The organism is Bradyrhizobium sp. USDA 3311 (genome assembly GCF_054062495.1).
Genome location: NZ_JBSSFI010000001.1, coordinates 1,138,710 through 1,195,248, shown reverse-complemented (window position 1 = coordinate 1,195,248; position 56,539 = coordinate 1,138,710). Strand labels below are relative to the sequence as shown.

50 protein-coding genes (2 of these 50 only partly in view) are annotated in these 56,539 nt (G+C 65.4%); 30 read left to right on the top strand and 20 right to left on the bottom strand.

Annotated features, from left to right (window positions below):
* Positions 1–161: the start of an ActS/PrrB/RegB family redox-sensitive histidine kinase gene (locus tag ACVWW6_RS05715; RefSeq protein WP_011083727.1), read on the bottom strand. 1,162 nt of this gene lie to the left of the window's left edge; 161 of the gene's 1,323 nt are visible here — the first part of the coding sequence; the start codon lies at positions 159–161; its stop codon lies beyond the left edge, outside the window.
* 106 nt (positions 162–267) lie between these two features.
* Here ACVWW6_RS05715 and ACVWW6_RS05710 point away from each other — a divergent pair, with 106 nt between their 5' ends.
* The 4 genes from ACVWW6_RS05710 (at position 268) to ACVWW6_RS05695 (ending at position 4,620) form a co-directional block, all read left to right on the top strand.
* Positions 268–1,071, top strand: coding sequence for an ABC transporter ATP-binding protein (locus tag ACVWW6_RS05710; RefSeq protein WP_060909491.1), 804 nt, complete (start codon positions 268–270; stop codon positions 1,069–1,071).
* A 118-nt stretch (positions 1,072–1,189) separates the two neighbouring features.
* Positions 1,190–2,008 carry an ABC transporter permease gene (locus ACVWW6_RS05705; protein ID WP_456680321.1) on the top strand — a complete coding sequence of 273 codons (819 nt, stop codon included), beginning with the start codon at positions 1,190–1,192 and terminating at the stop codon, positions 2,006–2,008.
* Positions 2,009–2,130: 122 nt separating this feature from the next.
* Complete coding sequence (locus ACVWW6_RS05700) at positions 2,131–3,459, top strand: polyhydroxyalkanoate depolymerase (RefSeq protein ID WP_028172598.1); 1,329 nt, start codon at positions 2,131–2,133, stop codon at positions 3,457–3,459.
* A gap of 321 nt (positions 3,460–3,780) precedes the next feature.
* Positions 3,781–4,620, top strand: a complete 840-nt coding sequence (locus tag ACVWW6_RS05695) for a M48 family metallopeptidase (RefSeq protein WP_011083731.1) — start codon at positions 3,781–3,783, stop codon at positions 4,618–4,620.
* A 294-nt stretch (positions 4,621–4,914) separates the two neighbouring features.
* Here the strand turns inward: ACVWW6_RS05695 and ACVWW6_RS05690 are convergent, their stop codons facing one another.
* Positions 4,915–7,128 (bottom strand): transglycosylase domain-containing protein, encoded by a 2,214-nt coding sequence (locus ACVWW6_RS05690; RefSeq protein ID WP_456680320.1) that lies wholly within the window; start codon positions 7,126–7,128, stop codon positions 4,915–4,917.
* Between the two features lie 180 nt (positions 7,129–7,308).
* Between ACVWW6_RS05690 and ACVWW6_RS05685 the strand changes: the two genes are divergently transcribed.
* Positions 7,309–7,734, top strand: a complete 426-nt coding sequence (locus ACVWW6_RS05685) for a DUF1330 domain-containing protein (protein ID WP_011083733.1) — start codon at positions 7,309–7,311, stop codon at positions 7,732–7,734.
* Positions 7,735–7,896: 162 nt separating this feature from the next.
* Here the strand turns inward: ACVWW6_RS05685 and ACVWW6_RS05680 are convergent, their stop codons facing one another.
* From ACVWW6_RS05680 to ACVWW6_RS05670, 3 genes are all read right to left on the bottom strand, one after another.
* The gene (locus tag ACVWW6_RS05680; protein ID WP_028172601.1) at positions 7,897–9,123 is read right to left on the bottom strand and encodes an ABC transporter substrate-binding protein; all 1,227 of its coding nucleotides are present in this window, start codon (positions 9,121–9,123) and stop codon (positions 7,897–7,899) included.
* Positions 9,124–9,300: 177 nt separating this feature from the next.
* On the bottom strand, positions 9,301–10,527 hold the full coding sequence (locus ACVWW6_RS05675; RefSeq protein ID WP_456680319.1) for an ABC transporter substrate-binding protein: 1,227 nt from the start codon (positions 10,525–10,527) through the stop codon (positions 9,301–9,303).
* A gap of 190 nt (positions 10,528–10,717) precedes the next feature.
* Positions 10,718–11,074 (bottom strand): DUF1304 domain-containing protein, encoded by a 357-nt coding sequence (locus ACVWW6_RS05670; RefSeq protein ID WP_211434386.1) that lies wholly within the window; start codon positions 11,072–11,074, stop codon positions 10,718–10,720.
* A gap of 98 nt (positions 11,075–11,172) precedes the next feature.
* On the opposite strand from ACVWW6_RS05670, the gene ACVWW6_RS05665 reads away from it, so the two are divergent.
* A complete protein-coding gene (locus ACVWW6_RS05665; RefSeq protein ID WP_028172604.1) occupies positions 11,173–11,703 on the top strand; it encodes a methylated-DNA--[protein]-cysteine S-methyltransferase in 531 nt (176 codons plus the stop codon).
* A gap of 146 nt (positions 11,704–11,849) precedes the next feature.
* On the opposite strand, the gene ACVWW6_RS05660 is transcribed toward ACVWW6_RS05665, so the two are convergent.
* Positions 11,850–14,639, bottom strand: a complete 2,790-nt coding sequence (locus ACVWW6_RS05660; RefSeq protein WP_038965190.1) for a [protein-PII] uridylyltransferase — start codon at positions 14,637–14,639, stop codon at positions 11,850–11,852.
* Between the two features lie 188 nt (positions 14,640–14,827).
* Between ACVWW6_RS05660 and ACVWW6_RS05655 the strand changes: the two genes are divergently transcribed.
* From ACVWW6_RS05655 to ACVWW6_RS05630, 6 genes are all read left to right on the top strand, one after another.
* The gene (locus ACVWW6_RS05655; RefSeq protein WP_456680318.1) at positions 14,828–15,799 is read left to right on the top strand and encodes an aliphatic sulfonate ABC transporter substrate-binding protein; all 972 of its coding nucleotides are present in this window, start codon (positions 14,828–14,830) and stop codon (positions 15,797–15,799) included.
* A 262-nt stretch (positions 15,800–16,061) separates the two neighbouring features.
* Positions 16,062–16,907 (top strand): ABC transporter permease, encoded by an 846-nt coding sequence (locus ACVWW6_RS05650; RefSeq protein ID WP_456680317.1) that lies wholly within the window; start codon positions 16,062–16,064, stop codon positions 16,905–16,907.
* Between the two features lie 4 nt (positions 16,908–16,911).
* Positions 16,912–17,697 carry an ABC transporter ATP-binding protein gene (locus ACVWW6_RS05645; protein ID WP_028172608.1) on the top strand — a complete coding sequence of 262 codons (786 nt, stop codon included), beginning with the start codon at positions 16,912–16,914 and terminating at the stop codon, positions 17,695–17,697.
* A 55-nt stretch (positions 17,698–17,752) separates the two neighbouring features.
* The gene (locus ACVWW6_RS05640; protein ID WP_456680316.1) at positions 17,753–18,262 is read left to right on the top strand and encodes an OsmC family protein; all 510 of its coding nucleotides are present in this window, start codon (positions 17,753–17,755) and stop codon (positions 18,260–18,262) included.
* A 220-nt stretch (positions 18,263–18,482) separates the two neighbouring features.
* Complete coding sequence (locus ACVWW6_RS05635) at positions 18,483–19,292, top strand: hypothetical protein (RefSeq protein ID WP_456680315.1); 810 nt, start codon at positions 18,483–18,485, stop codon at positions 19,290–19,292.
* Between the two features lie 388 nt (positions 19,293–19,680).
* Positions 19,681–21,357, top strand: a complete 1,677-nt coding sequence (locus tag ACVWW6_RS05630) for a methyl-accepting chemotaxis protein (RefSeq protein WP_271557196.1) — start codon at positions 19,681–19,683, stop codon at positions 21,355–21,357.
* Positions 21,358–21,472: 115 nt separating this feature from the next.
* On the opposite strand, the gene mutS is transcribed toward ACVWW6_RS05630, so the two are convergent.
* Entirely contained in the window at positions 21,473–24,211 is a 2,739-nt protein-coding gene (mutS, locus tag ACVWW6_RS05625) for a DNA mismatch repair protein MutS (protein WP_456680314.1), read from the bottom strand.
* A gap of 325 nt (positions 24,212–24,536) precedes the next feature.
* On the opposite strand from mutS, the gene pcaF reads away from it, so the two are divergent.
* The 6 genes from pcaF to ACVWW6_RS05595 all read left to right on the top strand — a co-directional run bounded on the left by pcaF (position 24,537) and on the right by ACVWW6_RS05595 (position 31,277).
* Positions 24,537–25,745 carry a 3-oxoadipyl-CoA thiolase gene (gene pcaF, locus ACVWW6_RS05620; RefSeq protein WP_011083747.1) on the top strand — a complete coding sequence of 403 codons (1,209 nt, stop codon included), beginning with the start codon at positions 24,537–24,539 and terminating at the stop codon, positions 25,743–25,745.
* Positions 25,746–25,864: 119 nt separating this feature from the next.
* Positions 25,865–26,758, top strand: coding sequence for a dioxygenase family protein (locus tag ACVWW6_RS05615; protein WP_456680313.1), 894 nt, complete (start codon positions 25,865–25,867; stop codon positions 26,756–26,758).
* Between the two features lie 119 nt (positions 26,759–26,877).
* Complete coding sequence (gene pcaH, locus ACVWW6_RS05610; protein WP_028172614.1) at positions 26,878–27,579, top strand: protocatechuate 3,4-dioxygenase subunit beta; 702 nt, start codon at positions 26,878–26,880, stop codon at positions 27,577–27,579.
* Position 27,580: 1 nt separating this feature from the next.
* A complete protein-coding gene (gene pcaG, locus ACVWW6_RS05605; protein ID WP_202633108.1) occupies positions 27,581–28,183 on the top strand; it encodes a protocatechuate 3,4-dioxygenase subunit alpha in 603 nt (200 codons plus the stop codon).
* Between the two features lie 262 nt (positions 28,184–28,445).
* Positions 28,446–30,137 carry a methyl-accepting chemotaxis protein gene (locus tag ACVWW6_RS05600; protein ID WP_011083751.1) on the top strand — a complete coding sequence of 564 codons (1,692 nt, stop codon included), beginning with the start codon at positions 28,446–28,448 and terminating at the stop codon, positions 30,135–30,137.
* A gap of 48 nt (positions 30,138–30,185) precedes the next feature.
* Entirely contained in the window at positions 30,186–31,277 is a 1,092-nt protein-coding gene (locus ACVWW6_RS05595; protein ID WP_011083752.1) for a phosphotransferase, read from the top strand.
* Positions 31,278–31,454: 177 nt separating this feature from the next.
* Here ACVWW6_RS05595 and ACVWW6_RS05590 read toward each other — a convergent pair whose 3' ends face one another.
* Genes ACVWW6_RS05590 through ACVWW6_RS05580 form a run of 3 tightly spaced genes read right to left on the bottom strand, consistent with a single transcriptional unit; the run spans position 31,455 to position 34,654 of the window.
* Entirely contained in the window at positions 31,455–33,011 is a 1,557-nt protein-coding gene (locus ACVWW6_RS05590) for an MDR family MFS transporter (RefSeq protein ID WP_011083753.1), read from the bottom strand.
* Positions 33,012–33,015: 4 nt separating this feature from the next.
* Complete coding sequence (locus ACVWW6_RS05585; RefSeq protein ID WP_028172618.1) at positions 33,016–34,179, bottom strand: HlyD family secretion protein; 1,164 nt, start codon at positions 34,177–34,179, stop codon at positions 33,016–33,018.
* Complete coding sequence (locus ACVWW6_RS05580; RefSeq protein ID WP_011083755.1) at positions 34,172–34,654, bottom strand: MarR family winged helix-turn-helix transcriptional regulator; 483 nt, start codon at positions 34,652–34,654, stop codon at positions 34,172–34,174. The genes ACVWW6_RS05585 and ACVWW6_RS05580 overlap by 8 nt, the downstream gene beginning before the upstream one ends.
* Positions 34,655–34,810: 156 nt before the next feature.
* On the opposite strand from ACVWW6_RS05580, the gene ACVWW6_RS05575 reads away from it, so the two are divergent.
* The 6 genes from ACVWW6_RS05575 (at position 34,811) to ACVWW6_RS05550 (ending at position 40,954) form a co-directional block, all read left to right on the top strand.
* A complete protein-coding gene (locus tag ACVWW6_RS05575; protein WP_011083756.1) occupies positions 34,811–35,305 on the top strand; it encodes a Fur family transcriptional regulator in 495 nt (164 codons plus the stop codon).
* A 34-nt stretch (positions 35,306–35,339) separates the two neighbouring features.
* Positions 35,340–36,293: a DMT family transporter gene (locus tag ACVWW6_RS05570; protein WP_404524696.1), complete on the top strand. Its 954-nt coding sequence runs from the start codon at positions 35,340–35,342 to the stop codon at positions 36,291–36,293.
* Between the two features lie 12 nt (positions 36,294–36,305).
* A complete protein-coding gene (ispG, locus tag ACVWW6_RS05565; protein ID WP_027542165.1) occupies positions 36,306–37,589 on the top strand; it encodes a flavodoxin-dependent (E)-4-hydroxy-3-methylbut-2-enyl-diphosphate synthase in 1,284 nt (427 codons plus the stop codon).
* 138 nt (positions 37,590–37,727) lie between these two features.
* Positions 37,728–38,624, top strand: a complete 897-nt coding sequence (locus ACVWW6_RS05560) for a TauD/TfdA dioxygenase family protein (RefSeq protein ID WP_456680312.1) — start codon at positions 37,728–37,730, stop codon at positions 38,622–38,624.
* A gap of 185 nt (positions 38,625–38,809) precedes the next feature.
* On the top strand, positions 38,810–40,147 hold the full coding sequence (locus tag ACVWW6_RS05555) for a Rieske 2Fe-2S domain-containing protein (RefSeq protein ID WP_456680311.1): 1,338 nt from the start codon (positions 38,810–38,812) through the stop codon (positions 40,145–40,147).
* Positions 40,148–40,150: 3 nt separating this feature from the next.
* The gene (locus ACVWW6_RS05550) at positions 40,151–40,954 is read left to right on the top strand and encodes an N-acetylmuramoyl-L-alanine amidase (protein ID WP_456680310.1); all 804 of its coding nucleotides are present in this window, start codon (positions 40,151–40,153) and stop codon (positions 40,952–40,954) included.
* A gap of 31 nt (positions 40,955–40,985) precedes the next feature.
* On the opposite strand, the gene ACVWW6_RS05545 is transcribed toward ACVWW6_RS05550, so the two are convergent.
* The 3 genes from ACVWW6_RS05545 to ACVWW6_RS05535 form a co-directional block, all read right to left on the bottom strand.
* Positions 40,986–42,596 (bottom strand): Na+/H+ antiporter, encoded by a 1,611-nt coding sequence (locus tag ACVWW6_RS05545; RefSeq protein ID WP_011083762.1) that lies wholly within the window; start codon positions 42,594–42,596, stop codon positions 40,986–40,988.
* A gap of 45 nt (positions 42,597–42,641) precedes the next feature.
* On the bottom strand, positions 42,642–43,523 hold the full coding sequence (gene bla, locus ACVWW6_RS05540) for a class A beta-lactamase (protein WP_456680309.1): 882 nt from the start codon (positions 43,521–43,523) through the stop codon (positions 42,642–42,644).
* 188 nt (positions 43,524–43,711) lie between these two features.
* On the bottom strand, positions 43,712–44,086 hold the full coding sequence (locus ACVWW6_RS05535; protein WP_011083764.1) for a nuclear transport factor 2 family protein: 375 nt from the start codon (positions 44,084–44,086) through the stop codon (positions 43,712–43,714).
* Between the two features lie 94 nt (positions 44,087–44,180).
* On the opposite strand from ACVWW6_RS05535, the gene ACVWW6_RS05530 reads away from it, so the two are divergent.
* The gene (locus tag ACVWW6_RS05530; RefSeq protein WP_028172624.1) at positions 44,181–44,609 is read left to right on the top strand and encodes a GFA family protein; all 429 of its coding nucleotides are present in this window, start codon (positions 44,181–44,183) and stop codon (positions 44,607–44,609) included.
* Positions 44,610–44,757: 148 nt separating this feature from the next.
* A complete protein-coding gene (locus ACVWW6_RS05525; protein ID WP_456680308.1) occupies positions 44,758–46,575 on the top strand; it encodes a caspase family protein in 1,818 nt (605 codons plus the stop codon).
* A gap of 48 nt (positions 46,576–46,623) precedes the next feature.
* Here the strand turns inward: ACVWW6_RS05525 and ACVWW6_RS05520 are convergent, their stop codons facing one another.
* Both ACVWW6_RS05520 and ACVWW6_RS05515 read right to left on the bottom strand, forming a co-directional pair.
* Entirely contained in the window at positions 46,624–47,310 is a 687-nt protein-coding gene (locus tag ACVWW6_RS05520; RefSeq protein ID WP_028172626.1) for a DUF1345 domain-containing protein, read from the bottom strand.
* A 7-nt stretch (positions 47,311–47,317) separates the two neighbouring features.
* A complete protein-coding gene (locus ACVWW6_RS05515) occupies positions 47,318–48,241 on the bottom strand; it encodes a polyprenyl synthetase family protein (protein ID WP_011083768.1) in 924 nt (307 codons plus the stop codon).
* 161 nt (positions 48,242–48,402) lie between these two features.
* Between ACVWW6_RS05515 and mtgA the strand changes: the two genes are divergently transcribed.
* The 3 genes from mtgA to ACVWW6_RS05500 all read left to right on the top strand — a co-directional run bounded on the left by mtgA (position 48,403) and on the right by ACVWW6_RS05500 (position 50,231).
* Positions 48,403–49,077 (top strand): monofunctional biosynthetic peptidoglycan transglycosylase, encoded by a 675-nt coding sequence (gene mtgA / locus ACVWW6_RS05510; protein WP_028172627.1) that lies wholly within the window; start codon positions 48,403–48,405, stop codon positions 49,075–49,077.
* Between the two features lie 168 nt (positions 49,078–49,245).
* Positions 49,246–49,428, top strand: a complete 183-nt coding sequence (rpmF, locus tag ACVWW6_RS05505; RefSeq protein ID WP_007598106.1) for a 50S ribosomal protein L32 — start codon at positions 49,246–49,248, stop codon at positions 49,426–49,428.
* Between the two features lie 158 nt (positions 49,429–49,586).
* Positions 49,587–50,231 (top strand): hypothetical protein, encoded by a 645-nt coding sequence (locus ACVWW6_RS05500; protein WP_028172628.1) that lies wholly within the window; start codon positions 49,587–49,589, stop codon positions 50,229–50,231.
* 202 nt (positions 50,232–50,433) lie between these two features.
* On the opposite strand, the gene ACVWW6_RS05495 is transcribed toward ACVWW6_RS05500, so the two are convergent.
* A complete protein-coding gene (locus tag ACVWW6_RS05495) occupies positions 50,434–50,694 on the bottom strand; it encodes a hypothetical protein (protein WP_028172629.1) in 261 nt (86 codons plus the stop codon).
* A 221-nt stretch (positions 50,695–50,915) separates the two neighbouring features.
* Here ACVWW6_RS05495 and ACVWW6_RS05490 point away from each other — a divergent pair, with 221 nt between their 5' ends.
* The gene (locus ACVWW6_RS05490; RefSeq protein WP_060909479.1) at positions 50,916–52,610 is read left to right on the top strand and encodes a bifunctional diguanylate cyclase/phosphodiesterase; all 1,695 of its coding nucleotides are present in this window, start codon (positions 50,916–50,918) and stop codon (positions 52,608–52,610) included.
* Between the two features lie 42 nt (positions 52,611–52,652).
* On the opposite strand, the gene ACVWW6_RS05485 is transcribed toward ACVWW6_RS05490, so the two are convergent.
* The 4 genes from ACVWW6_RS05485 to ACVWW6_RS05470 all read right to left on the bottom strand — a co-directional run.
* Positions 52,653–54,161, bottom strand: a complete 1,509-nt coding sequence (locus ACVWW6_RS05485; protein ID WP_011083773.1) for a tripartite tricarboxylate transporter permease — start codon at positions 54,159–54,161, stop codon at positions 52,653–52,655.
* A gap of 4 nt (positions 54,162–54,165) precedes the next feature.
* A complete protein-coding gene (locus ACVWW6_RS05480; protein WP_038965205.1) occupies positions 54,166–54,651 on the bottom strand; it encodes a tripartite tricarboxylate transporter TctB family protein in 486 nt (161 codons plus the stop codon).
* 187 nt (positions 54,652–54,838) lie between these two features.
* On the bottom strand, positions 54,839–55,816 hold the full coding sequence (locus ACVWW6_RS05475; protein ID WP_456680307.1) for a tripartite tricarboxylate transporter substrate binding protein: 978 nt from the start codon (positions 55,814–55,816) through the stop codon (positions 54,839–54,841).
* Between the two features lie 202 nt (positions 55,817–56,018).
* Positions 56,019–56,539, bottom strand: the end of a protein-coding gene (locus tag ACVWW6_RS05470; protein ID WP_456680306.1) for a PAS-domain containing protein. Its footprint extends 2,233 nt past the window's final position; only the last 521 of its 2,754 coding nucleotides appear in the window; its start codon lies off the right edge, out of view; the stop codon is at positions 56,019–56,021.

The following is a 56,539-nucleotide window of genomic DNA, read 5'->3' as shown; positions in this document are numbered from 1 at the left end:
CTGACGCAGGGGACGATCTCGACGTTGAACTCCAGCCCCTGCGCCACGATGAAGATCGCGGCGAGCTGGCCGAGCACCGCGAGCCAGCGCAGCCGCAGGATGGTGTCCAGGCGGATATGCCGCTGCGCGGGGCGAAAGTCGGAAGCGGCAATTTCGGTCATGTCGGCCAATGTGGCGGTGCCTTCTGGTCACGAACGCGCGGCTGGTGGAACCACCCGGATTACAAGCCTTGCGCTGTCAGCTGCAATAGCAGAAGAACGGCTCAGCATGACCGGGAACGACAAAGCTTCAAGTCCGCCGACTGTCGCGGAGCGCAGCTCCTCTGCGGCAATTGCGGTCGATCACCTCGTTAAGGTCTACAAGCAGACCCGCGCCGTCGACGATATCTCCTTTTCGCTGCCGCGCGGCAGCATCACCGGGCTCCTGGGCGGCAACGGCGCCGGCAAGACCACGACCATCGCGATGATCATGGGCCTGGTGCTGCCGACCTCCGGCCGCGTGCAGGTGCTCGGGCATAAGATGCCCGAGGAGAGCGCTTCCGTGCTGGGGCGGATGAATTTCGAAAGCCCCTATGTCGACATGCCGATGCGGCTCACGGTGCGGCAGAACCTCACCATCTTCGGCAAGCTCTATGCGGTGAAGAATCTCGCGGGCCGCATCGCCAGGCTCGCCGACGATCTCGACCTCACCGAATTCATCGACCGTGCCAACGGCAAGCTCTCCGCCGGCCAGAAGACCCGCGTCGCGCTGGCGAAAGCGCTGATCAACCAGCCCGAGCTGCTGCTCCTGGACGAGCCGACCGCCTCGCTCGACCCTGACACCGCCGATTGGGTGCGAGGCCATCTGGAGCGCTATCGCAAGGAGAACAACGCCACCATCCTCTTGGCCTCGCACAACATGCTCGAGGTCGAGCGTCTGTGCGACCGCGTCATCATCATGAAGCGCGGCCGCATCGAGGATGACGACACGCCGGAGGCCATCATGGCCCGCTACAACCGCACCACGCTGGAGGAGGTGTTCCTGGACGTCGCGCGCGGCCGGGTGAACGGCGAGAAGGAGGCGGCGCGATGAGGGAGTCCCGATTTTTCGGTCCTAGCCCGGATGGATCCCGTCATCCCGGGGCGCATCATAGCTCGCGCTCTGCGCGCCCCGGAATGACGAAGCTTCATCCGGGCTGCACGGTGCCGCGATGACTGACATCACCCTCCATCGCGGCATCTCCATGCAGCGCATCGGCGCGATGATCCTGCGCTACTGGTACCTGTTGATGTCGTCCTGGCCGCGGCTGCTCGAGCTGCTCTACTGGCCTGCGCTCCAAGTCATCACCTGGGGCTTCCTGCAGCTCTACATCGCGCAAAACGCCAATTTCTTCGCGCGCGCCGGCGGCACGCTGATCGGCGCCGTCATCCTCTGGGACATCCTGTTCCGCGGCCAGCTCGGCTTCTCCATCTCCTTCCTGGAGGAGATGTGGGCGCGCAACCTCGGCAACCTCATGATGAGCCCCCTGAAGCCGATCGAATTTCTGCTGTCGCTGATGATCATGAGCCTGATCCGGCTCGCGATCGGCGTGATCCCGATGACGCTGCTCGCGCTGTTTTTGTTTCACTTCAACGTCTACGCCCTCGGCCTGCCGCTGATCGCGTTCTTCTGCAATCTGATCTTCACCAGCTGGTCGGTCGGCATCTTCGTGTCAGGGCTCGTGCTGCGAAACGGTCTCGGCGCCGAGAGCATCGTCTGGACCCTGATGTTCGCGATCATGCCGCTCGCCTGCATCTACTATCCGGTCAGCGTGCTGCCGGTCTGGCTGCAAGCTGTCGCCTGGACGCTGCCGCCGACCTACGTTTTCGAGGGGATGCGGGCGCTCTTGATCGAGAACACCTTCCGGATCGACCTGATGCTGGAGGCGCTGGCCATCAATTTAGGGCTGCTGATTGCATCTTTTGGGGCATTCCTTGCCCTTTTGCGCAGCGCCAGGAAGAACGGCTCGCTGCTGTCCGCCGGCGAATAGTTTCACTTTCCCGTGGATTCAGGCTGATTTAACCGTCTTTGCCACGTAGATGTACGGGGACGGTGCATTGACGCAATATTACGCATTCGGCAGTATGCTGCGATGCGAAGAGGGATATAGCGATGCCTATTGGTGAGTTTGGCGGCGCGCCGCCCCTGGCTGCAGAAGGCAGTCCGGTCCTGACGACGCCGATGTACTGGATGTACGAGATGGCCCACGCCTCTCTCAATCCGGCACGTGCGGTCACCGACGCGACCAAGTTCCTGTTTCAGAATCCCCTCAATCCCTGGGCGCGCACCGAGGTCGGCAAGTCGGTCGCCGCGGCCTGCGAATTGTTCGAGCGCACCACGCGCCGCTACGGCAAGCCGGAATGGGGCCTCAACGACACCGAGGTCAACGGCATCCGCGTCCCCGTCGAGATCCGTTCTGTCTGGGAAAAGCCGTTCTGCCGGCTGCTCTACTTCGATCGCAAGTTCACCCGTCCGCTGCGCAGCCCGCAGCCGCGCGTGCTGATCGTGGCCCCGATGTCCGGCCACTATGCGACGCTGCTGCGCGGCACGGTCGAGGCGTTGCTGCCCGCGCATGATGTCTACATCACCGACTGGGCCGATGCCCGCATGGTGCCCCTCAGCGACGGCCGCTTCGATCTCGACGACTACATCGACTACATCATCGAGATGTTGCACGTCCTCGGCGGCAACACCCATGTCATGGCGGTGTGCCAGCCCTCGGTGCCCGTCGTCGCCGCCGTTTCGATCATGGAAGCGCAGCGCGATCCGTTCGTGCCGACCTCGATGACCCTGATGGGCGGCCCGATCGACACCCGCCGCAATCCGACCGCGGTGAACAACCTCGCCCAGGAGCGCGGCATCGACTGGTTCCGCAACCACGTCATCACCAAGGTGCCGTTCCCGCATCCGGGCATGATGCGCGACGTCTATCCGGGATTTTTGCAGCTCAACGGCTTCATCAGCATGAATCTCGACCGGCACATGGATGCCCACAAGCAGCTTTTCGCCCATCTGGTGAAGGGCGACGGCGATCTCGTCGACAAGCATCGTGAGTTCTATGACGAATATCTCGCGGTGATGGACCTCTCCGCCGAGTATTACCTGCAGACCGTCGACACCGTGTTCGTGAAGCACGCGCTGCCGAAGGGCGAGATGACCCATCGTGGAACCCGCGTCGATCCCTCCAAGGTCAAGCGTGTGGCGTTGATGACGGTCGAAGGCGAGAACGACGACATCTCCGGTCTCGGTCAGACCGAAGCAACGCACACATTGTGCCGCTCGATCCCCGATCATCGCCGCGTTCATTACGTCCAGAAGGGCGTCGGCCATTACGGCGTGTTCAACGGCTCGCGTTTCAAGTCGGAAATCGTGCCGAGGATTCACGACTTCATGGTCTCCGCTGCGAATCCGAGCTCGTTGCAGGCTCTCGCGGCCGAATAGAGCGTTTTCGAGCGAAGCGGGACCGGTTCGCGCAAAGAAAACGCGTCAGAAGTGGAATCGAGAGCCATCTCCGTTCGATCACATCGGAGCGGGCATCGCTCTCGACGCGTTTTTCGGCTTTCCCGTCGAAAATTCGGGTGCTGCCGGAGGTTCCGGCAGGGCTTGGTTCCCTCCAGATTCGCGGTATTTAGGTAGCTTTATAGGAGTGAGTCAGCCCTCACCCCTTGGGGGTGTCGCATGCGTCCGGAGGGGGCGAAAAAAGCGGGTTCCAACCCCAGTCTGTAGGGTCTCCCGGACGCCAGACCCCTGTATATTGGGCAAATGATTTGTTTTTGCGCCGAGCGCTTTCCCTGGCGGCGGTTATGGCAGAATCCGGGCGAACTCCTGCTCCCCGGACTGACAGACATGGCCACTCGCGCTCTCCTCTATCGGCGGCCCCACGAGCCAAAGACCCTCGTCATCACCCATGGATCGCAGTTTTTTGCGATTCGGCTGCGTCGGCACAGGCGTGCGCGCCGCTACACGCTCAGAATTCATCCGAGCGATCGCGAAGCCATCCTCACCATGCCGCCGCGCGGCACGCTCGCCGAAGCAAAAGACTTCGCGCAGCGTCACGGTGCATGGATTGCGGCACGTCTCGGGCGTTTGCCGAAGGCCGCGCCGTTCCAGCCTGGCACAGTGATACCGCTTCGCGGTGTTCCCCATCGCATCGTTCATCGCGCCGGTGCGCGCGGCACGGTGTGGACCGAAGTGCGCGACAGCGGTGAACGCATTCTCTGCGTCGCCGGCGGCGTCGAGCATGCTGACCGCCGCGTCCATGACTTCCTCAAGCGCGAGGCGCGCCACGATCTTCAGCGTTCGGCCGAAGCCTATGCCGCCGAGCTCGGTGTCAGGGTCAAGCGGCTGTCGATCCGCGACCAGTCCAGCCGCTGGGGCTCCTGCACCTCGGCCGGCTCGCTGTCGTTCTCCTGGCGCCTGATCCTCGCGCCGCCCTTCGTGCTCGACTATCTCGCCGCCCACGAGGTCGCCCATCTCGTCGAGATGAACCACTCGGCGCGGTTCTGGCGCGTGTGCGGCAAGGTCTGCCCCTCGATGGAGCGCGCCAAGAAGTGGCTCGACACGTGCGGGAACGACCTGCACCGGTACGGGGTCGAGGATTAGCGTCGGCTGCTAACCAAATTGGAGCTGTCATCGCCCGCGAAAGCGGGCGATCTAGTATTCCGAGGCGGTTGTTATTGAATCGAGAGGCCGCAGCGTACTGGATTGCCCGCTTTCGCGGGCAATGACGGCGGAGAGTGGGGCGACGTCAGCGCCTTGCGCCACGGCTTTTGATTTGCCCGACGTATCAATGACCTCGCACAATCCACCGCGCATCGCGCCACCAATCACCGGCTACTGTGCATGGGGTTGTTTTCGCAGTTTCTGTTTTGAGGTCGTTACGGCCTCAAGCAAGGCCTACCGATTTCCACCAAACAACCGGTCCATCAGCCAGCCATCCAGCCCCGCCGCCGCTTCCGGCCGCGCATTGGCGCGCGTCGGTGGCGGGCGATAGCCGCTATTGTTCACAGGCGCCGGTCCGGGCGCGGCCGCCGTCGGCGGCGACACCTGCGATGCCGCCTGCGCGAGGTTCGACAGGCCCCAGCTCGCTTGCGAGTTCGGCAAGTTCGCCACCGGCACGCCCTCGTGCGCGGTGCGCATGAAGCGCGACCAGACTTCGACCGGCAGGCCGCCGCCGGTGGCCTTCTTGGTCGGCGCGTTGTCGTCATTGCCGAGCCAGACGCCGGTGACGAGGCTGGCGGTGTAGCCGATGAACCAGGCGTCACGGTAATCCTGGCTGGTGCCGGTCTTGCCGGCCGCGGGCCAGCCGGGGATCTCCGCCTTCTTGGCGGTGCCTGATATCAGCGTTTCCCGCATCATTGAATTCATCATGCCGACATAGCGCGGGTCGATCACCTGGTTGCGCTCGTCGGGCTGGCGCATGTAGAGCAGCTTGCCACTGAGCGTCCTGATCCGCGTGACGACATGCGGCGTCACCGCGAAGCCGCCATTGGCGAAGGGCGCATAGGCGCCGACCAGCTCGACGACCGAGACTTCGGAGGTGCCGAGCGCGATCGAGGCATTGGGCTCGAGCTTCGAGGAGATGCCGAGCCGGTGCGCGGTGCGCACCACGTTCTTGGGCCCGACCTCAAGGCCGAGGCGGATGGCGACCGTGTTGAGCGACATCGCCAGCGCCTGGGTCAGCGTCACCGCGCCGAAATATTCATGGGTGTAGTTCTCAGGTCTCCAACCCTTCACCTCGATCGGCGCGTCCTGGCGTACGGTGTCGGGCGTCAGGCCCTGCTCGAGCGCGGTGAGGTACACGAACGGCTTGAACGAGGAGCCCGGCTGGCGCTTGGCGGTCACCGCGCGGTTGTACTGGCTCTCGGAATAGTTCCGCCCGCCGACCATGGCGCGCACGGCGCCGTCGGGCGTCATCGCCACCAGCGCGCCCTGGCTGACATTGAACTTCACGCTCTTGGCCGCGAGTTCGTCGATGATGGCGGCTTCCGCCACGCCCTGCAGCTTCGGATCGATCGTGGTCTCGACCTTGATGCTCTCGTCGATCTGGCCGACGAGGTCGTCCAGCACCTCGCCGATCCAGTCGGCGACGTAATTGACCGTGCCGGCGCCGACCGGCTTCACATTGTAGGAGGGATGGCCGATCGAGGCCTGCGCCTGCGCTTCGGTGATGAACCTTGCATCCGCCATCGCCGTGAGCACGATTTGCGCGCGCGCTTCCGCGCCTTCCGGGTTGCGGTTCGGCGCAAGCCGCGAGGGCGACTTGACGAGGCCGGCCAGCATCGCGGCTTCCGCGATGGTCACGTTCTTCGCCGACTTGCCGAAATAGCGCTGCGCGGCGGCCTCGACGCCGTAGGCGCCGGAGCCGAAATAGACGCGGTTGAGATAGAGCTCCAGGATCTCGTCCTTGGAATGCTTGCGCTCCAGCCAGATCGCGAGCTCCGCCTCCTGCAGCTTGCGCTGCATGGTGCGCTCCTGGGTCAGGAACAGGTTCTTCGCGAGCTGCTGCGTCAACGTCGAGCCGCCCTGCGACACGCCGCGATGAAGCACGTTGGTGACGAGGGCGCGCAGGATGCCGACGGGATCGATGCCGAAATGCGAATAGAAGCGGCGGTCCTCGATGGCGATGAAGGCCTTGGGCAGGTATGGCGGCAGATCCTTCAGCGCGACATTGGCGCCGGCCATCTCGCCGCGTTGCGCCAGCATGCTGCCGTCCATGCCGACGATCTGGATCGTCGGCGGACGCTTGGGAATTTCCAGCGACTGGATCGGCGGCAGATGGGCGCCGACATAGATCACGACGCCGACCACGGCGATGGCGCCCCACAGGCCCACCACCGCGCCCCAATAGACCAGGCGGCCAAGGCTGGCGCCGATACGCGACTTCGACCGGCGCTTGGCGCTGCTGCGGCCGGCCGGTGGCTTCCGCTCGCGCGGCGGCTCGTCGCCGGAATCCTCAGCTTTGCGCTTGGCGGACGATTTCGCTGACTTCTTCGGCTTGTCCTCGCCGCCCGGGACGCGGTCGGCCGCGGTCAGGCGCAGGTCGGCGAGCGCCGCGGGCAAGCCGAACAGCGGCTCCTTCCGGCCACCCTTTTTCTTTCCCCACGCCATACGCAAAACGCCCGGTCAGCCCGCCCCGCCGCACGCTAGCGGTCGCTGTTTAAGGCCCGGTTACCCAGAGCTTAACGCGCGATTAGGAGGTGCGGCATTCGCCCGCCGCAGTTCCGCTGATCGGACGGCGAAGCTAGGATCGCCGCCACAAAACAAGAGGGAACACACGAGGGAGTACCTATGGGCCACATCGATCCGACCAAGGAGATTTTCGCGCAGTTCCGGGACAACGATCGCCCGGGCCCGATCCACATGCTCAATCTGGTGCGGCTGCGCAAAGACGCCGTCTACCCGGACGGCCGCAAGGCGAGCGGCGCGGAGGCCTACGCGGCCTATGGCCGCGAGAGCGGCCCGGTGTTCGAACGCCTCGGCGGGCGCATCGTCTGGCAGGGCAGGTTCGAGCTGATGCTGATCGGCCCGCAGGAGGAACGCTGGGACCATTGCTTCATCGCCGAATACCCAAGCGTCGCCGCCTTCGTCGAGATGATCCGCGATCCCGTCTATCGCGAGGCGGTGAAGCACCGCCAGGCCGCCGTGGAGGATTCGCGGCTGATCCGGCACGCGGTGCTGCCGGTGGGGAAGAATTTTGGCGAGGTGCCGACTTGAGAGCCGCGGAGCGACACTCTCTCTGCCGTCACGGCCGGGCTTGACCCAGCCATCCACGCCTTCTTGTTCAGTCATTCCGGGGCGGCTCGAAGAGCCGAACCCGGAATCTCGAGATTCCGGGTTCGATGCTGTCGCATCGCCCCGGAATGACAGCGGAGGAAACTAACCCGCCGGCCCCGCATCCTCCAGGATCGGGCCGAACAACTCCCAGCGCTCGCCGTTGAACTTCATCATCTGAAGCTGCTTGTTGACGCGGTAGTCGGTCGGCGAGGTGTTGGCCTTGATGCCCGGCAGCGCGATGTCGCCGGTCACGTCCTTCAGCGACGCCGCCTGCTTCATGACGTTCTCGCGCGTCAGGTTGTCGCCGCACTGCTGGAGCACATGGGCCAGAAGCTGCGCGGTGCCGTAGCCGTAGGTGTTGAAGTTCGAGTCCTTGTCGCCGTCCGGGTAGTATTTCGCCATGAAGTCGAGATACCGCTTCATGCCGGCATCGTCCTTCCAGGTCGGATCGAGCGGGTCCTTGCCGTAGTTGACGCTGATGACGCCCTTGGCGGCATCGAGCCCTGCCGGCTTCATCACCGCGCCGACCGAGGTCGCGTTGATGTCGACGATCTGCACCGGATGCCAGCCGAGCTCGGCGATCTTCTTGATCGCCTGCGCCGCCTGCTTCGGCGTGGTCGCGCTGAAGAACAAATCGGCGCCGGCATCCTTGATCTTGAGGATCTGCGAATCGACGGTCGGGTCGGACACCTCGTAGGACGCCTCCGTCACGATCATCTTGGCGGCCTTGTCGCCGAGGCCGGCCTTGATGCCGTTCAGATAGTCCTTGCCGAGGTCGTCGTTCTGATAGAGCACGCCGATCTTGGCGTTCGGATGCTCCTTCAGGATGTATTGGCCATAGATGCGGCCTTCGACGAAATAGTTCGGATTGTAGCCCATGGTCCACGGGAAGTTCTTGGGGTCCGTGAACTTCGAGGCGCCGGTGGCCGCGAACAGCTGCGGCACTTTCTTGGAGTTGAGATATTTCTGCACGGCCGCGTTCGACGGCGTGCCGATGATCTGGAAGGTGAGCAGCACCTCGTCGCTCTCGACGAGCTTGCGGACCTGCTCCACCGCTTTCGGCGGCGAATAGGCATCGTCGTATTGAATCAGATTGATCTTGCGGCCGTTGATGCCGCCCTGGTCGTTGATCATCTTGAAGTAAGCGGCCTGGGTCTTGCCGATCGACGCATAGGCCGACGCTGGCCCCGAGAACGGCACGGTCTGGCCGACCTTGATCTCGGTGTCGCTGGCGCCCGGATCATATTTTTTCTGGGCATTGGCCGCAGAGACCGACAGCGCCAGGGTCAGCGCCGTTGCCGTGGCCAGATGCAGCATTCCATTCCTCATTCGAAATTTCCTCAGCTTGTTATTGCCGATGATCTGCCGGACGCACTGTTGCGCGCCCGGCGCCATCGCTGCCGGGGAGTGTGGAGGAGGCGTTGCTGCAACGCAAGGCGGGGATGTGCCCGCAGTTCGTAGGGTGGGCTGCGGTTCGCCAACCCACCCTGTGACGTCTCCGAGTCGCTAGCCCGACGGACCGTTGTCCTCGATGATCGGTCCGAACAGCTCCCAGCGCTCGCCGTTGAACTTCATCATCTGCATCTGCTTGTTGACGCGGTAGTCGTTCGGCCCGGTGTTGATCTTGATGCCGGGCAGCGCGAAGCTCGGGGTGAAGTCCTTGATGTTGGCGACCTGCTTCATGACGTTCTCACGCGTGAGGTCGTCGCCGCATTGCTTCAAGACCTGCACCAGCAGCTCGGCCACCGAATAGGCATAGGTGTTGACGGTGTTGAGCTTGTCGCCTTCCGGGAAGTACTTGTCCATGAAGGCGAAGAAGGCCTTCACGCCCGGATCGTCCTTCCACTGCGGATCGCTGGGTTCCTTGCCATACTGGGTCGAGATGATGCCCTTGGAGATCTCGAGGCCGGCCGGCTTCAGCGTCGCCGAGATCGGGCTCGCATTGATGTCGAGGATGTGCACCGGCGTCCAGCCGAGGTCGGCGAGCTTCTTGATGGCCTGCGCGGCGAATTTCGGCGTCGAGGCATCATAGAACAGGTCGACGCCCATCGACTTCAGCTTGACCACCTGCGAATCCACGGTCGGATCGGTGACCTCGTAGGACACCTCGCCGACGATCATGCCGGCGGCCTTGTCGCCGAGGCCGCTCTTGAGCCCCGCGAGGTAGTCGCGTCCCATGTCGTCGTTCTGGTAGAGCACGCCGATCTTGGCGTTGGGGTGATTGGCCAGAATGTACTTGGCGTAGATGCGCCCCTCGGACACGTAGTTCGGATTGTAGGCGATGGTCCAGGGATAGTTCTGCGGATCGTTGAAACGCGCCGCGCCGGTCGAGGCCAGCAGCTGCGGCACCTTCTTGCCGTTGAGATATTTCTGCACGGCGGCGTTGGCCGCGGTGCCGATGAGCTGGAAGGTGAAGAGCACCTCGTCGCCTTCGACCAGCTTGCGGACCTGCTCGACGGTCTTCGGCGGCGAATAGGCGTCGTCATACTGGATCAGGTTGATCTTGCGGCCGTTGATGCCGCCCTGGTCGTTGATCATCTTGAAGTAGGCGGCCTGGGTCTTGCCAATATTGGCATAGACGGAGTAGGCGCCGGAGAACGGCACGGTCTGGCCGATCTTGATCTCGGTGTCGCTCGCACCGGTGTCATATTTCTTCTGTGCGATGGCTTGGCTGGCGGAGAACGCGAAGGCGAGCGCCGCCGTGGCAGCCATGAAGACTCTGCGATTGCTCATGTTGGGTTGTTCCTCCTGACGGAATTTTCGGCCGATGGTCTTTTCCGTTGGTTGCAACGGTCGCCATCGCTGCCGAAGAGTGTGGAGGAACGTTCGCCGCCGCGCAAGGATCGCGGCACTGCGCCGTAGCGTCTCAGGCCAAGGATCTTAAGGCCAAAGATCCTGGGCCAAGGATCTTAGGCCAGCGGTCCTAGGCCAGGAACAATGCCACCAGCGCGATCGCCGCCGGCAGTGCCTGCACGAGCAGGATGCGCGTGCTGACGGTCGCCGCGCCATAGGCGCCGGCCACGATCACGCAAAGCAGGAAGAACGCCTTGATCTGGAATGCAAAGGCCGGGTTGCCGTGAAGCAGGCCCCAGATCAGGCCGGCGGCAAGGAAGCCGTTATAGAGGCCCTGATTGGCAGCCATCACCTTCGTGATCGCGGCCTTTTCCGGCGTATTGCGAAAGACCTTCAAGCCCTGCGGCTTGTCCCAGAGAAACATCTCCAGGATCAGGAAGTAGGCGTGCAGTGCGGCGACCAGCGCCACCAGGATATTCGCGATCAGACTCAAGTTGAGCTCCCCCAAAGCGTCAGCTTTCGGGTGGACGGTAGCACGCCCGGCATGGCAAGTGCGATCCCATGATTTGAAGTGATGGAGTCGCAATGGCCGCTCGATCAACCAGCCTGCCGGAACGCTTCGGCCTCGATCGTCTGGCGACGCCGATCGGAACCGCCCTGCTCGTCACCGATGCCGAGGGCGCCCTGCGTGCGCTCGACTGGGACGACTACGAGCACCGCATGCGCGAGCTGCTGCGCCTGCACTACGGCGCGGTGGATCTGAGCCAGCGCTCCGCGCCGGCAGCGATCAAGGCCGCGCTGTCGGATTACTTCGCAGGTAACCTCGGAAGGCTATCAGCGATCGCATGGCGCATCGCCGGCACACCGTTCCAGCAAAAGGTCTGGACCGCGCTTGCGCAAATCCCCGCCGGCACCACGATGAGCTACGGCGCGCTGGCCGCAAGGATCGACATGCCCAGGGCCATTCGCGCCGTCGGCCATGCCAACGGCTCCAACCCGATCAGCGTGGTGCTGCCCTGTCACCGCCTGATCGGCGCCGACGGCTCGCTGGTGAAATACGGCGGCGGGCTCGAGCGTAAGCGCTGGCTGCTGCGGCACGAGGGAGTGGAGGTCTAGGTTCTCACTCCCGTGGTCATTCCGGGGCGCGCGTAGCGCGAACCCGGAATCCATTTATCCGCGTCACCAGTGGCTCGATGGATTCCGGGCTCGCCGCTGCGCGGCGCCCCGGAATGACGAGGGGAGAGAGGTGCGCGCGACCGCCGTCACGCCGCGGGCTGAACCGCCTTGTCGCCGGCCATCACGTGGGTCAGCGCGCTCTTGATCGCGGACTGGCGGGTCGGCGCGTTGATCTGCGCGCCGAGCAGGTCGGTGACGTAGAACACGTCGCGCGCGCGCTCGCCAAAGGTCGCGACGTGGGCGGAGGCGATGTTCAGATTGAGCTTCGAGATCGCGGTGGTGAGCTCGTAGAGCAGGCCGGGCCGGTCGAGGCCGGATACCTCGATCACGGTGTAGCGGTCGGACCACTGGTTGTTGATGGTCACTTCAGGCTCGATCACGAAGGGCCGTGCCTTGCTGCGCACCGTGCGCCGCGCCACCACCTCGGGCAGGCGCAGCTTGCCTTCCAGCACGTCCTCGATCATCTCGCCGATACGGGTGGCGCGCCTTCCCTCGTCCTCGTCGCGGTCGTATTCCCGGGAGATCGAGATCGTGTCGAGCGCGCGGCCGTCGGTCGTGGTGTAGATCTGGGCGTCGACGATGTTGGCGCCGGCGGAGGCGCAGGCGCCCGCGATGATCGACAGCAGCCAGGGATGATCGGCCGCGAAGATAGTCAGCTCGGTGACGCCGCGCACCTCGTCGAAGCCGACATTGATCGCGAGCTTGTGGCCGGCCTGCTCGCTGGAGCGGACGAAGCGCGCGTGGCGGATCTTGCGCGGCAGCTCGACCTTGAGCCAGTAGGCCGGGTAGTGCCGGGCGATATAGGCGTCGAGCTCGTCCGCCGGCCATTCGGCGAAGGCGTTGCGGAATTCGGCGTATGCGGCCGTGAGGCGCTTGCCGCGGTCGACTTCCGAGAAGCCGCCGGTCAGCACCGGTTCTGTCTCGTAGTACAGTGAACGCAGCAGCTGCGCCTTCCAGCCGTTCCACACGCCGGGACCGACGCCGCGGATGTCGGCGGTAGTGAGGATCGTCAGCAGCTTCATCTGCTCGACCGACTGCACCACGGCAGCGAAATTCTCGATCGTCTTGCGGTCCGACAGGTCGCGCGACTGCGCGACCGTGGACATGGTCAGATGCTCCTCGATCAGCCAGGCCACGAGCTCGGTGTCGGCCGGGCTGAAGCCGAGCCGCGGGCAGAGCCGCCGCGCCACCTTGGCGCCGGCGATGGAGTGATCCTCCGGCCGGCCCTTGGCGACGTCGTGCAGGAGCGTCGCGATGTAGATCACCGAGCGATGCTCGGGCCGGATCTTGCGCATCAGGTCGCTGGCTACAGCGAATTCCTCGATGCCGCCGCGCTCGATGTCCTGGAGGAAGCCGACGCAGCGGATCAGATGCTCGTCGACGGTGTAGTGATGATACATGTTGAACTGCATCATCGAGACGATCTTGCCGAAGGCCCGGATGAAGTGGCCGAGCACGCCGGTCTCGTTCATCCGACGCAGCACGATCTCCGCGTTGTCGGAGGTGAGGATCTCCATGAACAGCCGATTGGCTTCGGGGTTCTCGCGAAGCTGGGCGTTGATCAGGCCGAGCGAGCGCGTCACGTCGCGCATCGCATCCGGGTGGAAGGCGAGGTTGTGCTTCTGCGCCAGGCGGAAGATGCGGATCAGGTTGACCGGATCGTGCTTGAAGACGTCGGGCGCGGCGACGTTGATGCGGTTGTTGTCGACGATGAAGTCGTCGCTGTCAGGCACGCGCCGCTTCGCGGGGGTCGGGCGCAGCCGCGCCATCATCCGGCTCAGGACCGGCGCGGGCTTGGCCTGCTGGTCCTCGAGCTTGGCGCAGAGGATGGCGGTGAGGTTGCCGACTTCCTTGGCGACCAGGAAGTAGTGCTTCATGAACCGCTCGACGTCCTGCATGCCGGGATGCGAGGTGTAGCCGAGCCGGACCGCGATCTCGCGCTGGAGATCGAAGGACAGGCGCTCTTCGGCGCGGCCGGAGTAGAAGTGCAGGTTGCAGCGCACCGACCACAGGAAATCGGCGCAGCGGCGGAACGTGCGGTATTCCTGCGCGTCGAACACGCCGCGCTCGACCAGCTCGTCGGTGTCGCGGACGCGGTAGACGTATTTGGCGATCCAGAACAGCGTGTGCAGGTCGCGCAAGGCGCCCTTGCCGTCCTTGACGTTGGGTTCGACCAGGTAGCGCGACTGGCCGCCGCGCCGGTGCCGCTCCTCGCGCTCGGCGAGTTTTGCGGTGACGAATTCGGACGCGGTGCCCTGCACCACTTCCTTGTCGAAGCGCTCGACCAGCTCGTCATAGAGCGGCTGGTCGCCGGTCAGGAAGCGCGTCTCCAGGATTGCGGTGCGGATCGTCATGTCGCCGCGCGCCTGCCGGATCGACTCGTCGACCGAGCGCGTGGCGTGTCCGACCTTCAGCCCCATGTCCCAGAGGCAATAGAGGATCGCCTCGGCGACCTGCTCGCCCCAGGCGGTCTGCTTGTAGGGCAGGATGAAGAGCAGATCGATGTCCGATTCCGGCGCCATCAGGCCGCGGCCATAGCCGCCGGTCGCGACCACCGCCATGCGCTCGGCGCCGCTCGGGATCGGCGAGCGGTAGAGATGGCGGGTTGCCGCCGAATAGAGGATGCGGATGATCTCGTCCTGCACATGGCACAGCCGCTCGGCGCAGCGCCGGCCGTGGCGGTCCTTCAGCAGGATCGCCTGTGCGGCGGCGCGCGCCGCGATCAGCTCGGCCTTGAGCAATTGCGCCATGGCCGTGCGGAACGCGTCCTCGCGTCCCTGGTGCTTTTCGGCAAGCGCATCGACCGCGGCGGTGATCCGCGCGGTGTCGAAGCGATCGTCCACCTCTTGCTTGTGCTCTGTCGTGACGCTGTCCATGTCACACCGGATATAAGAGGTGACAGGCGCTGTCACCCGCCATTCGCTGGCAATAGTCGTTCCATGCTTGAAAAGCCCGGCATCGGGCAAAGTTGTTCTCGGGCGACCCGCTTTCAAGGGTGGGATTTTCTCGTTGACCTCTAGATATAACTCATTGAAAAACAATGAAGTTTTTGAGGAGGGCGGGCATGACCAAGATGACACGACGCATTCTGCTGGTGGGCGCGATGGCGCTCGCCATGACCCCCGCGGCGCGGGCGGCCGATCCGCTCAAGGAAATCCGCATCGACTGGGCGACCTACAATCCGGTGTCGCTGGTGCTGAAGCAGAGGGGGCTGCTGGAGAAGGAGTTCGCCAAGGACGGCATCACCATCACCTGGGTGCAATCGGCCGGCTCCAACAAGGCGCTCGAATTCCTCAATGCCGGCTCGATCGATTTCGGCTCGACCGCGGGCTCGGCGGCGCTGGTGGCGAAGATCAACGGCAACCCGATCAAGTCGATCTATGTCTATTCGCGTCCCGAATGGACCGCGCTGGTGACGGGCAAGGAGTCCAGGATCGCAAGCGTTGCGGATCTCAAGGGCAAGCGCGTCGCGGTGACGCGCGGCACCGATCCGCACATCTTCCTGGTGCGCGCGCTGCTTGGCGCCGGCCTCACCGAGAAGGACATCACGCCGGTGCTGCTCCAGCACGCCGACGGCAAGACCGCGCTGATCCGCGGCGATGTCGATGCCTGGGCCGGGCTCGATCCGATGATGGCGCAGGCCGAAGTGGAGGAGGGCGCCAAGCTGTTCTACCGCAAGGCGGACGCTAACACCTGGGGCATCCTCAATGTGCGCGAGCAGTTCCTGAAGGACTATCCGGACGTGGCCCGCCGCGTGCTCGCCACTTACGAAGAGGCGCGCAAATATTCGCTGGCGAACTATGACGAACTGAAGAAGACCTTCATCGCCGTGACGAAGCTTCCCGAGGCCGTCGTCGACAAGCAGCTCAAGGAGCGCACCGAGCTGACCCACAGCCGCATCGGCTCGCCCCAGCGCGAGTCGATCCTCGCCGCCGGCCTGGCGTTGCAGCAGGCGGGCGTCGTCGACGCCAAGGTTGACGTGAAGGCGACGCTGGATGCGCTGATCGACGACCAGATCCCGCTGCCGACGAATTAGTCGGCAGGAAGAGGCAGCCGCGCGTGCATCAAACTCCGCCGTCGTCCCGGCCGAGTTGCGCAATTGCGCACGGGGGGCCGGGACTCATCACCACAGGGAGTGGTTGTTGCCCGAAGGCGGTCACTCCGAATCCCCGTAACCACTCCTCCCCGTGGTTATGGATCCCGGATCGGCGCGCGCTTGAGGCGCGCTTGTCCGGGACGACGGTCGTGGGTGTGGCGACACTGTTGCATTCCCTCACCAGACGCGCTTCCTACCGACCATGATCTCCGACGCGCCTGCCTTGCAACAATCCTCTGAACCGGCCGAGGGCGCCGCCGCGCCGTCGCGCATCGCGCGTTACGCGCGGCCGGTGCTGGGTGTGCTGTTGCCGCTCGCTCTCGCGCTCGGCTGGGAGCTCGTGGTGTGGTCCGGCTGGTCCAACGGCCGGCTGGTGCCGCCGCCCTCGCGCGTCTTTGTCACCATCACTGACCTCGCCCGCTCCGGCGAGCTGGTCCGTCACATCGCCGCGACGCTGTGGCGTGTCGGCCTTGGCTTCGCGTTCGGAGTGGTCGCCGGCACGCTGCTCGGCGCGATTTCCGGCTATTGGTCGCTGGCGCGCCGGCTGCTCGATCCGACCGTGCAGGCGCTGCGCGCGATACCCTCGCTGGCCTGGGTGCCGCTGTTCATCCTCTGGCTCGGTATCTTCGAGACATCGAAGATCGCGCTGATCGCGGTCGGCGTGTTCTTCCCGGTCTATCTCGGCGTGATGGGTGCCATCCTCTCGGTCGATCGCAAGATCGTCGAGGTCGGGCGCACCTTCCGCCTCTCCGGCCCGGCGATGATCCGCCGCATCCTCTTGCCCGCGGTGCTGCCGGCCTATGTGGTGTCGTTGCGCGTCGGCCTCGGTCTCGGCTGGATGTTCGTGGTGGCGGCCGAATTGATCGGGGCGTCCGAAGGTCTCGGCTATCTCCTGCTCGACGGCCAGCAGCTCGGCAAGCCCGCGCAGATCCTCGCCGCGATCGTGATCTTCGCCATGCTCGGCAAGCTCACGGACTGGCTGATCGAGGTCGGGTCCGCGCCCTTCCTGCGCTGGCAGGACGGGTTCGGGCGCGCGAGGGGAGCGTAACGCGATGCTCGCGCTCGACCGGGTCAGCAAGACCTATCCCAACGGCGTCGAGGCGCTGGCGCGTTTCTCGGCCGCGATCCGCCAAGGCGAGATCGTCGCCATCATCGGCGGCTCCGGCTGCGGCAAATCAACATTGCTGCGCGCCATCGCCGGCCTCGATCGCGCCAGCTCAGGCACGGTGACGCTGGACGACGAGGCGATCGCCTCGCCGCATGCCAAGATCGGCATCATCTTCCAGGAGCCGCGGCTTTTGCCCTGGCTCAGCGTCGCCGACAATATCGGCTTTGGCCTTGCCGATCTGCCCGCGGCCGAGCGGCGCGAGAAGGTGGCGCGCGCGCTCGCGCGCGTCGGGCTCGCCGACAAGGCGCAGGCCTGGCCGCGCGAGCTCTCCGGCGGGCAGGCGCAGCGCGTCGCGATCGCCCGCGCGCTGGTGCCGCAGCCCGAGGTGCTCTTGCTCGACGAGCCGTTCTCCGCGCTCGACGCATTCACCCGCAGGGATCTCCAGGATCATCTGCTCGATCTCTGGGCCGACACGCGCCCGACCTTGATCCTCGTCACACATGACGTCGACGAGGCCGTGGTGCTGGCAGATCGCGTGCTGGTGATGCGGCCGCGGCCGGGCCGCCTGTTCGACCAGATCGAGATCAATCTGGGCCGGCCGCGCGACCGCAATTCGCCGCTGTTCGAGAACTTCAAGCGAAGTGTGCTGACGTCACTCGACCGTTCGCTCGACCGCAGCGTGCCCGACCGTGACGCAACCCAGGGTCCCGGTCAGGCCATGTGGTGGTGACAATTTCTCCTCAAGCCGGTACATCGAGGGGCGATTTTTCCGGGAGAGAACGAAAATGGACGCTGCCCAACTGCGCCAGATGCAGGCCCCGATCAAGGAACGCTACAAGACCGATCCCAAGACCGCGCTGATCACGTTGAAGGCCAAGGGCTCGACCGACAGCGACGGCATCGCCTGCAAGGTCGAGACCGGCCGCGCTATCGCGCTTGCCGGCCTGCATCCGGCCACCGGCGGCTCCGGCCTCGAACTCTGCTCCGGCGACATGCTGCTTGAGGCGCTGGTTGCTTGCGCCGGCGTCACGCTGAAATCGGTTGCGACCGCGATCGAGGTGCCGCTCAAGACCGGCGACGTCTATGCCGAGGGCGATCTCGATTTCCGCGGCACGCTCGGCGTCGACAAGGAGACGCCGGTCGGCTTCGCCGAGATCCGCCTCCGCTTCGAGGTCGACACGCCGGCGCCGCAGGACAAGCTCGATCTGCTGCTCAAGCTCACCGAGCGCTATTGCGTGGTCTACCAGACCATCAAGAACGGCCCGAAGGTTTCGGTGTCGATGCAGCGGATGTGAGACGCGAGAGTCGCTGCTCTACAATTGGTGTCGTTCCCGCGTAGGCGGGAACCCATAACCCCAGGCCGTCGTGATTTCGGACGGTCGTAGCTCCAGCTCTCGAATCACTACGCCCTGTGGCTATGGATTCCGGGTTCGCGCTTCGCGCGCCCCGGAATGACGGACAGAATGCCTTCCTTCCGGATCTGCGCTTCGCTTGTCCGGCACGACAAACAAAAAAATGTCCCCCGAGCTCCACTTCATCCTCTTCCTGCTCCTGCGCATGGCGATCGCGGCGGCGTTCGTCGTGACGGCCTCGATCATCACCGAACGCTCGGGTCCGGTGATCGGTGCGCTGATCGCGACCCTGCCGGTCTCGGCCGGTCCGTCCTACGTCTTCCTCGCGATCGACCATGACGCCGCCTTCATCGCGCAGGGCGCGCTGGCGAGCCTGCCGGTGAACGCGGCGACCATCTTCATGTGCCTCACCTATGTCGTGCTGTCGCAGCGGCACAATCTCGCGGTGAGTTGCGGCAGCGCCGTCGCGGTGTGGATCGGGCTGGCCTCGGTCATCCGCCAGTTCGACTGGTCGCTCACCGCCGGGCTTGCCGCCAATCTGATCGCGTTCGGCATCTGCATTCCGCTGCTCGCAGGCTATCGCCACGTGAAGATGCCGCTGGTGACGCGGCGCTGGTACGACGTCCCGATGCGGGCCGCGCTGGTCGCGACCCTCGTCGCCATCGTGGTCTCGACTTCCAGCTGGGTCGGCCCCCGCATCAGCGGCATCATCGCGCTGTATCCCGTGGTGTTCTCCAGCATGATGGTGATCCTGCATCCGCGCATCGGCGGTCCGCCGACCGCCGCCGTGCTCGCCAACTCCGCCTGGGGTCTGCTCGGATTCGGAATGGCGGTCGCCGTCATGCACGTCGCGGTGGTGCAGTTCGGCCTGGCCGTCGGCTTGAGTCTTGCGCTCGGCACCTGCGTCACCTGGAACCTGACGCTGTGGGGGATCGGCCGGCGCGCGATGCACAAGGCTCGGCAGAAGCCGTGAGACTACGGATGAACGCGAAATGATGTCGAAGACATATCTGCGGCTAGTTCATTCGAGCAATCAGCGCGGCGTCCCGCAAGCCGTTGAATGACAAATGTCATTTCAAATTCGGGCCGAGACCGCCGCGGGGCGCCGTGTGCATCGGTGATTTTCCCCGGCTGCTGCTTTCCGACATTTCTATTAGAACTTTGTTCGAGCTTTTCCCGTACGAATCAACTTGCATACCCGCGTCCGACACCGCCCGCGTATATTTTGGCGGATCTCTATTCAAGCGATCGGACCTGCGGGAACCGCTGATTGGAATACGGCATCGCTGCCGCGCGGTCACATCCCCCTGGTTCCGACGGGCACGTCCCGATCGGTGTTATTTCGAGATGGAGATTCTTTGATGTTTGGTCGCAACTCCCGCAGTGATGCAGACGCACAGCTCGCCGCCATCGGCCGGTCGCAGGCCGTGATCGAGTTTGCGATGGATGGCACGATTCTTACGGCCAACCAGAACTTCCTGAAGGCGCTCGGCTACTCCCTCGACGAGATCAAGGGGAAGAAGCACGCCATGTTCGTGCCGGCCGATCAGCGCGACAGCGCCGAATACAAGGCGTTCTGGGCGCAGCTCAACCGCGGCGAACCGCAGGCCGCCGAATTCAAGCGAATTGCCAAGGGCGGCCGCGAGGTCTGGATCGAGGCGTCCTACAATCCGGTGCTCGACAATGCCGGCAAGCCGGTCAAGGTCGTGAAGATCGCGACCGACATCACCGCCAAGAAGGTCCGCGCCATGACGGAAGCCTCCAAGGTGTCCGCCATCAGCCGCGCCCAGGCCGTGATCGAGTTCAAGCTCGACGGTACCGTCGTCACGGCCAACGAGAATTTCTGCAAGGCGCTCGGCTATTCGCTGGCCGAGATCGAGGGCAAGCACCACAGCCTGTTCGTGGCTCAGTCCGAGCGTGACGGCGGCGCCTATCGCGAATTCTGGGCCGCGCTCAACCGCGGCGAATACCAGGCCGGCGAGTTCAAGCGCATCGGCAAGGGCGGTCGCGAGGTCTGGATCCTCGCCTCCTACAATCCCCTGCTCGACGAGAACGGCAAGCCGTTCGGCGTCGCCAAGTTCGCGACCGACATCACCGCGGAGAAGCTGAAGAACGCCGATCTCGCCGGTCAGATCGCGGCGATCGACAAGGCGCAGGCGGTGATCGAGTTCAACATGGACGGCACCATCATCACCGCCAATGCCAACTTCCTCGGAACGCTCGGCTATTCACTCGCCGAGATCAAGGGCCATCATCACAGCATGTTCGTCGAGCCTGCCGAGCGCGACGGCGCGGCCTATCGCGAGTTCTGGGCCGCGCTCAACCGCGGCCAGTACCAGGCGGCGGAATACAAGCGCATCGGCAAGGGCGGCAAGGAGGTCTATATTCAGGCCTCCTACAACCCGATCCTCGATCTCAACGGCAAGCCGTTCAAGGTCGTGAAATATGCCACCGACACCACGAAGCAGGTGCTCGTCCGCATGGGCAACGAGCGCGTCCGCGGCATGATGGAATCGGTCGCCGCGGGTTCGGAGGAGCTCAACGCCTCGGTGCGGGAGATTTCCGAGGCGATGACCAAGTCGCGCGAAACCGCGATGAGCGCGGTGGATCAGGTCGCCGCCGCCGACGCCCAGGCGCAGCGCCTCACCGAGGCCGCGCAGGCGATGAGCGGCATCGTCGAGATGATCAACAGCATCACCGGGCAGATCAACCTGCTCGCGCTCAACGCCACGATCGAATCCGCGCGCGCCGGCGAAGCCGGCCGCGGCTTTGCCGTGGTCGCCTCCGAGGTGAAGAGCCTCGCCAACCAGGCCAAGCAGGCGACCGACAAGATCGGCCAGGAGATCGGCAGCCTCAACGGCATCTCCGGCGACGTCGTCAGCGCGCTCGGCTCCATCAAGCAGGCGATCAACAATGTCAGCGAATACGTGACATCGACCGCCGCCGCAGTCGAGGAGCAGAGCACGGTCACGAACGAGATGTCGACCAGCATGCAGCGCGCGGCGGCGGAAGCGGCGGCGATCGCGGCGCGGGCGTAGGGCAGTATCGTAGGGTGGGCACGGCGCGCGCACTTCGCGCGCCGTGCCCACCATCCATCCGCGAATTCGTCGTTGCATGGTGGGCACGCTACGCTTTGCCCACCCTACGGCGCCGTTACTGCTTCGGCAGCTTGGCCTTCAACGCATACAGCGCGTCGAGCGCCTCGCGCGGCGACATCTCGTCGGGGTGCAGCGCCTTCACCGCGTCGATCAGCAGCTCCGCCTCGCTCGGCGGCGCGGCTTCCGCGGCGGCGCGTGAGGGCACGGCGAACAACGGCAGATCATCGGCGAGGGCCCGCGCGGTCTGGCCGCGATCCTGCGCCTCGAGTTTCGCCAGCACGGATTTGGCGCGCGTGATCACGGCCGGCGGCAGGCCTGCGAGTTTTGCCACCTGGATGCCGTAGGAGCGGTCGGCCGAGCCCGGCAGCACCTCGTGCAGGAACACGACATTGCCCTGCCACTCCTTGACGCGCACGGTGGCGTTGAACATCCGCGGCAGCTTGGCCGAGAGCGCGGTCAGCTCGTGATAATGCGTCGCGAACAGCGTGCGGCAGCGGTTGCTCTCGTGCAGATGCTCGATCGCGGCCCAGGCGATCGAGAGGCCGTCGAAGGTTGCCGTGCCGCGGCCGATCTCGTCGAGGATCACGAGCGCGCGCTCGCCGGCCTGGTTCAGGATCGCCGCGGTCTCGACCATCTCCACCATGAAGGTGGAGCGGCCGCGCGCGAGATCGTCGGCGGCGCCGACGCGCGAGAACAGGCGATCGATGATGCCAATGCGGGCGCGCGTCGCCGGCACGAAGCTGCCGATCTGCGCCAGCAGTGCGATCAGCGCGTTCTGGCGCAGGAAGGTCGATTTACCAGCCATGTTGGGACCGGTCAGCAGCCAGAGCTGTCCGGATTTTTGCGCGGGCGCCGGCGACAGGTCGCAGGCATTGGCAATGAACGGCTCGCCGTTGCGCTTCAGGGCCTGCTCGACGACGGGATGACGGCCGGCTTCGATCGCGAAGCCGAGCGAGGAGTCCACTTCCGGCCGCACATAGTTCTCGTCGACTGCAAGCTTGGCCAGCGAAGTCGCAACATCGAGCAGCGCAAAGCCTTGCGCGGCGGCGCGCAGGTCGTCGCTGATCTCGAGCGCCTTGGCGCAGAGCCGCTCAAAGATCTCGAGCTCGAGGCCGAGCGCGCGGTCGCCGGCATTGGCGATCTTGGCTTCGATCTCGCCGAGCTCGGAGGTCGTGAAGCGGACCTGGCCCGCAAGCGTCTGGCGATGGATGAAGGTCGCGTTGAGCGGTGCCGACATCAGCTTGTCGCCATGCTGCGCGGTGACCTCGACGAAATAGCCGAGCACGTTGTTGTGCCGGATCTTGAGGCCTTTGACGCCGGTGTCGTCGGCGTAGCGGGCCTGCATCGAGGCCACCACGAGGCGCGAGGCGTCGCGCAGGTTCCGGGCTTCGTCGAGCGCGGGCTCGTAGCCCTGGCGCACGAAGCCGCCGTCGCGCTTGATCAGCGGCAGTTGCTCGTCGAGCGCTGTCGCAAACTCGGCCGCGAGCTCGCGCGATGGTCGCGTCAAGGCCGCCATCACCGCCGCGATCTCCTGCGGCGGCTGGTCGAGTTCGCCGAGCCGTGCCAGCACCTGGTCGGCGGCGATGATGCCGTCGCGCAAGCCCGCGAGGTCGCGCGGTCCGCCGCGGCCGACCGAGAGACGGGCCAGCGCCCGCGACATGTCGGGCGCGCCGCGCAGGATGCTGCGGATGTCTTCGCGCGCGGCCGAATCGGCAACGAAGGCGCCGACCGCGTCGAGCCGCCGCGCGATCGCCGGCGCATCCGTCAGCGGCGCCGCCAGCCGCTGCGCCAGCAGGCGCGAGCCCGCCGAGGTCACGGTGCAGTCGATCGCATCGAGCAGGGAGCCGCGGCGCTCGCCGGCGAGCGTCCGCGTCAGCTCGAGATTGGCGCGCGTGGCCGGATCGATTGCCATGGTCGCGCCCGAGGCTTCGCGCGCGGGCGGCGACAGCGGCGGGTGCCTGCCGACCTGGGTGCGGTCGACATAGGTGACGGCAGCGGCCGCAGCCGTAGCTTCCAGACGCGTCAGCTGCGCCAGCCCGTCCATGGTCGCGACGGCAAAGTAGTCGCACAGCCGCTTCTCGGCGGTGGCGCCGTCGAAGACGTCGCGGGTCAGCGGCGTCACCGCCGGCAATTCGCGCAAGGTCTGTCCGAGCTCGTTGTCATTGTAGAGCGCGTCGGTGACGATCGCCTCGTTCGGATTGATCCGCGCCAGCGTTGCGGCGAGCTCGCCGCCCGAGCATTCCGTCACCATGAATTCGGCGGTCGAGATGTCGATCCATGCGAGCCCGAAGCGGTCGCCGCCGGTGGACGAGCGGGCGCGCGCGATCGCCAGCAGGTAATTGTTGGCGCGCGCATCGAGCAGCGTGTCCTCGGTCAGCGTGCCGGGCGTGACCAGCCGCACCACGCCGCGGCGCACCACGCTCTTGTTGCCGCGCGCTTTCGCGGCGGCGGGATCCTCGGTCTGCTCGCAGACCGCGACCCGGTGGCCGGCCGAGATCAGGCGGTGCAGATAATCCTCGGAGCGCTCGACCGGCACGCCGCACATCGGGATGTCCGCGCCCTGGTGCTTGCCGCGCTTGGTCAGCACGATGCCGAGCGTCCTGGAGGCGATCTCGGCGTCCTCGAAAAACAGCTCGTAGAAATCGCCCATCCGGTAGAACAGCAGCAGGCCCGGATGGGCCGCCTTGATCTCCAGGTACTGTTCCATCATCGGCGTGACGCGCGCGGCGGCTTCCGCCTGCGGCGCGGGCGTTTCGTCGGGCGGCGGTACGGGTATCGGCTGTTGCATCGTCATGGGCGGCGCAACCTACAAAATTTCGTCCCGCGCTCCTATCGGTTTGGCCGGGGAAGGGAGGTTTTCCACGCTGTCCGTATGGCGGGATAAGCGCGCCTCATCTTCGGTCGTCATTCCGGGATGCGCCGAAAGGCGCAGGCCCGGAATCCATAACTCCGGCTTGTGGTTATGGATTCCGGGCTCGCCCTCCGGGCGCCCCGGAAAGACGGAGGGGTTTGAATGACACCACCCGCGAAACCGTCAATTGACCTGCCGCGGGCGCCCTCCTAAAACTCCGCCGGAATTGAAGAATTTGGCCGGACCGCGGCATTCAGGGAGAACAACGATGCGTGACGTCTTTATCTGCGATGCCGTGCGGACCCCGATCGGCCGTTTCGGCGGCTCGCTCGCCAAGGTGCGTGCCGACGACCTCGCCGCCGCGCCGATCAAGGCGCTGATGGCCAAGCACCCCAATCTCGATTGGGCGCAGGTGGACGAGGTGTTCTTCGGCTGCGCCAACCAGGCCGGCGAGGACAACCGCAACGTCGCACGCATGGCGTTGCTGCTCGCAGGCCTCCCCGACTCGGTTCCCGGCCAGACCCTGAACCGCCTGTGCGCCTCCGGCCTCGATGCAGTCGGTGCCGCCGGCCGCGCCATCCGCTCCGGCGAGATCGAGCTCGCCATTGCCGGCGGCGTCGAATCCATGACCCGCGCGCCCTTCGTGATGGGCAAGGCGCAGGAGGCCTTCTCCCGCTCGGCCGAGATTTTCGACACCACCATCGGCTGGCGCTTCATCAATCCGCTGCTGAAGGCGCAGTACGGCGTCGATGCGATGCCGGAGACCGGCGAGAACGTCGCCGAGGAATTCCAGGTCTCGCGCGCCGACCAGGACGCCTTCGCCATCCGCTCGCAGCAGCGCGCAGGCGCCGCGATCGCGGCCGGCTATTTCGCCGAAGAAATCACGCCGATCAGCATTCCCGGCGGCAAGACCGGTCCGATCACGGTGGACAAGGACGAGCATCCGCGTCCCGAGACCACGCTGGAAGGTCTCGCCAAGCTGAAGCCGATTGTGCGCAATCCCGGCACGGTCACCGCCGGCAACGCATCCGGCGTCAACGACGGCGCGGCTGCGATGATCCTGGCGTCCGAAGCTGCCGTGAAGAAGCATGGCCTGACGCCGCGCGCCCGCATCCTCGGCCTCGCCTCGGCCGGCGTGCCGCCGCGCATCATGGGCATTGGACCCGTGCCTGCGACCCGCAAGCTGATGGAGCGGCTCGGCAAGAAGATCAGCGATTTCGACCTGATCGAGCTCAACGAGGCCTTCGCCTCGCAGGGCATCGCCTGCATGCGCCAACTCGGTGTTGCCGACGATGCCGACTTCGTCAATCCGCATGGCGGCGCCATCGCGCTCGGACATCCCCTCGGCATGAGCGGCGCGCGCCTGGCGCTCACCGCCGTGCACGGCATGGAGAAGCGCGGCGGCAAGCTCGCGCTCGCCACCATGTGCGTCGGCGTCGGCCAGGGCGTTGCCGTGGCGATCGAGAAGCTGAACTGACGGGACGCTGCGCGTCCCGTCATCCCGGAGCCGCTCGTTAGAGCGGAATCCGGGATCTCGAGATTCCGGGTTCAGCCCTGTCGGGCTGCCCCGGAATGACGGGCGACCGGGAGGCAAGCATGATCATCGAACGTGAGCAGGACGTCACGGCCGCGGCACTGGCGGTGATGGAGCGGACGTCCGATCCGCGGCTTCGCCAGATCATGGTCTCACTGGTCAAGCACCTGCACGCCTTCGTCCGCGATGTTCGCCTGACCGAGGCGGAATTCCGCGACGCCACGGCGATCGTGGCCGAGCTCGGCAAGCTGACCACCGATACGCATAACGAAGTCGTGCTGATGGCCGGCTCGCTCGGCGTCTCGCCGCTGGTGTGCCTGCTCAACAATGGCGATCAGGGCAATACGGAAACCGACCAATCGCTGCTCGGACCGTTCTGGCGGTTGAACTCGCCGCGGGTCGAGAACGGCGGATCGATCGTTCGCTCCGAGACCCCGGGTGCGCCGCTGTTCGTCAGCGGCCGCGTCGTGGACAAGGATGGCCGTCCCGTCACTGGGGCGGAGGTCGATGTCTGGCATGCCTCGCCGGTCGGTCTCTACGAGAACCAGGACCCCGAGCAAGCGGACATGAACCTGCGCGGCAAGTTCACGACCGACCAGGACGGGCGCTTCGCCTTCCGTTCGGTGATGATGGTTGGCTATCCCATTCCGACCAGTGGTGTGGTCGGCCGCCTGCTGAAGGCGCAGAGCCGGCATCCCTATCGTCCCGCGCATCTGCACGCGCTGATCTTCAAGCCCGGATTCAAGGTGCTGATCTCGCAGGTCTACGACCCCGCCGATCCGCATATCGACAGCGACGTGCAGTTCGGGGTGACGCAGGCGCTGATCGGCAAGTTCCTGCGCCACGATACGCCGCATCCGACCGCGCGCGACGTCGCGACGCCCTGGTACTCGCTCGGCCACACCTACCGGCTCGAGACCGGCGAGGCCGTGCTGCCGCGTCCGCCGATCAAATAGGGCGCGGCTGCGGCGCAGAGAGGCTGCTAAACCCGCTTCCCCCAATTAGTTATATCCTATAATGATTGGCGGAAGTGTTGACCGGCCGGACCAAAATGGGCCGGGGGAGGAGTTCGCCAATGACATTCATCTATCCCGTCGATAGCAACAAGGCGCATCCGCTGCCGCTGTCGCCCGAGTACAAGAGCTCGATCAAGCGCGCACCGAACAAGCCCTTGATCCCGATGCGCCACACGCTGTCGGAATTGACCGGCCCGGTCTACGGCCACGAGACCGTGCGCGAGGGCGACAACGATCTCACCACGCAGCATACCGGCGAGCCGATCGGCGAGCGCATCATCGTGCACGGCCATGTGCTCGACGAGGACGGCCGCGGCGTGCCGAACTCGCTGGTCGAGATCTGGCAGGCCAATTCCTGCGGCCGCTACGTCCATGTCCGCGACCAGCATCCGGCGCCGCTGGATCCGAACTTCACCGGCGCAGGCCGCACCCAGAGCGATGCCTCCGGCTACTACCGCTTCGTCACCATCAAGCCCGGCGCCTATCCGTGGGGCAATCACCACAACGCCTGGCGTCCCGCGCACATCCATCTCTCGGTGTTCGGCCATTCCTTCGTCACGCGCCTGGTGACGCAGATGTACTTCCCGGCCGATCCGCTGTTCCCGTTCGATCCGATCTTCAATTCGGTGCCGGACGAGAAGGCGCGCGCGCGGATGGTCTCGTCGTTCGATCTCGAGAACACCCAGCCCGAATGGGCGCTGTGCTACCGCTTCAACATCGTGCTGCGCGGCAAGAACGCCACGCCCATGGAGAACCACTAACGTGCAGGATTCTGTGAAGCCCGAGGGGATCACCCCATCGCAGACCGTCGGTCCGTTCTTCAAATACGGCCTGACGCCGACCGGCGACTACGCCTGGAATGACGCGTTCACCAACTCGACGCTGACGCCCGACGTCACGGGCGATCGTGTCCGCATCGAGGGTCGCGTGCTCGACGGTGACGGCGTCGCCGTGCCCGATGCCATGCTGGAGATCTGGCAGGCGGATGCTCAAGGCCGCTTCTCCGATCCGCAGGACAAGCGCGCGCTGCCGAACGCCAGCTTCCGCGGTTTCGCCCGCTGCGGCACCGACAAGGACGGCAATTACGCCTTCGACACCGTCAAGCCGGGCGCGGTGCCCGATCCCGACGGCAAGCCGCAGGCGCCGCATATCCTCCTTGCGGTGTTCGGCCGCGGCATGCTGCGGCATCTCTACACCCGGATCTATTTCAGCGACGAGGCCGGCAATGCCGCCGACCCCGTGCTGGCGCTGGTGCCCACTGAGCGCCGCGCCACGCTGATCGCGACGCGCGAGGCGGGGAAGGCGGTCTATCGCCTCGACCTGCGTTTGCAGGGCGACGACGAGACGGTGTTCTTCGACGTCTGAAGCCAAAGCGTGCCGGCGATATCGACAGCCAGCACGCGTTTCTCATCCAGCGCAACCGAGTCGGCTGCTGCTCCGCATCGGGCCCGAGTCGTTTCTCTTCGCGCCGTGAGTCGGTCTCGCTGCCTGAAAACCGACCGTTCGACATCCAATTCCCGTAATTTTCCGGTCTCCGCGGAATACAATTTCCGCGCGAAGCAATCCCGTGTTTACCGCAATCGTTTAGGGTCCGTTCGGATTTCGACCAGCGGCATTGGATTGTTCCATGAAATTTCGTCTCTCGCTTTCTTCTGCGGTCATTGCATTCGGGATCGTTCTCGCCATCGGCTTCACGGCGGTCGTTTCCACCAGCCTCTACGCCCTGCGCGAGCTCAAGGTCGGCGGTCCGCTCTATTCCGACATCAAGCTGGGCAACGACCTCATCGCGGACATCCTGCCGCCGCCGGAATATGTCATCGAGGCCTATCTCGAAGCGACCCTCGCCATGCGCGAGCCGGATCAGCTGGCGGCCCATGGCGAGCGCCTGGTCCAGCTCCGCAAGGATTACGACGAGCGCAAGGCATTCTGGATCGCCTCCAGCCTCTCGGCCGATCTGAAGAACGCGCTAGTGTCGAAGTCCGATGCCGAGGTGCAGAAGTTCTGGAAAGTCCTGTCCGATCAGCTCCTGCCGGCCCTCAAGGCCAAGAACAGCGCCGCTGCCGAAGGCGCCTACGCGCAGCTCAAGGACGCCTACACGGCCCACCGCGCCGTCATCGACAGCATCGTCGAGAGCGCCAACAAGCAGAACGCCGACATGGAGAAGCTGGCCGCGGAGCGCGACAGCACCATGCTCTATATCCTCCTCGGCGTCTCCGCCGCCGTCCTGGCCTTCGTTGCCGCAGGCCTGCTTGGCGTTGCCCTCGGCGTGGTGCGCCCGATCGTGCGCATGACGGATACGATGCAAAGGCTCGCGACCGGCGATCTCGCCGCCGACATTCCATTTGCACACCGCCAGGACGAGGTCGGCTCGATGGCGGGCGCGCTTGTGGTGTTCAAGCAGGCGGCGGCCGAGAATTCGCGGCTGCGCGAGGAGCAGTTGCAGAAGGAGCAGGAGGCCGCGCTCGCCAAGCGCGGCGCCCTGCACCAGATGGCCGAGACCGTCGAGCGCGAGACCGGGCGCTCGGTCGACACCGCGAGCGCGGCGAGCCAGGGCGTCGAGCGGGCCGTCTCCAGCCTGTCCGAGATCGCGCGATCGCTGTCCTCGGAGTCGCAGGCGGTGGCCGCGGCCTCCACCCAGGCCCTCGGCAGTTCCCAGACCGTTTCGGCCGCGGCCGAAGAACTGAGTGTTTCGATCCGCGAGATCGCGGGCCAGGTCGCGCGGACCAGCACGGTCACCAGATCGGCCGTTGCCGGCCGTGAGCAGGCGCGTTCGACCATTCAAGCGCTGGCGGGATCGGTGAAGAAGATTGCCGAGGTCTCCGATCTCATCGGCGGCATCGCCGGCCAGACCAACCTGCTGGCGCTCAACGCCACGATCGAGGCGGCGCGCGCCGGCGAGGCCGGCCGCGGCTTTGCGGTGGTGGCCGCCGAAGTGAAATCCCTGTCCGACCAGACCGCCAAGTCCACGGAGGAGATCGGGCGGCTGATTGCCGAGATCCAGGCCTCGACGCAGGCCGCGGTCGATGCCGTCGAGACCATGGGGGGCCACATCGTCGAGATCGACGGCGTGGCGTCCTCGGTTGCTGCCGCGATGGAACAGCAGGACGCCGCGACGCGGGAGATCGCGCGGTCGATTTCCGAATCGGCGTCCGCCGCGAAGGAGGTCTCGGCCAAGATCGGCAATGTCAGCCGCGACGCCGCCTCCGTGAACGAGCGCGCCGCGGAGGTCAGGCAGGCGATCGCCGGCATGGCGTCCAATCTCGAACAGCTGCGGTCGGTCGTGGTCCGGACTGTGCGCGACTCGACCGCCGCGGCTTGAGCCCGGCATCGCGTCGGCCGCTGGTGCCCGGGGGCGTGATCGTGCAGTATGGCGCGGGACAGGGGCATCGTGGCTATGACATCTCCACAATTGCCGGCGGTCGTTGAGTCCGCCCAACTGACGGCGGCGCTGCGCAGGGGCGGCGTGCTTGACGCGGGCGCGGTGCGCGAGGTGAAGGTGCTGCATCAGCGTGACACCCTCGTGTCACAGATCGTCAGGCTCGGGCTGCGCTATGTCGGCGAGTCCGCTGGCGCCCCGCAGTCGCTGATCCTCAAGACTCCCAATTCCGCTTTCGCCGAGAGCCTCGCCAATGGCGGCCGGCGCGAGGTGGACTTCTACACGCAGCTTGCGCCGAAGATGCCGCCGGGACTGGTGCCGCGCTGCTTTGACGGGCATTTCGACGAGGACGGCCCCACCTGGCACCTGCTGCTCGAGGACCTTACCGACAGCCATGAGATCGCAACGAAGTGGCCGCTGCCGCCGTCGCGTGAGCAGGCGATGGCGATCGTCACGACACTGGCGCGCTGGCATGCGGCATGGTGGGACCATCCCGGTCTTGGCGACACCGTCGGCACCTGGGCGAGCGCCGAGGACCGCGCGCAGCACATGGAAACCTTCGCCGGCCATTACGACCGCTTCGCCGATCTGCTCGGTGATCGCCTCGGCGAAGAGCGCCGCACCCTCTATCGCCGCCTGATCGAGCACTCGGCTCGGCTATCCCAGCGCTATCATTCGCGGCGTCACATCAGCATTGCCCATGGCGATGCCCATATCTGGAATTTCATGCTGCCGCGCCCCGGCGTCGCGGATACCGTGCGCATCTTCGATTTCGACCAGTGGCGCATCAACGTGCCGACGAGTGACCTTGCCTACATGATGGCGATGCAATGGTACCCGGACCGCAGGCAGGCGCTCGAACGGCCGCTGCTCAATCGTTATCACGAGACGCTGGTCGCCAACGGCGTCAGCGGCTACACGCGCGGCGCGCTCGATCAGGACTATCGTCTGTCGGTGCTCTGGCACATCACGGGGCCGGTCTGGCAGTGGAGCATCAACATCCCGCCGCTGATCTGGTGGAACAATCTGGAGCGGGTGATGATGGCGGTCGAGGATCTGGGGTGTGAGGAGTTGTTGGGGTAGGCGACGCTACATACTTGCTGTCGTCCTGGCGAAAGCCAGGACCCATTACCCCAGGGCGAGGTTGTGGCGCGAAGCTGGTAATCACGAGTCTTCGCCAAACTCCTCCCTGGGGTAATGGGTCCTGGATCTGCGCTTCGCTTGTCCAGGACGACGGCGGAGCTTGTGACGCCCCTCCCCTTACTCCATCACCGCATGTTCCGGCCCCGCGGCCTGCCTGCGCAGCGTGGCCTTGGTCGAGCCGATCAACAGGGCGAGCGGGATGGTGCAGAGGATGAAGACCATCACCAGCATATAGTCGTGCGCGAAGGCGATGATCTGCGCCTGCACGCTGACCATCCTGTCGGCCATGGCGCGGCCCGCGTCGGTGGATAGGTTGATCATGCCGCTGACGCTGGGCATCTGGAGCGCGTGGTTGAACGGGTTGACGTGCTCGGACAGGATCGCATAGGTCCGCCGCGTGCCCTGCGTCAGCTGGGCGATGACGACGGAAATGCCGACCGAGCTCGCGACGTTGCGCATCAGGGTCAGCATCGCGGTGCCGTCGGTGCGCAGCTCGTTCGACAGCGTCAGGAACGCAACGGTCGAGAGCGGCACGAAGACCAGGCCGAAGCCAAAGCCCTGGATGACGCTGACGGTCACGATCTCCGGCACCTGGGTCAGGTCGGTCCAGCCGGTCATTTGATACAGCGAGCCCGCGGTCAGCGTCAGGCCGGAGATGATCAGCGTGCGTGCCTCGAAATAACGCATCATGCGGCCGACCAGCATCATGGCGAAGAAGGTGCCGAAGCCGCGGCTCGCCAGCAGCAGGCCGGCGGTGATGATGGGGTAGCCGATCACGTTCTGCATGTAGGGCGAGGCCAGCGCCATGGTCGAGAACAGCACGAGCCCCATCACGACCATGAACATGCAGCCGGTGACGAAATTGCGATCCTGGAACAGCGCGAAGCGGATGAACGGCGTCGAGGTCGTGAAGGAGTGCGCGACGAAGAAGTAGAACGCGACGGCGGAGACGATGAACTCCGCGACGATCTCATTGGATTCGAGCCAGCCCAATTGCTCGCCGCGGTCGAGCGCGAGCTGAAGCGAGCCGATCGCGACCGCCAGCGCAGCGAAGCCGAACCAGTCGAATTTGAGGCTGATGTCCTTCCTGGTCTCGTCCATGAAGATGATCAGCCCGAGCACGGTGATGGCGCCGAACGGCAGATTGACGAAGAACACCCAGTGCCAGGAATAGGTCTCGGTGAGCCATGCCCCTAGCGAGGGACCCATGATCGGGCCCATCATCACGCCCATGCCCCAGATCGACATCGCCTTGGCGCGTTCCTGGAGCGTGTAATAGTCGAGCATCACCGACTGCGACAGCGGCACCAGCGCCGCGCCGAACACGCCTTGCAGCAGGCGGAACAGCACCATCTGGTTGATGTCCTGCGCGAGGCCGCACAGCACCGACGCCATGGTGAAGCCGGCGGAGCAGATGATGAAGATGCGCTTGCGGCCGAAGCGGTTGGCGATCCAGCCCACCGGCGCCGTCATGATCGCGGCGGCGACGATGTAGGAGGTCAAGACCCAGTTGATCTGGTCCTGCGAGGCCGACAGCGTGCCCTGCATGTAGGGCAGGGCGACATTGGCGATGGTGGTGTCCAGCGCCTGCATGATGGTCGCGGTCATGGCGCAGATCGTCACCATGTTCCGGCGCAGGCCGGGGACCATCAGGCTGGCATTGGGGCCGGACATCGGATCAGTCCTTGTCCTGGCCCGCGGTCGCCGACAGGCCGAACAGGCCGGCGAGCGAGCGCCGATGGCCGGTGTCGATGGTGGCGTAGACGCTCATGCCGGCCTTCAGCTTCCGCACGTATTTGTCGGTCTCGTCGAAATAGATGCGGATCGGCACGCGCTGCACCACCTTGACGAAATTGCCGGTGGCGTTCTGCGGCGGCAGGATCGCGAACTGCGCGCCGGTACCGGGCGAGAGCGAGCCGATCTTGCCCTTGAACACGTGGTTCGGGAACGCGTCGACCTCGAGGGTAACAGGCTGGCCTTCGGTGACGTAGGTGAGGTCGCTTTCCTTCGGATTGGCGTCGACCCAGGGATGGGCGACGTCGATGATGGAGAACACCGGCGTGCCGGCCGTGACGTAACGGCCGAGCTGAATCTGCTCGACCTGCGTCGCGACGCCGCCCATCGGCGCGCGCACCACGGCGTGATCGAGATTGCGCTCGGCGTTGTCGAGCTTGGACTTGGCCTGCGCGTAGGGCGGGAATTTCTCCAGCGGCAGGTCGGTATCGCCGAGCAGTTGCGTCTTGGCCGCCGAGATCTGCTGCTTGACGTATTGCGCGATCGAGCCTGACGTGACCAGCGCGTTCGCGGCGTTGTCGAGGTCGAGCTGCGAGCCGTAGCTGTTCTTGACCAGCGCCTGCTTGCGCTCGACGTCGCGCTGCTTGAGGTCGACGCCCTGCTGGGCGAGGCTCAGCATGTCGCCGTAGATCTTGATGTTGGCGCGGAGATTGTCGTAGGTCGACTGCGCCTGCGCGAGCTGCGCCCTGGCCTCGTCCACCGCGAGGCGGAACGGCACGGGATCGATCTCGAACAGCTCATCGCCCTGCTTGACGAGCTGACCTTCCCTCACGACGACCTTCTCGATCTTGCCGGAGATGTCGGGCGTCACCAGCACCTTCTGCGCGCCGACATAGGCGTCATCGGTACCGACATAGCGGCCGCCATTCAGATAGAAGGTCAAGCCGCCAATGGCGACGACGATCGGCAGCACGACCATCAGCAGGAAGCGGCGATAGCGCCGCAGGCCTGCGACGATGCGGCGGCGGGGATCGGTGCCGGCTTTCTTGGTGGGCTTGCCGCTGTCGATCTTCTGCTCGGGCTGGAACTTGATGACTTGATCAGCCATAGCGCTGCTCCTTACGTGCTTGTTCCGCTCCGGATGTCTGGATCGCGGTACGCACGTTTTCCTTGATTGCTTCGAGTTGGGTGAGGAGGCGATGGGCATCCGCCGGATTGATACCGTCGAGCGCGTTGGCCGTGATTTCGGACCTGAGCCCGCTCATCTTGCCGAGCAATTGCCGGCCGGCCTTCCTCAGGTAGAGGCGCTTGACGCGCCGGTCCGAGGCGTCGCTGCGGCGCTCGATCCAGTCATTGTCGCAGAGCTTGTCGATCAGGCGCGTCAGCGTGATCGGCTGCACCTCGAGGAGCTCGGCGAGCTCCGACTGCTTCATGCCCTCGCTACGCTCGACCTTGGCCAGCACCGCCCATTGCGCGCGGGTGATGCCGAAGCGCGACGCCTCCTTGTCGGCATAGACGCGCAGCAGGCGATAGAGCTCGGCGAGCGTAAACAGGAAGTTCTGGTCCACGGGCCCGCGGCTCATGAGCTTGGTCTCCTATAAGCTTGAGATACTATAAGCAAGCTTATGATTTTTTCATGGCGGGTTAACGGGACGCTGTCCCGCTGCAAGAGCATGGCTGACCGCCGTTCGCCGGTCGTGCTTTGGGTTCCCTCGCCGAAATGCTAGAAGGCAGGCCAAATGACCCTCGCAAAGCCGGCATTCCCCGCGCCCGACCACGATCACGGCCGCTGCACTGCGGACGCGCTGGCGCATGCCGAGGAGGTTTGCGAGCAGCGCGCGCAGAAATTCACGCCGATTCGCCGCCAGGTGCTCGGGGCGCTGCTCTCCAGCCACCGCCCGCTCGGGGCCTACGAGGTGATCGACGAACTCGCCAAGTCGATGCCGCGGCCGGCCCCGATCACGATCTACCGTGCTCTCGATTTCTTGATGGCCAACGGCCTCGTGCACCGCATCGAAAGTCGCAACGCCTATCTCGCCTGCGCCGCCCACGACCACGATGCGACCTCCGCGGTGGCGTTCCTGATCTGCGAGCGCTGCGGTCTGGTCGGCGAGATCCCGTCGGCGTCCTTCGCCAAGGATATCAACGCCGCCGCGCGCAGCTCAGGTTTTGCCCCCAAATTGTCTGTGGTGGAGATCACGGGCATCTGCACCCATTGTCAGAAAACTGCATAAAGCAACAACGGCGCAAAGCCGATATCGGGAAGAAATGTCCTCACCTCAAGCCATACCGTCCGCCGGTCGCCCCCTCAGTGCCGGCGCCATCGCCCTGATGCTGATGCTGTGCCTGACCTGGGGGTTCAACCAGATCGCGGTGAAGCTGGTGCTGCCGGACATCCCGCCGATGCTCCAGGCGATGATCCGCTCGATGGGCGCGCTGCCGGTGCTGTTCATCATCGGCACGCTGCGCGGCGTCAAATTCTTCGAGAAGGACGGCACGTGGAAGCCCGGCCTGGTCGCCGGGCTGATGTTCGGCATCGAGTTCGTGCTGATCTTCCAGGGCCTGCGCCTCACGCCGGCGTCCCGGGCCGTGGTGTTTCTTTACACCGCACCGTTCTTCGTCGCGCTCGGCTCTTACCAGGTGCTCGGCGAACGGCTCGGCGGCACGCAATGGCTGGGGCTCGCGGTGAGCTTTGCCGGCGTCGCGCTCGCGATCGGCGTGCCGCAGCCGGATGTCGATGCCAAGGTGCTGCTCGGCGACCTCATGATCGTCGGCGGTGCCGCGCTGTGGGCGGCCACCACGCTGGTTGCCAAGGGCACGCGGCTGCGCTTCGCCGCGCCGGAGAAGGCGCTGGGCTACCAGGTTGCGACCTCGATCCCGATCCTGGGCCTGGCGGCCTGGTTGTTCGGCGAATCCATCACCCACACCCCGGCGCCGCTGTCCCTCGCCCTGATGGCCTTCCAGGCGATCTGGGTGGTGGGAACCACGTTCACGCTTTGGTTCGCGCTGGTGAAGGCCTATTCGGCCAGCAAATTGTCCGCTTTTACCTTCATCACCCCTTTGTTTGGCGTGGTGGGTAGCTATTTCATCATGCACGACACCTTGAGCCTGACATTCGGGGCCGCCGCGGTCCTTGTAATTGCTGGGCTTTTTCTGGTTAACCGTCCCAGCCAAACGGCTGCGGCGCCGCGCGATGCATTGCTGAACGTCACCAAAACCTGATATTTGGACCCCATGAACAAGCTCGAAAACACCATCGATTCAGACATCGCGGGCCCCGCGCCCCGGCACCGGACCACCCAGGTCAAGGTCGGAGACGTCGCCGTTGGCGGCGGTGCGCCGATCGTCGTGCAGTCGATGACCAACACCGACACCGCCGATATCGACGGCACCATCGCCCAGGTTGCAGCGCTCGCGCGCGCCGGCTCCGAAATGGTCCGCATCACCGTGGATCGCGAGGAGGCCGCGGCCGCCGTCCCGCACATCCGTGACGGCCTCGCCAAGCGCGGCATCACCACGCCCTTGATCGGCGACTTCCATTATATCGGCCACAAGCTGCTCGCGGCCTATCCTGCCTGCGCCGAGGCGCTCGCCAAGTACCGCATCAATCCCGGCAATGTCGGCTTCAAGGACAAGCGCGACACCCAGTTCGCCGACATCATCGAGATCGCGAACAAGAACAGCAAGCCGGTACGCATCGGCGCCAATTGGGGTTCGCTCGACCAGGAGCTGCTGACCAAGCTGATGGACGAGAATGCCGCGTCCGCCAATCCGCGCGACGTGCGCGCGGTGACGCGCGAGGCCATGGTGCAGTCGGCACTGCTCTCGGCCGCGCGCGCCGAAGAGCTCGGCATGCCCAAGGACCGCATCATCCTCTCCGCAAAGGTCTCGGCGGTGCAGGATCTGATCGCGGTCTACCAGGATCTCGCATCGCGCTCCGACTACGCCATCCATCTCGGTCTCACCGAGGCCGGCATGGGCTCGAAGGGCATCGTCGCCTCCTCGGCCGCGCTCGGCATCCTGCTGCAGCAGGGCATCGGCGACACCATCCGCATCTCGCTGACGCCGGAGCCCGGCGGCGACCGCACCCGTGAGGTGCAGGTCGGCCAGGAGCTCCTGCAGACCATGGGCTTCCGCACCTTCGTGCCGCTGGTCGCGGCCTGCCCCGGCTGCGGCCGCACCACCTCGACCACGTTCCAGGAGCTGGCGCGCTCGATCCAGGATTTCATCCGCGACGAGATGCCGGCCTGGAAGACGAAATATCCGGGTGTGGAAGAGCTCAACGTCGCGGTGATGGGCTGCATCGTCAACGGCCCCGGCGAATCCAAGCACGCCAATATCGGCATCTCCTTGCCCGGCACCGGCGAAGCGCCGGCCGCGCCCGTCTTCGTCGACGGCAAGAAGTTCCGCACGCTGCGCGGCCCGACCATCTCCGCCGACTTCAAGGCGCTGGTGATCGACTACATCGACCAGCGCTACGGCCAGGGCGCCAAGGTACCGGTGACCGCGGCGGAGTAGTCGTTCCCAAACATTGGAATCGTGAGGCGGGTTCGCGAAGCGTAACCCGCCTTATTTTTTGCGCGGGTCGTAGCCCAGATTGCGCTTCGCTCCATCCGCGCTACGATGTCTCCAATCAAAACGATCGGGAGACACGCCATGAGCTCACTCGCCGGCAAGCAAGGTCCGCGCTATCGCCACATGGCCGAGGACGGCGCGCCTTACGAAACCATCGCGGTCGAAAAGCTCACACCGATCATCGGCGCGGAAATCTCCGGCGTCGACATCGGCAGGCTCGTCTCCGATGACGTTCGTTCCAATCAACAGATGGACGAGATCCATCGCGCGCTCGCGGAAAATCTCGTCATCTTCTTCCGCGACCAGCACATCTCGCCACAACAGCATCTCGCCTTCGGCCGCAAGTTCGGCGAGCTGCATTTCCATCCCGCAGCGCCGCACGAGGACGAAGACCCGGCACTGATGAAGATCTATGCCGACAAGAACTCGCCGCGCGCCAACGGCGAGGGCTGGCACTCCGACGTGTCCTGCGACCTCGAGCCGCCGATGGGCTCGATCCTCTACATCAAGCAGTGCCCGCCCCGCGGCGGCGACACGCTGTTCGCCAACATGTATGCGGCCTATGAGGCGCTGTCGGATCGCATGAAGGCCTATCTCGACGGCCTGACCGCACTGCATGACGGCGAGCCGATCTATCGCGGCCTCTATGCCAACTATGGCGTCGCCGATCGTCCATCCTATCCGAACGCGGAGCATCCGGTGCTGCGCACGCACCCGGTCACGGCTAAGAAGGCGCTCTACGTCAACCGCGGCTTCACTCGCCACATCAACGGCATCCCGCGCGACGAGAGCGACGCGATGCTCGCCTATCTCTACCAGCACGCCGAGAACCCGCTGTTCCAGTGCCGCTTCCGCTGGACCGAGAACGCCATCGCCTTCTGGGACAACCGCTGCACCCAGCACCGTGCGATGTGGGACTACTGGCCGCACACGCGCTCGGGGACGCGCGTGACGGTGAAGGGGGAGCGGCCGGTTTAGGCATGGCTGCCGTAGGGTGAAAATGGCGCGTCAGCGCCGTGCCCGCCATCTCGCTGTGCATGCAACAGGACGGTGGGCACGACGCGCGAAGAGCGCGCCTTTGCCCACCCTACGAAACCGTTCTTGCGTTGACGTCGTCTCACGTCCGCGCCAATCTTCCCAAAAACAAATCGGGAGGATTTTCCATGCTCCGCGCAGAGGACAATAAATTCCTGACCGAGTCCGGCCCCGGGACGGGCATGGGCGAGCTGCTGCGCCGCTTCTGGATTCCCGTCCTGCTCTCGGAAGAGCTCCCCGAGTCCGATGGCGAGCCGAAGAAGATCGTCGTGCTCGGCGAGGAGCTGCTCGCCTTCCGCGATTCGCGCGGCGTCGTCGGTGTCATCGATCAATACTGCCCGCATCGCGGCGCCAATCTCTGGCTCGGGCGCAATGAGGAATGCGGCATCCGCTGCGTCTATCACGGCTGGAAGTTCGACACCGACGGTCGCTGCGTGGACATGCCGACCTCCTATCCCGATCTCAACGCCAAGGATCTCATCCGTATCAAGTCTTATCCGGTGCGCGAATGGGGCGAGATGATCTGGGCCTATATGGGCCCGGCGGACGTCATGCCCGAGCTGCCCGATCTCGAAATGGCGATGCTGCCGGCCTCGCATCGTTACGTCAGCAAGAAATGGCAGGACTGCAACTGGGTGCAGGCGCTGGAGGGCTCGATCGACACCGCGCATTTCACCTTTGCGCATCTCTCCTTCGACAAGGAGGAGAACGAGATCCTCGACATCAAGAAGCATTTTGTGAATCCGATCGCGCGGATGTCGAGCGACCACATGCGCTGGATCGCCGAGGACCCGCGGCCGGTGATCAAGATCGCCCCGCACGACGCCGGCCTCTCCATTGCCGGTGGCCGGCTCACCGGCAGCGACAACATCTATTGGCGGATCGCGCAGTTCCTGATGCCGTTCCACGCCTACGCACCGAGCGCGATGCCGGGCGAGAACATCTTTGGCCAGACCTTCGTGCCGGTCAGCGATACCAATTGCTGGATCTACACCTATGCCTGGAATCCTGAGCGTCCGCTGACGCAAGCCGAACGCGACGCGTTTGATCGTGGCAACGGCGTGATCGCGGAGGTTGACGATCATTACGTGCCACTGCGCCACAAGGGCAACGATTACCTGATCGACCGCAAGCTCCAGAGGACGAGGAGCTACACCGGCATCAAGGGCGTCTCCGAGCAGGACGCCGCCGTGCAGGACAGCCAGGGCCCGATCGCCGACCGCACCCGGGAGCATCTCGGCCCGACCGATCTCGGCATCATGCATTTCCGCAAGCTCGTGATGGATCTGGCGCGCGCGCTTCAGCAGGGCGTGCCGCCGCCGCAGGCCGCACACCAGGATCGCTACGCGGTGCGCTCCGGCGCCTGCGTCACCAGCAAGGCCAAGGACCTGCCCGCGGTGATGCTGGAACGTTTTGGCGATGTCGCGGGCTTCGTGGGCCGTCCCAAGGTCGCAGCAGCGGAGTAGCGCTTGGGCCAATTGCGCAGCATCATCGCCGGATTGGTCGCGTCGACCCTGCTGTCGTCGCTTGCCCCTGTCGAGCGCGGACATGCCGCCGCGGCGCGAACAATGACGAAGCCGCCGGCGTCACCGGCCAAATGCGAGATGCCGAAATTCCGGATCGTCGTGGATGTCGGGCACACCCCGGACTCCTATGGCGCGCTGAGCGCACGCAATGATCCGGAATTCGGCTTCAACTTCCGGCTCGGACGGCTGATCACGGCGAAGCTCAGGGATCAAGGCTTTGCCGCAACCCGCCTGCTCGTCACGGACGGCAAGGCGCGGCCGAGCCTGTTCAAGCGCGTCAGCGCCGCGAATGACGGCCGGGCCGATCTCCTGCTGTCGATCCATCACGACTCAGTGCCGGACAAGCTGCTCGAGGCCTGGGAATTCGACGGTGCAATGAGTTATTTCAGCGATCGGTTTTCGGGCCATTCGCTGTTCGTATCGGAACGCAATTCGCACTTCGCCACCAGCCTGTTGCTGGCCCGGATGATCGGCCGGCAGTTGAAAGAGCAGGGCCTGCACTATGCCAGCCAATACACCTTGCCGGTGATGGGGCGCTACCGGCGCCAGTTGCTGGACAGGGATTTCGGCGTCTACCGCTATGACGGTCTCGTCGTGCTGTCGCGAACGAACAGCGCCGCGGTGCTGCTCGAAGCCGGCTCGATCATCAACCGCGACGAGGAGATGGTGATGAACTCGCCGGAGCGGCAGGAGATGATCGCGGGAGCCGTCGCGGCGGCGATGGGGGAGTTTTGCGACAGGCGGTAGCTTGTGCAGCCGGTTCAGCAATCACGAGAAGCTATAGCGGCACGCCCCGATACTCCCGGTTTGCCAGACTCGCCTCCTCCAGATCCAGATCCCGCTCGATCCTCCGCCGCGTCTCGTCGGTGATCTGGCCGTCGCGCAGGAGGTCGTGGATGAATTTTCGTTCGGCGGCGATCAGCTCGCGGGTCAGCGCGGTGCCGGCGGCGGAGACGTCGTGATGGGTGGGATCGAGTGAATCGGGCAGCTGGTTGACGCGGATCTCGTGGCGGGCGCGCAGCAGCCGCATCACCTCGTCCGACACCTCCTTCGCCTCGGTCAGCGCATCGAGCGACTTCAGCGCAGCGTCGAGCGCCTGGCGGCGTGCCGCGATCTCGGCCTCATGCTCGGCGACATGCTCGTTGCGGCCGGCTTCGGCGACGCCGAGCCAGCGCACCACCGGCGGCAGCGTCAGTCCGACGCCGATCAGCGTGACGAAGATGACGCCGAAGGCGACGAACAGGATCAGGTCGCGATACGGAAAGGCATTGCCATCAGGCAGCGTGAACGGCAGCGCCAGCGCCGCCGCCAGCGACACCGCGCCGCGCACGCCGGTGAAGGCGAGCACGAACGGCCATTGCCATGGCGGCGACGGGTCGCGCTTGCGCAGCGATTTGGAGAGGATCCGCGGCAGATAGGTCGCGGGATAGAGCCAAGCGAAACGCGCGGTCACAATGATCGTCAGCACGACGGCGGTCGCGATGAGAATGTCGTCGAGCGGGAACGCCTTCGATTTCTCGTAGAGCGCGCGCATTTGGAAGCCGGTGAGCAGGAACAGCAGGCCCTCGATCAGGTAAATGATGAGGTCCCAGAAGAAGATGCCTTGCAGGCGCGTCGCCGAGGAGATCAGCAGCGGGCCGTTCCAGCTCACATAGAGGCCGCAGGCGACGGTGGCGATCACGCCGGAGCCGCCGACATGCTCGGGCAGCCAGTAGGAGACGTAAGGCGTGATCAGCGACAGCGTCAGCTCGACCTGCTGATCTTTCGCCCATCTGCGGAAGCGCAGGGAAAGCCAGCCGACGCCGATGCCGAAGGCGATCTCTCCGGCGATAATGAGGACAAACTCGCCGGCCGCCATCGGAAGCGATAGATGGCCGACCATGATGGCGGCGAGCGCGAAGCGGTAGAGGATCAGCGCGGTGGCGTCATTCGCGAGCCCTTCGCCTTCGAGTATGACCAGGAGGCGGCGCGGTATGTTGAGCCGCCGCGCGATCGCGAGCGGTGCCACCACGTCGGGCGGCGCGACGATGGCCCCGAGCAGGAAACCGATGGCCCATGGCAGGCCGATCAAATAGTGCGTGGCGGCCGCCACCATCGCCGCGGTGAAGATCACCGCGCCGACCGCGAGCAGCACGATCGGGCGCAGATTGTTCCGGAACTCGCGCCAGCTCATGGCGACGCTCGCCGAGTAGATCAGCGGCGGCAGCACCATCAGCAGCACCAGCTCCGGCGGCAGTTCCACCGGCGGCATGCCCGGCACGAAGGCGAGGCCGACGCCGGACAGCATCAGCAAGATCGCAGGCGCGATGTTGAAACGGCGGGCGACGAGCGCGGTGCCCGCCAGCACCGCGAGCAGGATGAGGAAGGTCTGGAATTTCGCTGCGATCATGGCCTGTCTTCGCCCGGAAGCGGCCAAGAGGTCAATGCGGGGGCCTTACGCCAGGCGCCCTGCCACCATGCGTCCGATGCGCGCGAACACGGCCTCGATCTGCGGGGCAGTCGGCGAGCCGCCCTGGGTGTAGGCCGCGATCAGGATCGGCGCATCGGGCTTAGTATCGGGCTTAGTATCGGGCTTGGGCCAGGCGACCGCGATATCGCCCGATGCGTCCTTGCCGTTGTTGCCGGTCTTGTCGCCGATGGTCCAGCTCGCGGGCAGGCCGCCGCGCAGCCGGTTCGCACCGGTCTTGCAGCCCACCAACCATTCGGTGAGCTGGGCGCGCGACGCCGGCGACAATGCCTCGCCCGTCACCAGCCGCCGCAGATTGCCGGCCATCGCGGCCGGCGTCGTGGTGTCATGGGGATCGCCGGGCGCTGACTTATTGACCTCAGGCTCGTTGTGGTCGATCCGTGAGGTGGTGTCGCCAAGCGATCGCCAGAACGCCGTGAGGGCGGCCGGCCCTCCGATCCGTGCCAGCAGCAGATTGGCGCAGGTGTTGTCGCTGAGCTCGACGATCGCCTTGCACATCTCGGCGACCGACATCTTGCCGGCCGCGAGATTTTGCTTGGCAACAGGCGCATAGCTCAGAAGGTCGGCCTGGCCGTAAGGGATCACGGCCGCGAGCTGCTCCTGGCCGCGATCGACCCGCGCCAGCACGCAGGCCGCGAGCGAGGCCTTGAATGTCGAGCACATGACGAACCGCTCGTCGGCGCGCCAGGCGATCTTCGCGCCGGTCGCCAAGTTTTCCGCATAGAGCCCGATCCGTCCACCGCTTTCGCGCTCATAGGCTTCGAGCTCAGGCGGCGCGTCGGCGGCGAGCACGGGAGAAGTGGCCATCCAGCACAGCGAGGCGAGGAGGGAGCGGCGGTCGAGCAGCATGGGGGACCTTTGGGACAGATGGAACAGGGGGAGGGAAGGTCGCGCACGATTGTCCCACCATTGCGAGCGTAGCGAAGCAATCCAGTGTGTTTCCGCGGAGAGATTCTGGATTGCTTCGCTACGCTCGCAATGACGGAGGATGGGCATCGAGCGCGGCAGATATTGGGCAGCGGGAGATTGAGGCTCCCTCACTCCCTCAGGTCATACCGGTACGATTTCGACACGATCTGCCAGCCGTCGGCGAGCTTCATCGCCACCAGATAATCGGTGAAAAAACGTGGCGGCAGTTGGCACCGGACCTTGATGAAGGCGGTCTTGTCGTCCGAACGGTCGATGGTGACGATGAAATCCTCGCGCGGCTTGCCTTCCGCCTTGGCCGAGGGGCGCTTGCGCACCCAGGCGAGCCAGTCCGGCACGGTCAGGATCTTCAGCTCGCCCTTTTCCACCCAACGCAGATCGGCGGACGGATGGAATACGTCGCCGAGCTTGTCGGCGTCGCCCTCGTAGAGCCCGTCAAAATAGCTTTGCACGACGGCCTCGACGCTCGAACGATTCTGGCTCATGGGTCATCCCTTTGAATGATGGCTCGGCGGGAATTTAGTCGTACGCATAAAAATGCGCTATGGGTGTGTCAACCATTTGCGCGCAGGCGTTGCCATGACCGGATCAGAAAATTCGAATGCTCGTATCCTCACCGGCGAATGCTACTGCCGCGCCGTGCGCTACGAGGTCGCGGACCAATTCTCTTACGCAATGAACTGCCACTGTTCGAATTGCCGTCGCACCACCGGCTCCGCCTTCAAGCCGTTCGCCGGCATCGCGCAAGAGAAGCTCCGCATCGTCCGGGGTGACGACCAGCGGATCATTTTCGGGGACGACACCACCCATGACGCCCACTGCGCTCGTTGCGGCTCGCTGCTTTATTCCCGGGTGCGCGACGGAAAATGGGTCCATGTCGCGATGGGAACCCTGGTCGATGCCCCCTCGATCCGGCCGAGCGCCCACATTTTCGTCGGTTCGAAGGCGCCTTGGCATGAGATTACGGACAATCTGCCGCAATATCGGGGGCACGTCGGGGACGGATGAGGGAACCCAGCCTGGACCCCAGCGAACCGCGACGGCGCTGGCGCGACGAACCAAAGGGGGCATTCGATCTGACAAGCACCGGCGCTGGAGCCTGCTAGAACGATCCCAAAGGGGGGCTCGAACGGCCCTAAACTTCGGAATTCGTGTCATGCGCAATTTGCTCAGACTTTGCCCGCTTCTCCTCGCCCTCGCGCTGCTGTTCGGCGCAGAACCTGCTTTTGCCGGAAAGCGCGTGGCGCTGGTACTGGCCAATTCGGCCTATCAGCACGCGCCGTCACTCACCAACCCTGTCAATGACGGTTCGGTGATGGCGAAGACGCTGAAGGATGCCGGTTTCGACATTGTCGATTCCCGGCACGATCTGTCGGCCCTCGAGACGCGGCGCGTGCTGCGCGACTTCGCGGACGCGACCCGCGATGCCGACATCGCCGTGGTCTACTATGCCGGTCACGGCATCGAGGTCGAAGGCTCCAATTATCTGATCCCCGTTGACGCCAAGCTCGAGCGCGATACCGACGTCTATGACGAAGCACTCTCGCTCGACCGCGTCCTGGTCGCCGTCGAACCCGCCAAGCAGCTCCGTCTGGTGATCCTGGATGCCTGCCGCGACAATCCGTTCGGCAAGACCATGAAGCGCTCGGTGGCTTCGCGCGGCATCGGCCGGGGCCTCGCCCAGGTCGAGCCGAGCAGCCCCAACACGCTGATTGCCTATTCGGCCAAGGCCGGCTTCACGGCGCAGGACGGCGACGGTGCCAACAGCCCGTTTACGGTTGCGTTGTCGAAGCACCTGACGACGCCGGGCCTCGATGTCCGCCGCGCCTTCGGCTTCGTGCGCGACGACGTGCTCAAGTCGACCGGCAACAAGCAGGAGCCGTTCGTCTATGGCTCGCTCGGCGGCGCCGACGTCCCGCTGGTGCCGGTCAAGGTGGCGGCTGCAGCGTCGCCCGTGGCGAACCCGCAGGCCGACATCCGCCGCGACTACGAGCTCGCGCTCCAGGTCGGCAACAGGGCGGCATGGGACGCCTTCCTCGCCCAGCATCCCGACGGTTTCTATTCCAGCCTCGCCAAGCTTCAGCTCGAGAAGATCGGCGCCGAGCAGGCCCATGCGGCGGCGATCGAGAAGGCCAAGCAGGCCGAGGCCGAGCGCGATCGTCTTGCCACCGTCGGTGCGCAGAAGGATGCGCAGGCCAAGGCCGCGGCCGATGCGAAGGCCGCCGAGCAGGCGCAGCTTGCCGCCCAGAAGGCGAAGGAGCAGGCGCAACAGCAAGCGGCCGCCGCCGAGCAGCAGCGCGTCAACCTTGCCGCCGCGGCCCCGAGCGCTGCGCCGGCCAGCACGGCGAGCCCGGCCGGCACCAACGTTGCGTCCCTGACGCCGGCGACCACGCCGGCCGATCTCAGCCGCTCGGTCCAGACCGAGCTCGGCCGCGTCGGCTGTTTCTCGGGCCAGGCCGACGGCAACTGGAACACGTCCTCGCAGCGGTCGCTGTCGCAGTTCAACCGCTATGCCGGCACCAAGCTCGACGTGAAAGTGGCGAGCACCGATGCGCTCGATACGGTCAAGTCGAAGCCGTCGCGCGTCTGCCCGCTGGTCTGCGAGCACGGCTTCAAGGCCGACGGCGACAAGTGCACCAGGATCGTCTGCGGCGACGGCTATGCGCTGAACGACGACAACGAATGCGAGAAGAAGCGCGCCGCCAAGCCGACGGCTTCCAAACCCGCGACCTCGCGGCGCGACGACAGCGAGGATCGCCCGGCACGGCAGCGTCCGCAGATCGGCGCCGCGGGCGGCCTCGGTGGCTTGGGCGGCGCCGCGGCCGGCATCGCGACCGGTGCGCGGCGCGCCTCAGGCGGCGGGCAGGTCTTCTGCACTAATGGCGGCTGCCGTCCGGTCAACCGCGGTTGCCATCTCGAGTATCGCGGTGGCGGCGGCCCCGGCAACGATGCCAATGCCGAGGTGTGTAATTGAAGCCGAGATGATTCCACATGGTCGTCCTGGCTTTCGCCAGGACGACATCTAAGTCGCAATCGCGCTCGCCGCGATGTTCACCGTCAGCGCCAGCAAGGCCGTGTTGTAGATGAACGAAATAATGCCGTGCGCGGTCGCGGTGCGGCGGATGGTCTTGTCGGTGATGCCGACATCGGAGACCTGCGCGGTCATGCCGATCACGAACGAGAAATAGACGAAGTCCCAATAGTCGGCGTGGTCTTCCTTGTCGCCGCTCGGGAATTGCAACCCGCCCGGCGGGTGCCGATAGTAGTCATGGGCGTAGTGCAGCGCGAAGGTGGTGTGCACGGCGGCCCATGACAGCGCGATGGTGGTGATCGCGATCGTCAGCTCCGTGGCGCCGCGATGGGCGCCGAGCTCGGCGACGATCGCCGCGATGCTCGCGAATGCGCCGATCGCCGTCACCAGCAGGATCACGAAGCGGCCGTCGTCCTGCATCGCAGCGTTGCGGCGGATGTGCTGGTGGTCGTTGTTCAGCATCATCACGTAGACCAGCACCAGATAGGCCGCGATCAGCGCATCCCAGCCGAGCACGAGCCGCGTCGCCAGCCGCAGGGAGCCGGGCAACAGCAGGCAGACCAGAATGCCGAAGCCGAGTGAAATGAAAGTCCGCGGCCGCGCGTAAATCACGCGCATCGGCCGCGACATTCTCTGGAAGCGCGCGAGGACGGGATCTTCCTTGTCGACGCCCGTCATCGCCCGGTCAGTTCTTGCGCTCGGCGACAAACCGCGCGGCGGCTTGCAGCACGGCGGCGCGGTCGCCGAAGATCGAGACCGCGCTGTCGGCCCGCGCGAGCAGGTCGCGCACGCGCTGCTTGGCGCCTTCGATGCCGAGCTGGGTGACGAAGGTGGTCTTGCCGAGCGCAGCATCCTGGCCCGAAGGTTTGCCGAGCGCCGCGGCATCGCCTTCGACGTCGAGCAGATCGTCGGCGATCTGGAAGGCTTCGCCGAGCGCGCGGCCGTAATCGTCGAGCGCCTGATATTCCTTGGCCGTGGCCTGGCCGAGAATCGCGCCGGCGATGCAGCCGTAGCGCAGCAGCGCGCCGGTCTTCATCTGCTGAATGCGGGCGACATCGATCGGCTCGTTGCCGCCGAAGCGGCCTTCGCCTGCGAGGTCGAGAATCTGGCCACCGACCATGCCGCCGATGCCGGCGCAGCGCGCCAGCGCGCGCGTCAGCAGCAGCCGTACATTGGCGTCGCGATGGATCTCGTCGCGGGTGACGATATCGAAGGCGAGCGTCAGCAGGCCGTCGCCGGCGAGGATCGCGGTCGCGTCGTCGGTCTTCTTGTGCAGGGTGGGCCGGCCGCGGCGCAGGTCCGAATTGTCCATCGCCGGCAGGTCGTCATGGATCAGCGAGTAGCAGTGGATGCATTCGAGCGCCGCACCGGCGAGCAGCGCCGCCTCGCGCGGCACGCCGAACACGGCTGCGCTTTCAACCACCAGGAACGGCCGCAGGCGCTTGCCGCCGTTCAGGCTCGAATAGCGCATTGCGTCCATCAGTCGCTTGGGACGGGCGATTTCATCGGGCAGGATGTCGTCCGCGAGGAGGCGCCCGAGCAGGGCCTCGGTGTCATCAGCGGTCTTGTCCAGACGTTTGGCGAAATCGGACGGGGACGTGCCGGTCATCAAGAAGGGCTCCAGAACTAAAATTCGGCGGGACAATCCTTTATGAGCCCGCCTCAGTCAATCGTTTGGAAGGCCTAAAAAGTGCTGGAAAAGACCCGAATTATCACAGACTTAATGGCTGGGCCCGTGGCTGCGTTTCATTTTGCGCCGGAAAGGTCGATTTGCGCATCGTTAAAATCCTGCTGGTAGCGCTCGCGGTCGTGGTTCTCGCGCCCTATGTGATCGCGCCGTTCTACCGCACCGGCCATCCCGTTTCGACGCTGATGGCCTGGCGCAGCTTGCGGGGCGCGCCGATGCAGCGGGAATGGATCGATCTCGCGGCGATGTCGCCCTACCTGCCGCGGTCGGTGGTGGCGGCCGAGGACGCTCATTTCTGCAAGCATCACGGCATCGACTGGGGCGCGTTGCGCGAGGCGATCGACGACGCGAAGGAGGACGGCACCGCCTTCCGGGGCGCCTCCACCATCACCCAGCAGGTGGCGAAGAACCTGTTCCTCTGGCAGGGGCGGGACTTCATCCGCAAGGCGCTGGAATTCCCGCTGGCGTTGTGGATCGATTTCGTCCTGCCCAAGCCACGGATCCTGGAAATTTACCTCAACATCGCCGAGCTCGGTCCGCAGGGCCAGTTTGGGGTGGAGGCGGCCAGCGCCTATGCGTTCGGTAAATCGGCCGCCAGCCTCTCCCCCCGGGAGGCGGCACTTCTGGCCTCGATCCTGCCGAATCCGGTCAAACGCAGCGCCAGGACCCCCGGACCGGGCGTCCGGCGGCTCGCCGGGACCTATGTGGCAAGGGCGCAGGCCTCGACGCTTGCGACCTGCTGGCGAGAAAATCGCTGATTTCGGGCCCTTTTCGGGCGCATTTTCCGGCCCAAGAGCCTAGCTTTGCGGCCAGCCTTCCTCTATAAGCGCGGCCTTGATCGGCATTCAGCTCGCCTCGTATTGCGGGTGCTGAGCCGTCCCTCGCGGACGATGCCCTGATGACACCAATCCCTAGAGGATATTGAAATGGCCGTTCCGAGAAGAAAAACCTCGCCGTCGCGCCGTGGCATGCGCCGCTCGGCAGACGCCATCAAGAAGCCGACCTATGTGGAAGACAAGGACTCCGGCGAGCTCCGTCGTCCGCACCATCTCGACCTCAAGACCGGCATGTACAAGGGCCGTCAGGTCCTGAAGAAGAAAGAGTCCTGAGGTCGGACTCTTCTTCGGGCAGGGTTATCCTCAATCAGGATGACGTGACCTGCCTGATTTCGGCCAACCCATGAGATATGACGGTGACGGCGGCGGAGCGAATGCTTCGCCGCTGCATTGTTCTGTCCGGATATCTTGATCGAGAAGGCATTTCGCCGATGGTCGGTTTCCCGCTGCTCCTGATTCCGCTCGCGGTCTACAACATCATCGCCTTCCTGATGCCCAGCGTGTCCTTCTCGGACGTGCTGTTCAAGGTGCCGATGATCACGGGCGAGACCTGGCCGGTCACGCTCGCCGATCTGATGCTTGCGCTCGGTATCGTGCTGCTGCTGCTCGAGGTGGTCAAAGGCGCGCGGCCCGGCTCGAAATTCCTGATGGATCATCTGCTGTCGCTGATCGTGTTCGGCGCGGCCGCCGCCGAATTCGTGATGTGGCCCAAATTCGGCAACTCCACCTATTTCCTGCTGGTGCTGCTCGCGATGGCCGATTTCCTCGGCGGCATCGCCCAGCGCACGCGCCGCCGCGTCACCTATGTCGCCGAGACGACGGTGCCCGCGCCGCGCAAGGCCAAGCGCCAGGCCGAGGCGCCGGCGGATGACGTCGCGTCCGAGCCCAAATTCGAGCCGGTGTCGGCACCGCAAGCAGCCCCGGTGCCGCCCGCGCCCACCGCTCAATCGGTCGCCGAATCCGTGCTGATGGACCATCCGGCGCCGAAGCCGGTGAGCCCGCCCTCGCCGGAAATTCCCTCGCCGCATCTGCAGCCGGGCAATGGCACGCCGTCGTCGCCGGATACGCCGCGCTGATCGAGCGCGTTACCCCTGTTGCCGCTTTGACGGTGTGCTCCCTCTCCCGCTTGCGGGGGAGGGTTGGGGAGGGGGTGTCTCCGCAGAGGGAATCCCCAAGAGGAGAGAGCCCTCACCCGCCGCGCTCTTCGAGCGCGTCGACCTCTCCCGCAGGCGGGAGAGGTGCAGCGAGCGTGAGGCAACAATTGTCCTGCAAGTTGGATTAAGCCACCTGCCGCGTGCGCGCGCTGACGCTTCCGAGCGGGCGCTTGCTGCCATAGGCCATCCGCGCATCTTCAGGGGAGGCGCGGCGGAGCCGGCTGGCCTGGGGCAAATGCTCGGCATTGGCGATGAGTTGGGTGACGAAGCTCGGATCGGGGCGAGGCAGCGGCGCCTTGATAACCCACTGCAACGTCGGCAGCAGCGGCACGAGGGCCGAGCCTGTGCCGTAGTCCGCCAAGTTCGATCGATCAGTACTCAACATCGCAATCACCGTTGATCCGGCGAAGATCGTCGCGTTTCGGGACGCGGGCGCCGGTGCGAGTCACGTACTCGCAAGGCCTATGCCGGCCGGGCCGGTTTGGTTCCGCGCTGCCCCGAAACATGGTTTCCAAATTGTTTATCAACTTTGCCTAGGGTTGGGGGCGAATCTGGCTCTATCCTGTGCCGGCTCAGGACTCCCCGCTGTCCCGAAATGAGGCGATTTTGACCCCCGCATTGCCACAAGCCTCCGACATCCTGGCCGCGCTCGGCCAGGCCGTGTTCGCCTGGGACATCGCCAGCGACGTCATCGTCTGGGGGGAGCACGCCGGCGCCGTCTTCCCCGGCATCCCCGCCGAGCGGCTTGCGACCGGCGCCGAATTCGCCAAGCTGATCGAGCCCGCGCCGTCGCTGCGGACCGCCGCGCTGGCGCAGACCTCCGCCGTGCACGGCGCCGACGGCACGCCCTACCGGGTCGAATACGGCGTGCGCATGAGCGCCTCCGATCCCGTGGTCTGGGTCGAGGAGACCGGCCGCTGGTTCGCCGGCCCCGACGGCCGCCCGGTCCGCGCGATCGGCTCCGTCCGCATCAACAATGAGCGCCACGCCCGCGACGAGGAATTGACCAGGCTGGCCCGGCTCGATCCGCTGACCGGCGAGCTCAACCGCTCGCATCTGATCGCGGCGCTGGCCGAGGCGATCGAGGAGACGACCCGCTTCCGCTCGACCGCGGCCTTCATGCTGGTCGGCATCGATCATCTCGCCCGCGTCAACGACGCCTTCGGCTTCGACGTTGCTGATGCCGTGATTCTCGATGTCGGCAAACGCATTCGCGCGCGGCTGCGCGGCGGCGACGTGCTCGGGCGCTTCTCCGGCAACAAGTTCGGCCTGATCCTGAAGAACTGCACCATCGACGACATGAACGTCGCCGCCGAGCGTTTCCTCGCCGGCATCCGGGACGAGGTGGTGCCGACCAAATCCGGCCCGGTCTCGGTCACCGCGTCGATCGGCGCGGTCAGCGTGCCGCGCTACGCCCGCAACACCGACGAGGCGGTCAACCGCGCCCATGAGACGCTGGACGCCGCAAAGCGCCGCCGCGCCGGCTCGTTTGCAGCGTGGCGTCCGGATGCCACGCGCGACGCGCAGCGCCGCGTCAACATCCGCGTCACCGACGAGATCGTCACCGCACTGAACGAGCGCCGCATCAAGCTCGCCTATGAGCCGGTGGTCTCGGCCGTCTCGCGCGAGCGCGCATTCCATGAATGCCTGGTGCGGATGGACCAGGGCGACGGCCAGGTGCTGCTCGCGCCCGACATCGTGCCGGTTGCCGAGCGCCTCGGCCTGATCCGCCTGGTCGATCACCGCGTGCTCGAGCTCGTGGTCGCCGAGCTTGCGGCCGCGCCCGATGTCAGTCTCAGCCTCAACATCTCGCCGGACACCACCATGGATCCGGACTGGTGGGCGGGAATCGAGTCGCTGATGCTGGCGCATCCCGGGGTCGCCGAGCGGCTGATCGTCGAGATCACCGAAACGGTCGCGATCCAGGACATCGACGATGTCCGCGGCTTCGTCACGCGGCTGAAGAATTTCGGCAGCCGCATCGCCATCGACGATTTCGGCGCCGGCTACACCTCGTTCCGCAATTTGCGCAAGCTCGGCGTGGACATCGTCAAGATCGACGGCGCCTTCGTGCAGAACATCACCCGTTCCGCCGACGATCGCGCCTTCGTGCAGACCCTGATCGACCTCGCCCGCCGCCTCGATATCAAGACGGTGGCCGAATGGGTGCAGGACGACGAGGCCGCAAACATGCTGCGCGACTGGGGTTGCGACTACATCCAGGGCCGTCTGATCGGGCTGGCGTCAGCCGAACGCCCGTGGAGTGCGCCGCCGGACAGCGCGCTGCCTGCGGCGGGGTAGGAGTTCATCGTTTAATCGCGCTGCGATCTCGCTTCCCCTCCCTCACGCTCCCTCATCCAGCGCCACCAGCTCGCGCTTCCTGCGCAGCGACGGCAGCAGCGGCGCGACCAGCAGCGCCAGCGCCAGCGCAAGGCACGCCGCCGAGATCGGCCGCTGCACGAAGGTCCAGAGATCGCCCTGCGACAGGATCAGCGACTTGCGCAGATTGTTCTCCAGCATCGGTCCGAGCACGAAGGCGAGCACCAGCGGTGCCGGCTCGTAGCCGAGCTTGCGCATGAAATAGCCGATGATCCCGAACGCGATCATTACATAGACGTCGAACACGTTGTTGCTGGAGCAGTACACGCCCAGGATCGTGAACAGGATGATCAGGGGAAAGAGGATGTTGTAGGGCAGCTTCAGGAGCTGCACCCACATGCCGATCATCGGCAGATTGAGGATCAGCAGCATGACGTTGCCGATATACATGCTGGCGACGATGCCCCAGAACAGGCCGGGGTTTTGCGTGATCAGCAGCGGCCCCGGTTGCAGGCCGTGGATGACGAAGGCGCCGAGCAGCAGCGCCATCACCACGTTCGGCGGGATGCCCAGCGTCATCAGCGGAATGAACGCGCCGCCGGCCGCCGCGTTGTTGGCGGATTCGGGGCCCGCGACGCCCTCGATCGCGCCATGGCCAAACCGTTCCGGCGTTTTCGACAGCCGCTTCTCCAGCGCATAGGACGCAAACGAGGCCACCACCGCGCCGCCGCCGGGCAGGATGCCGAGCAGGAAGCCGAGCAGCGTGCCGCGCGCGACGGGGCCGGCGCTGGCCTGCCAATCGGCCTTGTTCGGCAAGAGCTGCGTGATCTTGGCGTTGATGATGTCGCGCTTGATCGCCTGCTCGGTGTTGAGCAGCACCTCGGCGACGCCGAACAGGCCCATCACCACGGGCACGAGGCCGATGCCGTCGATCAGCTCCATGCGGCCGAAGGTCAGGCGCGGCTGCGCCGTGATGCTGTCGAGCCCGATCAGCCCGAGCACGACGCCGATGCATGCCATCAATAGCGCCTTCGGCATCGAGCCCTGGGTGAGGAAGGTGAGCACGACGAGACCGAGCACCATCAGGCTGAAATACTCGGCCGGGCCAAATGCGATCGCAATGCTGGCAAGTCTCGGCGCCACCAGCATCAGCGCCACCAGCGCGAACGTGCCGGCGATGAAGGAGCCGAAGGCGGAGATGCCGAGCGCGGGGCCGGCGCGGCCCTGCTTGGCCATCTGGTGGCCGTCGATGCAGGTCACGACGGAGGCCGCCTCGCCGGGGATGTTGACCAGGATCGAGGTGGTCGAGCCGCCATACATCGATCCGTAATAGATGCCGGCCATCATGATGATGCCGGATTCCGGCGTACCCGACAGCGTCACGGGCAGCAGCAGCGACATCGCCGAGATCGGCCCGATGCCCGGCAGCACGCCGACCAGCGTGCCGATGAAGACGCCGATGAAGCAATAGAGCAGGTTGATCGGCAGCAGCGCGACGCCGAACCCATGCGCGACGTTGACGAGCGTATCCATGCGATCAGCCGATCCCGAACAGGCCGGAGGGCAGCTGGATCAGGAGCAGGCGCTTGAGCACCCACCACATGCCTGATGGCACCAGCACGGCGATCGGGATCGCCAGCGTCCAGCGCACCGGATCGATCAACCGCAACATCAGCAGCAGCAAGGGGATCGACGACAGCAGAAATCCCAGCGGCTCCAGCGCGAAGGAGAACGCGACGAGGCAGGCGATGACGAGCAGCGGCTTGCCCCAGCGCACATTTTCCCAGCGCGAGGCCAGCGTCGGCCCGCCCTCGGCGACGGCCGAGACGATGATGGAGGCCGCGAACACGCACATCAGGATGCCGGTGTAGAACAGCACGTAGCCAGAGCCGGGATCGTTGATCGTGCCGAGCTTCAGCCGCAAGCCCTGCCAGATCACGAAGCCGCCGAGCCCGAGCCCGATCAGCCCGCCCCAGAGTTCGGAGTTGGAGAGGCGGAGTTTGACGTTGGTTTGGTCGCCCATGTGAAACACTCCTAGACCACCGTCACCCCCGCGCAACGGCGAAGCCGGTGTCGCTGAGGCGGCCGCTTCTTCAGCGGCCCCCGAAGGGCGACGGTGCCCGTGTCCATCCTTCGAGGCGAGCCGCAAGGGCGGCTCGCACCTCAGGATGACGTCAGAATTTGCAGTAGCCCAAGTTGTTCTCGCGATTCTACTTCTTCGCGAGCCCGAGCGTGTCGATGACCTTGCGTTCGGACTCCGTGACCTCGACGACGAACTTCCTGTAGTCCTCGGTGTTCTTGTAGTTCGGCACCATGTCGTACTTGGCGAGCGTGGCGATCACCGCGGGATCTTCGACGGCCTTCTTGAAGGCGTCGTGCAGCTTGGCGACGATCTTGGGGTCCATGCCCTTCGGGCCGGCGATGCCGAACGGGGAATCGTAGACCATGGGGTAGCCGAGCTCCTTCAGCGTCGGCACGTCGGGATAGTTCGGCGATCGCGCGCCGGTCCACACCATCAGAAGCTTCAGCTTTCCGGCGTCGACCAAGGGCCGCCATCCCGTGGAATCGGCCTGGAGCATCGTGTGCTGTCCCAGCACTGCGGCGTTGGTCTCGGCGCCGCCCTTGAACGGCACCTGCGTGAGCTTGATGCCGGACATCGCCGCGATCTGCTCCATGCCGATATGGAGCGAGGTTCCGGTGCCCGGAGACGCATAGGTCACCTTGCCCGGATTCGCCTTCGCGAACTCGACCACGTCCTTCCAGGACTTGAACTGCGACTCCGCGCTGGTTGTCACGCCGAACGTGTAGCCGGTGAGGTGAATGATATAGGTAAAGTCCTTCGCCGGGTCCCATGACACGTCCTGCATCAAGGGCAGGCGGAAGACGGTGATCGGGATCTGCGAGATGGTGTAGCCATCCGGCTTGGCGGCCGCTGCCATGGTCGCGGGGCCCACCGTGCCGCCGCCGCCGGCCTTGTTGTCGATCACGATCGGCTGTCCCAGCACTTTCGAGGCGCTGTCCGCGATCGCGCGCATCGAGATGTCGGTCGAGCCGCCGGCCGGCCATGGCACGATCAGCGTGACCGGCTTGCTCGGATAGTCCTGCGCGCCGGCCGCGGTCGCGAGCAGCGCTCCCACGGCAATATGTATGGCGGCGAATACAGCCGTCCTCAGCCCATACCGCGACATCGGGTTACCTCCCTCGCGGCGGCCTCGTTCGGGCCGCCGTCTCTCTTTGTTATGACGGGATTGTCCCTGAAATCACCAGAGAAGAAAAGCGCATTGCGCGGACCGTGCGCAGCGGTCGACGCGGCTATCCAGCCGGAAACGGCATGTGCGACAATTGGTCGTTTGGAGGCGTGCCGAGGCACGGAATTTGACGTGGGCGTCCTTACGCCACGCGGCGAACCGCGTTCAGCGTCTCGATGGTGCGTCCGACCTCGGCTGCCGGGCACGGTCTGCCGAAGTAATAGCCCTGCACCGCGGTGCAGCCGCATTCGCGCACGAAGTCGAGCTGCTCCTCGGTCTCCACACCCTCAGCCGTGGTCTCGACGCCGAGCACGGAGCCGAGGCTTGCGATGGTGCGAACGATGGCGACGCTCTCCGGGCTTTCGCCGAGCGTGCCGACGAAGGAGCGGTCGATCTTGATGCGGTCGAACGGAAACTTGCGCAAATAGCTCAGCGAGGAATAGCCGACGCCGAAATCATCGAGGCTGACGCGCACGCCGAGCGCGCGAAGCTGGTGCAAGATCTCGATCGTCGCCTCGCTGTCGTCGAGCAGCGCGGTCTCGGTGACCTCGAGCTCGAGCCGCTGCGGCGGCAGGCCGGCTTCCGCGAGCGCGCTTGTGACCATCGCCGCCAGCCCGCGCGCGCGGAACTGCACCGGCGACAGGTTCACCGCGACCGTGACAT

Coding starts and splice junctions, on each gene's coding strand:
- ACVWW6_RS05710 (WP_060909491.1), top strand. CDS start 268: ATGACCGGGAACGACAAAGCTTCAAGTCCGCCGACTGTCGCGGAGCGC.
- ACVWW6_RS05705 (WP_456680321.1), top strand. CDS start 1,190: ATGACTGACATCACCCTCCATCGCGGCATCTCCATGCAGCGCATCGGC.
- ACVWW6_RS05700 (WP_028172598.1), top strand. CDS start 2,131: ATGCCTATTGGTGAGTTTGGCGGCGCGCCGCCCCTGGCTGCAGAAGGC.
- ACVWW6_RS05695 (WP_011083731.1), top strand. CDS start 3,781: ATGATTTGTTTTTGCGCCGAGCGCTTTCCCTGGCGGCGGTTATGGCAG.
- ACVWW6_RS05690 (WP_456680320.1), bottom strand. CDS start 7,128: ATGGCGTGGGGAAAGAAAAAGGGTGGCCGGAAGGAGCCGCTGTTCGGC.
- ACVWW6_RS05685 (WP_011083733.1), top strand. CDS start 7,309: ATGGGCCACATCGATCCGACCAAGGAGATTTTCGCGCAGTTCCGGGAC.
- ACVWW6_RS05680 (WP_028172601.1), bottom strand. CDS start 9,123: ATGAGGAATGGAATGCTGCATCTGGCCACGGCAACGGCGCTGACCCTG.
- ACVWW6_RS05675 (WP_456680319.1), bottom strand. CDS start 10,527: ATGAGCAATCGCAGAGTCTTCATGGCTGCCACGGCGGCGCTCGCCTTC.
- ACVWW6_RS05665 (WP_028172604.1), top strand. CDS start 11,173: ATGGCCGCTCGATCAACCAGCCTGCCGGAACGCTTCGGCCTCGATCGT.
- ACVWW6_RS05660 (WP_038965190.1), bottom strand. CDS start 14,639: ATGGACAGCGTCACGACAGAGCACAAGCAAGAGGTGGACGATCGCTTC.
- ACVWW6_RS05655 (WP_456680318.1), top strand. CDS start 14,828: ATGACCAAGATGACACGACGCATTCTGCTGGTGGGCGCGATGGCGCTC.
- ACVWW6_RS05650 (WP_456680317.1), top strand. CDS start 16,062: ATGATCTCCGACGCGCCTGCCTTGCAACAATCCTCTGAACCGGCCGAG.
- ACVWW6_RS05645 (WP_028172608.1), top strand. CDS start 16,912: ATGCTCGCGCTCGACCGGGTCAGCAAGACCTATCCCAACGGCGTCGAG.
- ACVWW6_RS05640 (WP_456680316.1), top strand. CDS start 17,753: ATGGACGCTGCCCAACTGCGCCAGATGCAGGCCCCGATCAAGGAACGC.
- ACVWW6_RS05635 (WP_456680315.1), top strand. CDS start 18,483: ATGTCCCCCGAGCTCCACTTCATCCTCTTCCTGCTCCTGCGCATGGCG.
- ACVWW6_RS05630 (WP_271557196.1), top strand. CDS start 19,681: ATGTTTGGTCGCAACTCCCGCAGTGATGCAGACGCACAGCTCGCCGCC.
- mutS (WP_456680314.1), bottom strand. CDS start 24,211: ATGACGATGCAACAGCCGATACCCGTACCGCCGCCCGACGAAACGCCC.
- pcaF (WP_011083747.1), top strand. CDS start 24,537: ATGCGTGACGTCTTTATCTGCGATGCCGTGCGGACCCCGATCGGCCGT.
- ACVWW6_RS05615 (WP_456680313.1), top strand. CDS start 25,865: ATGATCATCGAACGTGAGCAGGACGTCACGGCCGCGGCACTGGCGGTG.
- pcaH (WP_028172614.1), top strand. CDS start 26,878: ATGACATTCATCTATCCCGTCGATAGCAACAAGGCGCATCCGCTGCCG.
- ACVWW6_RS05600 (WP_011083751.1), top strand. CDS start 28,446: ATGAAATTTCGTCTCTCGCTTTCTTCTGCGGTCATTGCATTCGGGATC.
- ACVWW6_RS05595 (WP_011083752.1), top strand. CDS start 30,186: ATGGCGCGGGACAGGGGCATCGTGGCTATGACATCTCCACAATTGCCG.
- ACVWW6_RS05590 (WP_011083753.1), bottom strand. CDS start 33,011: ATGTCCGGCCCCAATGCCAGCCTGATGGTCCCCGGCCTGCGCCGGAAC.
- ACVWW6_RS05585 (WP_028172618.1), bottom strand. CDS start 34,179: ATGGCTGATCAAGTCATCAAGTTCCAGCCCGAGCAGAAGATCGACAGC.
- ACVWW6_RS05580 (WP_011083755.1), bottom strand. CDS start 34,654: ATGAGCCGCGGGCCCGTGGACCAGAACTTCCTGTTTACGCTCGCCGAG.
- ACVWW6_RS05575 (WP_011083756.1), top strand. CDS start 34,811: ATGACCCTCGCAAAGCCGGCATTCCCCGCGCCCGACCACGATCACGGC.
- ACVWW6_RS05570 (WP_404524696.1), top strand. CDS start 35,340: ATGTCCTCACCTCAAGCCATACCGTCCGCCGGTCGCCCCCTCAGTGCC.
- ispG (WP_027542165.1), top strand. CDS start 36,306: ATGAACAAGCTCGAAAACACCATCGATTCAGACATCGCGGGCCCCGCG.
- ACVWW6_RS05560 (WP_456680312.1), top strand. CDS start 37,728: ATGAGCTCACTCGCCGGCAAGCAAGGTCCGCGCTATCGCCACATGGCC.
- ACVWW6_RS05555 (WP_456680311.1), top strand. CDS start 38,810: ATGCTCCGCGCAGAGGACAATAAATTCCTGACCGAGTCCGGCCCCGGG.
- ACVWW6_RS05545 (WP_011083762.1), bottom strand. CDS start 42,596: ATGATCGCAGCGAAATTCCAGACCTTCCTCATCCTGCTCGCGGTGCTG.
- bla (WP_456680309.1), bottom strand. CDS start 43,523: ATGCTGCTCGACCGCCGCTCCCTCCTCGCCTCGCTGTGCTGGATGGCC.
- ACVWW6_RS05535 (WP_011083764.1), bottom strand. CDS start 44,086: ATGAGCCAGAATCGTTCGAGCGTCGAGGCCGTCGTGCAAAGCTATTTT.
- ACVWW6_RS05530 (WP_028172624.1), top strand. CDS start 44,181: ATGACCGGATCAGAAAATTCGAATGCTCGTATCCTCACCGGCGAATGC.
- ACVWW6_RS05525 (WP_456680308.1), top strand. CDS start 44,758: ATGCGCAATTTGCTCAGACTTTGCCCGCTTCTCCTCGCCCTCGCGCTG.
- ACVWW6_RS05520 (WP_028172626.1), bottom strand. CDS start 47,310: ATGACGGGCGTCGACAAGGAAGATCCCGTCCTCGCGCGCTTCCAGAGA.
- ACVWW6_RS05515 (WP_011083768.1), bottom strand. CDS start 48,241: ATGACCGGCACGTCCCCGTCCGATTTCGCCAAACGTCTGGACAAGACC.
- rpmF (WP_007598106.1), top strand. CDS start 49,246: ATGGCCGTTCCGAGAAGAAAAACCTCGCCGTCGCGCCGTGGCATGCGC.
- ACVWW6_RS05500 (WP_028172628.1), top strand. CDS start 49,587: ATGGTCGGTTTCCCGCTGCTCCTGATTCCGCTCGCGGTCTACAACATC.
- ACVWW6_RS05495 (WP_028172629.1), bottom strand. CDS start 50,694: ATGTTGAGTACTGATCGATCGAACTTGGCGGACTACGGCACAGGCTCG.
- ACVWW6_RS05485 (WP_011083773.1), bottom strand. CDS start 54,161: ATGGATACGCTCGTCAACGTCGCGCATGGGTTCGGCGTCGCGCTGCTG.
- ACVWW6_RS05480 (WP_038965205.1), bottom strand. CDS start 54,651: ATGGGCGACCAAACCAACGTCAAACTCCGCCTCTCCAACTCCGAACTC.
- ACVWW6_RS05475 (WP_456680307.1), bottom strand. CDS start 55,816: ATGTCGCGGTATGGGCTGAGGACGGCTGTATTCGCCGCCATACATATT.